Origin of the sequence: Neobacillus piezotolerans (assembly GCF_003362805.1) — a bacterium.
Lineage (GTDB): Bacteria > Bacillota > Bacilli > Bacillales > Cytobacillaceae > Bacillus_D > Bacillus_D piezotolerans.
Window position 1 is genome coordinate 1 of the sequence record NZ_QNQT01000012.1, and the last position, 56,758, is coordinate 56,758.

At 45.6% G+C, this 56,758-nt stretch carries 61 protein-coding genes, 1 pseudogene and 1 riboswitch (1 of these 63 cut by a window edge); of the genes and pseudogenes, 22 read left to right on the forward strand and 40 right to left on the reverse strand.

All coding sequences use genetic code 11. The annotated features are described in order from the left end of the window. The first annotated feature begins 577 nt into the window (after positions 1–577). The 6 genes from DRW41_RS18980 (at position 578) to DRW41_RS19005 (ending at position 7,680) form a co-directional block, all read left to right on the forward strand. Positions 578–1,306, forward strand: a complete 729-nt coding sequence (locus DRW41_RS18980; protein ID WP_115453682.1) for a class I SAM-dependent methyltransferase — start codon at positions 578–580, stop codon at positions 1,304–1,306. Between the two features lie 193 nt (positions 1,307–1,499). Beyond that, positions 1,500–1,694, forward strand: a riboswitch (cobalamin riboswitch). A gap of 154 nt (positions 1,695–1,848) precedes the next feature. After that, positions 1,849–4,125, forward strand: a complete 2,277-nt coding sequence (locus tag DRW41_RS18985; protein WP_115453683.1) for a ribonucleoside-diphosphate reductase subunit alpha — start codon at positions 1,849–1,851, stop codon at positions 4,123–4,125. A 19-nt stretch (positions 4,126–4,144) separates the two neighbouring features. Next, positions 4,145–5,191, forward strand: coding sequence for a ribonucleotide-diphosphate reductase subunit beta (locus DRW41_RS18990; protein ID WP_115453610.1), 1,047 nt, complete (start codon positions 4,145–4,147; stop codon positions 5,189–5,191). Continuing rightward, a complete protein-coding gene (locus tag DRW41_RS18995) occupies positions 5,172–5,630 on the forward strand; it encodes a flavodoxin domain-containing protein (protein ID WP_115453611.1) in 459 nt (152 codons plus the stop codon). The genes DRW41_RS18990 and DRW41_RS18995 overlap by 20 nt, the downstream gene beginning before the upstream one ends. An 89-nt stretch (positions 5,631–5,719) precedes the next feature. Further along, on the forward strand, positions 5,720–6,625 hold the full coding sequence (locus tag DRW41_RS19000; protein WP_115453612.1) for a DUF2935 domain-containing protein: 906 nt from the start codon (positions 5,720–5,722) through the stop codon (positions 6,623–6,625). Between the two features lie 185 nt (positions 6,626–6,810). Further along, positions 6,811–7,680, forward strand: a complete 870-nt coding sequence (locus tag DRW41_RS19005) for a cation diffusion facilitator family transporter (RefSeq protein WP_115453613.1) — start codon at positions 6,811–6,813, stop codon at positions 7,678–7,680. A gap of 67 nt (positions 7,681–7,747) precedes the next feature. On the opposite strand, the gene arsC is transcribed toward DRW41_RS19005, so the two are convergent. Genes arsC through DRW41_RS19020 form a run of 3 tightly spaced genes read right to left on the reverse strand, consistent with a single transcriptional unit; the run spans position 7,748 to position 9,619 of the window. Continuing rightward, positions 7,748–8,170 carry an arsenate reductase (thioredoxin) gene (gene arsC, locus DRW41_RS19010; protein WP_115453614.1) on the reverse strand — a complete coding sequence of 141 codons (423 nt, stop codon included), beginning with the start codon at positions 8,168–8,170 and terminating at the stop codon, positions 7,748–7,750. A 29-nt stretch (positions 8,171–8,199) separates the two neighbouring features. Then, positions 8,200–9,252 carry an ACR3 family arsenite efflux transporter gene (gene arsB / locus DRW41_RS19015; protein ID WP_115453615.1) on the reverse strand — a complete coding sequence of 351 codons (1,053 nt, stop codon included), beginning with the start codon at positions 9,250–9,252 and terminating at the stop codon, positions 8,200–8,202. A gap of 19 nt (positions 9,253–9,271) precedes the next feature. Next, positions 9,272–9,619, reverse strand: a complete 348-nt coding sequence (locus DRW41_RS19020; protein ID WP_115453616.1) for an ArsR/SmtB family transcription factor — start codon at positions 9,617–9,619, stop codon at positions 9,272–9,274. Positions 9,620–9,899: 280 nt separating this feature from the next. Between DRW41_RS19020 and DRW41_RS19025 the strand changes: the two genes are divergently transcribed. From DRW41_RS19025 to DRW41_RS23150, 4 genes are all read left to right on the forward strand, one after another. Continuing rightward, positions 9,900–10,226 (forward strand): ArsR/SmtB family transcription factor, encoded by a 327-nt coding sequence (locus tag DRW41_RS19025; protein ID WP_115453617.1) that lies wholly within the window; start codon positions 9,900–9,902, stop codon positions 10,224–10,226. Between the two features lie 75 nt (positions 10,227–10,301). Beyond that, positions 10,302–10,478, forward strand: a complete 177-nt coding sequence (locus DRW41_RS23145; protein WP_181884645.1) for a hypothetical protein — start codon at positions 10,302–10,304, stop codon at positions 10,476–10,478. Positions 10,479–10,492: 14 nt separating this feature from the next. Beyond that, the gene (locus DRW41_RS19030) at positions 10,493–11,353 is read left to right on the forward strand and encodes a permease (RefSeq protein ID WP_222928860.1); all 861 of its coding nucleotides are present in this window, start codon (positions 10,493–10,495) and stop codon (positions 11,351–11,353) included. A 50-nt stretch (positions 11,354–11,403) separates the two neighbouring features. Then, positions 11,404–11,544: a hypothetical protein gene (locus tag DRW41_RS23150; protein WP_181884646.1), complete on the forward strand. Its 141-nt coding sequence runs from the start codon at positions 11,404–11,406 to the stop codon at positions 11,542–11,544. A gap of 67 nt (positions 11,545–11,611) precedes the next feature. On the opposite strand, the gene rpiA is transcribed toward DRW41_RS23150, so the two are convergent. The 11 genes and pseudogenes from rpiA to DRW41_RS19080 all read right to left on the reverse strand — a co-directional run bounded on the left by rpiA (position 11,612) and on the right by DRW41_RS19080 (position 22,010). Next, positions 11,612–12,316: a ribose-5-phosphate isomerase RpiA gene (rpiA, locus tag DRW41_RS19035; protein WP_115453619.1), complete on the reverse strand. Its 705-nt coding sequence runs from the start codon at positions 12,314–12,316 to the stop codon at positions 11,612–11,614. A gap of 75 nt (positions 12,317–12,391) precedes the next feature. Continuing rightward, positions 12,392–13,009, reverse strand: coding sequence for an NAD(P)H:quinone oxidoreductase (gene wrbA, locus DRW41_RS19040; RefSeq protein ID WP_115453684.1), 618 nt, complete (start codon positions 13,007–13,009; stop codon positions 12,392–12,394). Positions 13,010–13,090: 81 nt separating this feature from the next. Next, the gene (locus tag DRW41_RS19045; RefSeq protein ID WP_115453685.1) at positions 13,091–13,714 is read right to left on the reverse strand and encodes an alpha/beta hydrolase; all 624 of its coding nucleotides are present in this window, start codon (positions 13,712–13,714) and stop codon (positions 13,091–13,093) included. Between the two features lie 110 nt (positions 13,715–13,824). After that, entirely contained in the window at positions 13,825–14,433 is a 609-nt protein-coding gene (locus tag DRW41_RS19050; RefSeq protein WP_115453620.1) for a flavin reductase family protein, read from the reverse strand. Positions 14,434–14,455: 22 nt separating this feature from the next. After that, positions 14,456–15,394, reverse strand: a complete 939-nt coding sequence (locus DRW41_RS19055; RefSeq protein ID WP_115453621.1) for a ring-cleaving dioxygenase — start codon at positions 15,392–15,394, stop codon at positions 14,456–14,458. A gap of 295 nt (positions 15,395–15,689) precedes the next feature. Beyond that, the gene (locus tag DRW41_RS19060) at positions 15,690–16,376 is read right to left on the reverse strand and encodes a zinc metallopeptidase (protein WP_115453622.1); all 687 of its coding nucleotides are present in this window, start codon (positions 16,374–16,376) and stop codon (positions 15,690–15,692) included. Between the two features lie 139 nt (positions 16,377–16,515). Further along, positions 16,516–17,619, reverse strand: coding sequence for an AI-2E family transporter (locus DRW41_RS19065; RefSeq protein ID WP_115453623.1), 1,104 nt, complete (start codon positions 17,617–17,619; stop codon positions 16,516–16,518). A 101-nt stretch (positions 17,620–17,720) separates the two neighbouring features. Continuing rightward, positions 17,721–17,957 (reverse strand): annotated as a pseudogene (locus DRW41_RS23490) (hypothetical protein); the annotation flags it as partial. A 156-nt stretch (positions 17,958–18,113) separates the two neighbouring features. Then, positions 18,114–19,529, reverse strand: a complete 1,416-nt coding sequence (locus DRW41_RS19070; protein ID WP_115453624.1) for a SpoVR family protein — start codon at positions 19,527–19,529, stop codon at positions 18,114–18,116. A gap of 124 nt (positions 19,530–19,653) precedes the next feature. After that, positions 19,654–21,180 carry an MDR family MFS transporter gene (locus DRW41_RS19075; RefSeq protein ID WP_115453625.1) on the reverse strand — a complete coding sequence of 509 codons (1,527 nt, stop codon included), beginning with the start codon at positions 21,178–21,180 and terminating at the stop codon, positions 19,654–19,656. A gap of 515 nt (positions 21,181–21,695) precedes the next feature. Then, positions 21,696–22,010 carry a DUF3889 domain-containing protein gene (locus DRW41_RS19080; protein WP_115453626.1) on the reverse strand — a complete coding sequence of 105 codons (315 nt, stop codon included), beginning with the start codon at positions 22,008–22,010 and terminating at the stop codon, positions 21,696–21,698. A gap of 191 nt (positions 22,011–22,201) precedes the next feature. Between DRW41_RS19080 and DRW41_RS19085 the strand changes: the two genes are divergently transcribed. Further along, on the forward strand, positions 22,202–22,456 hold the full coding sequence (locus DRW41_RS19085; RefSeq protein ID WP_115453627.1) for a YhdB family protein: 255 nt from the start codon (positions 22,202–22,204) through the stop codon (positions 22,454–22,456). A gap of 104 nt (positions 22,457–22,560) precedes the next feature. On the opposite strand, the gene DRW41_RS19090 is transcribed toward DRW41_RS19085, so the two are convergent. The 3 genes from DRW41_RS19090 to DRW41_RS19100 form a co-directional block, all read right to left on the reverse strand. Then, a complete protein-coding gene (locus DRW41_RS19090) occupies positions 22,561–23,205 on the reverse strand; it encodes a response regulator (RefSeq protein WP_115453628.1) in 645 nt (214 codons plus the stop codon). A gap of 14 nt (positions 23,206–23,219) precedes the next feature. After that, entirely contained in the window at positions 23,220–24,368 is a 1,149-nt protein-coding gene (locus DRW41_RS19095; RefSeq protein ID WP_281272335.1) for a GAF domain-containing sensor histidine kinase, read from the reverse strand. A 141-nt stretch (positions 24,369–24,509) separates the two neighbouring features. Then, entirely contained in the window at positions 24,510–26,234 is a 1,725-nt protein-coding gene (locus DRW41_RS19100) for a phospho-sugar mutase (RefSeq protein ID WP_115453630.1), read from the reverse strand. 188 nt (positions 26,235–26,422) lie between these two features. Here DRW41_RS19100 and DRW41_RS19105 point away from each other — a divergent pair, with 188 nt between their 5' ends. Further along, positions 26,423–26,854 carry a disulfide oxidoreductase gene (locus DRW41_RS19105; protein ID WP_115453631.1) on the forward strand — a complete coding sequence of 144 codons (432 nt, stop codon included), beginning with the start codon at positions 26,423–26,425 and terminating at the stop codon, positions 26,852–26,854. Further along, positions 26,854–27,327, forward strand: coding sequence for a thioredoxin family protein (locus DRW41_RS19110; protein WP_115453632.1), 474 nt, complete (start codon positions 26,854–26,856; stop codon positions 27,325–27,327). Before DRW41_RS19105 ends, DRW41_RS19110 begins: the two co-directional genes overlap by 1 nt. A 58-nt stretch (positions 27,328–27,385) precedes the next feature. On the opposite strand, the gene DRW41_RS19115 is transcribed toward DRW41_RS19110, so the two are convergent. Continuing rightward, positions 27,386–27,781, reverse strand: coding sequence for a DUF5365 family protein (locus DRW41_RS19115; protein ID WP_115453633.1), 396 nt, complete (start codon positions 27,779–27,781; stop codon positions 27,386–27,388). Positions 27,782–27,911: 130 nt separating this feature from the next. Between DRW41_RS19115 and DRW41_RS19120 the strand changes: the two genes are divergently transcribed. Continuing rightward, positions 27,912–28,832 carry an RluA family pseudouridine synthase gene (locus tag DRW41_RS19120; protein ID WP_115453634.1) on the forward strand — a complete coding sequence of 307 codons (921 nt, stop codon included), beginning with the start codon at positions 27,912–27,914 and terminating at the stop codon, positions 28,830–28,832. 69 nt (positions 28,833–28,901) lie between these two features. Here DRW41_RS19120 and DRW41_RS19125 read toward each other — a convergent pair whose 3' ends face one another. Together DRW41_RS19125 and DRW41_RS19130 are read right to left on the reverse strand one after the other, a co-directional pair. Beyond that, positions 28,902–29,159: a GlsB/YeaQ/YmgE family stress response membrane protein gene (locus tag DRW41_RS19125; RefSeq protein ID WP_115453635.1), complete on the reverse strand. Its 258-nt coding sequence runs from the start codon at positions 29,157–29,159 to the stop codon at positions 28,902–28,904. Between the two features lie 263 nt (positions 29,160–29,422). Continuing rightward, on the reverse strand, positions 29,423–30,250 hold the full coding sequence (locus tag DRW41_RS19130) for an aldo/keto reductase (protein WP_115453636.1): 828 nt from the start codon (positions 30,248–30,250) through the stop codon (positions 29,423–29,425). Positions 30,251–30,537: 287 nt separating this feature from the next. On the opposite strand from DRW41_RS19130, the gene DRW41_RS19135 reads away from it, so the two are divergent. Together DRW41_RS19135 and DRW41_RS19140 are read left to right on the forward strand one after the other, a co-directional pair. Next, positions 30,538–31,155, forward strand: coding sequence for a DUF47 domain-containing protein (locus tag DRW41_RS19135; protein ID WP_115453686.1), 618 nt, complete (start codon positions 30,538–30,540; stop codon positions 31,153–31,155). Positions 31,156–31,166: 11 nt separating this feature from the next. Then, positions 31,167–32,174 (forward strand): inorganic phosphate transporter, encoded by a 1,008-nt coding sequence (locus DRW41_RS19140; protein ID WP_115453637.1) that lies wholly within the window; start codon positions 31,167–31,169, stop codon positions 32,172–32,174. Between the two features lie 56 nt (positions 32,175–32,230). Here the strand turns inward: DRW41_RS19140 and DRW41_RS19145 are convergent, their stop codons facing one another. The 8 genes from DRW41_RS19145 to DRW41_RS19180 all read right to left on the reverse strand — a co-directional run bounded on the left by DRW41_RS19145 (position 32,231) and on the right by DRW41_RS19180 (position 40,216). Further along, a complete protein-coding gene (locus tag DRW41_RS19145; RefSeq protein WP_115453638.1) occupies positions 32,231–33,160 on the reverse strand; it encodes an aminopeptidase in 930 nt (309 codons plus the stop codon). 18 nt (positions 33,161–33,178) lie between these two features. Next, the gene (locus DRW41_RS19150) at positions 33,179–33,940 is read right to left on the reverse strand and encodes an IclR family transcriptional regulator (protein ID WP_115453639.1); all 762 of its coding nucleotides are present in this window, start codon (positions 33,938–33,940) and stop codon (positions 33,179–33,181) included. 180 nt (positions 33,941–34,120) lie between these two features. Further along, the gene (locus DRW41_RS19155; RefSeq protein WP_115453640.1) at positions 34,121–35,392 is read right to left on the reverse strand and encodes a M20 family metallopeptidase; all 1,272 of its coding nucleotides are present in this window, start codon (positions 35,390–35,392) and stop codon (positions 34,121–34,123) included. Next, positions 35,389–36,339: a DUF1177 domain-containing protein gene (locus tag DRW41_RS19160; RefSeq protein ID WP_115453641.1), complete on the reverse strand. Its 951-nt coding sequence runs from the start codon at positions 36,337–36,339 to the stop codon at positions 35,389–35,391. The genes DRW41_RS19155 and DRW41_RS19160 overlap by 4 nt, the downstream gene beginning before the upstream one ends. A gap of 18 nt (positions 36,340–36,357) precedes the next feature. Beyond that, a complete protein-coding gene (locus DRW41_RS19165) occupies positions 36,358–37,332 on the reverse strand; it encodes an ABC transporter ATP-binding protein (protein ID WP_115453642.1) in 975 nt (324 codons plus the stop codon). Further along, a complete protein-coding gene (locus tag DRW41_RS19170) occupies positions 37,325–38,338 on the reverse strand; it encodes an ABC transporter ATP-binding protein (protein ID WP_115453643.1) in 1,014 nt (337 codons plus the stop codon). The genes DRW41_RS19165 and DRW41_RS19170 overlap by 8 nt, the downstream gene beginning before the upstream one ends. Positions 38,339–38,356: 18 nt before the next feature. Further along, positions 38,357–39,250, reverse strand: a complete 894-nt coding sequence (locus DRW41_RS19175; protein ID WP_115453644.1) for an ABC transporter permease — start codon at positions 39,248–39,250, stop codon at positions 38,357–38,359. Beyond that, positions 39,251–40,216 (reverse strand): ABC transporter permease, encoded by a 966-nt coding sequence (locus tag DRW41_RS19180; RefSeq protein ID WP_115453645.1) that lies wholly within the window; start codon positions 40,214–40,216, stop codon positions 39,251–39,253. A gap of 230 nt (positions 40,217–40,446) precedes the next feature. Here DRW41_RS19180 and DRW41_RS19185 point away from each other — a divergent pair, with 230 nt between their 5' ends. The 4 genes from DRW41_RS19185 (at position 40,447) to DRW41_RS19200 (ending at position 45,218) form a co-directional block, all read left to right on the forward strand. Next, positions 40,447–42,060: an ABC transporter substrate-binding protein gene (locus DRW41_RS19185; protein WP_115453646.1), complete on the forward strand. Its 1,614-nt coding sequence runs from the start codon at positions 40,447–40,449 to the stop codon at positions 42,058–42,060. Between the two features lie 232 nt (positions 42,061–42,292). Next, the gene (locus DRW41_RS19190) at positions 42,293–43,381 is read left to right on the forward strand and encodes an amidohydrolase family protein (protein WP_115453647.1); all 1,089 of its coding nucleotides are present in this window, start codon (positions 42,293–42,295) and stop codon (positions 43,379–43,381) included. Positions 43,382–43,386: 5 nt separating this feature from the next. After that, positions 43,387–44,541, forward strand: coding sequence for an amidohydrolase (locus DRW41_RS19195; protein WP_115453648.1), 1,155 nt, complete (start codon positions 43,387–43,389; stop codon positions 44,539–44,541). Between the two features lie 5 nt (positions 44,542–44,546). After that, the gene (locus DRW41_RS19200; protein WP_115453649.1) at positions 44,547–45,218 is read left to right on the forward strand and encodes an AroM family protein; all 672 of its coding nucleotides are present in this window, start codon (positions 44,547–44,549) and stop codon (positions 45,216–45,218) included. A gap of 47 nt (positions 45,219–45,265) precedes the next feature. Here the strand turns inward: DRW41_RS19200 and aspA are convergent, their stop codons facing one another. Continuing rightward, positions 45,266–46,708, reverse strand: a complete 1,443-nt coding sequence (aspA, locus tag DRW41_RS19205; RefSeq protein WP_181884647.1) for an aspartate ammonia-lyase — start codon at positions 46,706–46,708, stop codon at positions 45,266–45,268. A gap of 269 nt (positions 46,709–46,977) precedes the next feature. Here aspA and DRW41_RS19210 point away from each other — a divergent pair, with 269 nt between their 5' ends. Then, the gene (locus DRW41_RS19210; protein WP_115453650.1) at positions 46,978–47,592 is read left to right on the forward strand and encodes a DNA-3-methyladenine glycosylase; all 615 of its coding nucleotides are present in this window, start codon (positions 46,978–46,980) and stop codon (positions 47,590–47,592) included. A 52-nt stretch (positions 47,593–47,644) separates the two neighbouring features. Here the strand turns inward: DRW41_RS19210 and DRW41_RS19215 are convergent, their stop codons facing one another. The 4 genes from DRW41_RS19215 to deoR all read right to left on the reverse strand — a co-directional run bounded on the left by DRW41_RS19215 (position 47,645) and on the right by deoR (position 49,963). Continuing rightward, the gene (locus DRW41_RS19215; protein ID WP_281272336.1) at positions 47,645–48,049 is read right to left on the reverse strand and encodes a cytidine deaminase; all 405 of its coding nucleotides are present in this window, start codon (positions 48,047–48,049) and stop codon (positions 47,645–47,647) included. Between the two features lie 10 nt (positions 48,050–48,059). Continuing rightward, complete coding sequence (locus tag DRW41_RS19220) at positions 48,060–48,230, reverse strand: XapX domain-containing protein (protein ID WP_115453688.1); 171 nt, start codon at positions 48,228–48,230, stop codon at positions 48,060–48,062. Between the two features lie 24 nt (positions 48,231–48,254). Beyond that, a complete protein-coding gene (deoC, locus tag DRW41_RS19225) occupies positions 48,255–48,929 on the reverse strand; it encodes a deoxyribose-phosphate aldolase (protein ID WP_115453652.1) in 675 nt (224 codons plus the stop codon). Between the two features lie 83 nt (positions 48,930–49,012). After that, complete coding sequence (gene deoR / locus DRW41_RS19230) at positions 49,013–49,963, reverse strand: DNA-binding transcriptional repressor DeoR (protein ID WP_181884648.1); 951 nt, start codon at positions 49,961–49,963, stop codon at positions 49,013–49,015. Between the two features lie 204 nt (positions 49,964–50,167). Here deoR and DRW41_RS19235 point away from each other — a divergent pair, with 204 nt between their 5' ends. Further along, entirely contained in the window at positions 50,168–52,348 is a 2,181-nt protein-coding gene (locus DRW41_RS19235) for an MMPL family transporter (RefSeq protein ID WP_342772005.1), read from the forward strand. Positions 52,349–52,414: 66 nt separating this feature from the next. Here DRW41_RS19235 and DRW41_RS19240 read toward each other — a convergent pair whose 3' ends face one another. The 7 genes from DRW41_RS19240 to DRW41_RS19270 all read right to left on the reverse strand — a co-directional run. Then, a complete protein-coding gene (locus tag DRW41_RS19240) occupies positions 52,415–52,756 on the reverse strand; it encodes a cupin domain-containing protein (RefSeq protein WP_115453654.1) in 342 nt (113 codons plus the stop codon). A gap of 357 nt (positions 52,757–53,113) precedes the next feature. Next, complete coding sequence (locus tag DRW41_RS19245; protein ID WP_115453655.1) at positions 53,114–53,665, reverse strand: 2-oxoacid:ferredoxin oxidoreductase subunit gamma family protein; 552 nt, start codon at positions 53,663–53,665, stop codon at positions 53,114–53,116. A gap of 2 nt (positions 53,666–53,667) precedes the next feature. Next, entirely contained in the window at positions 53,668–54,411 is a 744-nt protein-coding gene (locus DRW41_RS19250; protein ID WP_245959498.1) for a thiamine pyrophosphate-dependent enzyme, read from the reverse strand. Next, a complete protein-coding gene (locus DRW41_RS19255; protein ID WP_115453656.1) occupies positions 54,408–55,472 on the reverse strand; it encodes a 3-methyl-2-oxobutanoate dehydrogenase subunit VorB in 1,065 nt (354 codons plus the stop codon). The genes DRW41_RS19250 and DRW41_RS19255 overlap by 4 nt, the downstream gene beginning before the upstream one ends. A gap of 64 nt (positions 55,473–55,536) precedes the next feature. Further along, the gene (locus DRW41_RS19260; RefSeq protein WP_115453657.1) at positions 55,537–55,767 is read right to left on the reverse strand and encodes a 4Fe-4S dicluster domain-containing protein; all 231 of its coding nucleotides are present in this window, start codon (positions 55,765–55,767) and stop codon (positions 55,537–55,539) included. A gap of 12 nt (positions 55,768–55,779) precedes the next feature. Further along, a complete protein-coding gene (locus DRW41_RS19265; protein ID WP_115453658.1) occupies positions 55,780–56,451 on the reverse strand; it encodes an ATP-binding protein in 672 nt (223 codons plus the stop codon). 192 nt (positions 56,452–56,643) lie between these two features. Then, positions 56,644–56,758, reverse strand: the end of a protein-coding gene (locus DRW41_RS19270) for a hypothetical protein (protein ID WP_115453659.1). Its footprint extends 206 nt past the window's final position; the window shows 115 of its 321 coding nt (coding positions 207–321); the start codon falls outside the window, past its right edge; the stop codon is at positions 56,644–56,646.

The following is a 56,758-nucleotide window of genomic DNA, read 5'->3' on the forward strand; positions in this document are numbered from 1 at the left end:
TCCAGAAAATAAAGAGCATTGTCAAAACAAAAGAACCAATAGTCACGAACACTTCAGTGCCCATTCTTTATACAATCCTCTCTTTTTTAGAGGTACAATGCTATTTTAAATTTTCCCTCCCTCTTTTATTTCCCTATCTAGGATGTACTGTATGTATACGCAGCTTCGGACAGCCTTGTACTAAACGATTGAACCAATTCTCTTAAAATCAACTCCTATCATCCAAGTACATATACCTATCAATGACAGTTGCCTCCCTTCCATAGACGCTGCAGTCCCGTTTTTTGTAACGCGTTTGTCACACTTGTAATATTTATATTAGTTTTAAAAATTCACTCCATTTCTTAGCATCGTTTCAAGCCTCCCTGTGCCCTCTTTTTTACCGTAAAGGGAAACCCTCGACCTGCTGCCGGGAACGTTAAATTCATGAAAGTAATTATGCCAACGGCTTTATTTACTATCACGAATCCCATCCTTAAATCAAAATTAGTAACATTTCCTTAATAGCCCTGTAATGGATATAGATGGTTAAAACGCTAGAATGGAATAGTACACGATTTAGAAAGTGGGGATGATGGTGGGAAAAGCAATTTGCAGCGTCAAAGATCTTCTTTCCATGTTAGATGAGCTATTAAAGGAGGAATCGACGTTCAGTTGGGACGAATTTTATAGCAAACGTGACCGGAACGTCCCTTTTTTCAGGAACTTTCCTGACGAAAACCTCGTGGGCTATTTTAAAAAAGGGCTTTTAACCTCCGGAATTGCGCTTGAGCTTGGCTGTGGACCGGGACGCAACGCATTTTTTCTTGCCCAACAGGGCTGGAAAGTTGACGCGGTTGATGCGTCGCATGAAGCATTGGAATGGGGAATGGAAAGGGCCAGGAACCAAAAGATCGATGTGAACTTCATCCAAAGCAATATCTTCGAATTAGATGTGGCGGATGGAAATTATGATCTAGTTTATGATTCGGGCTGCTTTCATCACATTCCACCGCACCGGAGGATGAGCTACCTCGAGCTTATTGATAAAGCATTGAAGCCTGGAGGGTACTTCGGACTTACGTGCTTTGTTGAAGGGGGAGAACTTGGCGGCTCCTCCATATCGGATCTAGAAGTTTACAAACTTCGGACAATGCAGGGCGGCCTTGGCTTCACAGAAGAAAAACTGAGGCATATTTTCCGAGATTATGAGGTTATCGAAATAAGAAGAATGAGACAGGCGACTGAGGATGAACGGGTTTTTGGGGTAAACGGGCTTTTGATCGCGCTTTTCAGGAAAAGGAATGCAGCTCATCCAACTATTTGAAGATGATGAAGACGTTTTGAACGTATTTTCCCTTCGAAATGTCTTCATCGAGGATATGAAGGCAGTTTCTTCCCTGGTTAAAATTCGTATTATAAAAGTTAAGGAGTTTTTACTTGCCAACTATAATTGAATCCGATAGCATAGAGACTATATTCAACATATTGATAAAAAATTAAATAACTTAACTATATATTGTATTGCCTTGAGATTGGATGCCGTTAGGCTTAATAGGGAATCCGGTTATATTCCGGAACTGCCCCCGCAACTGTAAATGCAGACGAAATGGACGAACCACTTTACAACGTGCTTTTAAAAGGTGCCTGTAAGGGAAGGGTCCAAAGTAGAACGACGCATGAGTCAGGAGACCTGTCCATCTTCAAGCTGTTTCACTTCCTCGGGGATTGGGAAGATGAAACGATGGCAATCAGAAGGCAGGGTTTCCGTCGTTTCCCCTCTCTTTTGATGTGATCGTTTCATCCGCTCAATTTCATGGGCGGATTTTTTTATTCTAATTTTTTGGAGGGATAGGGTTGAGCAAACAGATGAAGGAAGGATATTCTGGCATCCTTGAAATCGTGGAAGCCGTAGCCGAGGAATACGGATTGGATTGCTCGCAGTTATTAAAAAAGCTGGAGGAAATGGATGTTTCAGAACAGGAAGCGACCCAGCAGTCGCTGTTGTACGCATTGAACAATATCGCAATCGATGTGCCGGACTGGACATTCGCCGCCGCCCGTTTTTACCTTGATCAATTGTATCGTGAAGCGGCAGAAAACCGTGGGTATAATCACCAGATAAAATACGGCGACTTTTACAGTCTAATAACAAAACTCACTGAAATGAACATCTATTCACCCGCACTATTAAACGCTTATTCGAAGCAGGAAATTGAAGAGCTTGCAAACGTAATAGCACCTGAAAGAGATCGGCTTTTCACTTACATAGGATTGTTTTTATTTGCCGACCGCTATCTAGCGAGAGATTACGGCCGCAGCCTGTACGAGCTCCCGCAGGAACGTTTTATGGTCATTGCCATGACACTGATGATGAAAGAAGGAAAGGCGAAAAGGCTCGAACTTGTCAAGGAAGCCTATTGGGCGATGAGCAATCTGTATATGACCGTCGCCACCCCAACCCTCTCAAATGCCGGAAAAAATTACGGTCAGCTGTCTTCCTGTTTTATCGATACTGTTGAGGACTCACTTGATGGCATCTACCTGAACAACTGGGATATCGCCCGCTTGAGCAAGGATGGAGGCGGAATCGGCATTTATTTTGGAAAGGTTCGGGCCCTTGGTTCCGATATTAAAGGCTTCAAAGGCATGTCTTCGGGCGTTGTCCCGTGGATTAGGCTAATCAATGATACAGCTGTTAGCGTTGACCAGCTTGGACAACGGCAAGGCGCGATTGCTATTTACTTAGATATTTTCCATAAGGATATCATGAATGGATTCCTCGATTTAAAAACGAACAATGGGGATGAAAGAAGGAAAGCCCATGATATCTTTACCGGCGTCGCCATTCCTGACCTTTTCATGGAAAAGCTGATGGAGACGGATGAAAACGGCAGAAGCATCGGCGAATGGCATACCTTCTGCCCCCACCAGGTGAAGCAGCTCATGGGCTGGCGGGATCAGGAAGGGCGTCCGCTTGGTCTAGAAGACTTTTATGACGAAAGAGACAGACGGCTTTTCACCGAAAAATATTACGAAGCGGCGAACAATCCGCTGCTCCCCCGAAAAACATACCGTGCGATGGATATTATGGCGAGGATTATGGTCGCACAGCTTGAAACAGGCACCCCTTATATGTTTTACAGGGATGAAGTGAACAGGCAAAACCCAAACAAGCACCTCTCCGGGGAAGGCAGAACTTCTGTATATTGCAGCAATTTATGCACGGAAATTGCCCAGAATATGTCTCCTACAACGATTGTAAATGAATACATGAACGAAGATGGGGACATGGTGATTGTCCGAAGGCCAGGTGATTTTGTCGTCTGTAACCTCTCATCGGTCAATCTATCAAAAGCCGTACCGTTGGAAATCCTTGATAGGCTTATTCCAATTCAGGTGAGAATGCTTGATAATGCAATCGATTTAAATACAATCCCTGTCGGGCAAGCCCAGCTAACGAACAAAAAATTCCGGGCCGTTGGTCTTGGAACATTCGGATGGCACCATCTTCTCGCTATTAGGGGAATCCACTGGGAAAGCGGGGAAGCTGTTGACTATGCGGATAAACTTTATGAAGACATCGCCTACCACACAATATACGCATCAATGGAACTTGCTAAGGAAAAAGGCTACTACAGCAAGTTCCCGGGATCCGAGTGGGAAACAGGTAAATATTTTGAACGCCGGAACTACTCGTCCAAGCGCTGGTCCGAGCTTAAAGAGGAAGTCCGGAAAAATGGCATCCGCAACGGCTGGCTGATGGCGGTTGCCCCGAACTCATCGACTGCCAAAATCGGCGGCTCGACAGATGGAATCGACCCTCTTTATTCCGTTGAATACGCGGAGGAAAAAAAGAATTTCAAATTCAAGGTCACCGCTCCCGATCTGAACCATATTACCTATAGCTTTTACAGGCGGGCCAGGCATGAACTGGACCAGGCATGGAGCATTAGGCAAAATGCGAAAAGGCAGCGCCATATTGACCAGTCGATTAGCTTCAATCTGTACGTAAGGCATGATATTAAGGCAAAAGATTTGCTGAACCTGCATATGGAGGCGTGGAAACAAGGCCTAAAGACCACCTATTATGTACGGAGCACGTCACAGGAGGAAATCCAGGAATGCGAAGCGTGCCATAGCTAATGACGAAAGGAGAACCATGATGGAAATTTATTCACCCTTACAAAAGAGCAAACTATTAAACCACGATGAACCCAACCGCTCAACAGGAATCATTAACGGACATTCATCTGGGCTGCTGAACTGGAATGATATTGCCTATCCGCAAATGTATGATTTGTACCAAACTCTCCTGTCCAACTTTTGGAAGGCCCAGGAAATCAACATGCAAGATGACATTAAGCAATGGGATTCACTTTCGGCTATCGAAAAGGAAATATTCCTCCGGGTTAATACGCAGCTTGCTTCGCTCGACAGCCTGCAAACCCCGACGATGAGCCAAGTGATGGATTATGTAACAGATTCAAGCTTTAAAGCGATTTTTGCGGTCATTTCCCAGCAGGAAGCCGTTCATAATGAATCGTATTCTTATATTTTGAGTTCATTGGTGCCTCTGAGTGAGCAGAATAGAAGGTTCAATGAAGCAAAGGCGGATCCGATTGTCCAAAAAAGGAACCAGCTGATTCTGAATGCTTATGAACAATTCCGGCAAACCCCTTCGCCGCAGCATCTATTTGAGCTTGGGGTCAATTCGATCATTTTGGAGGGAATCTATTTTTACGCGGGGTTCGCATTCTTTTATAATCTAGCGCGACAGCAAAAAATGCTGAAAACAAGCACGATGATCAGCTATATCCAGCGTGATGAAATGCAGCATGCCTATTTTATTTCCCAATTCATCCGGATTCTCCTCGCCGAAAATCCACAACTTAATACAGAAAAGAATGTACAGTATATTTACGGGTCAATCAGTAAAGCGGTTGAGCTTGAAAAGAAGTGGGCAGGCGCAATCCTAAAGGATATTAACGGGATTAATCTTGCTGAATTCGAAGGCTATGTCGAGTATTTGGCCAATAAACGGCTTCGCCAGCTTGGATTAAAAAACCTCTATGAGGACATAGACAATCCGATGCCTTGGATACATGTATTCAGTGATGAAATGATAAACGAAACCAAATCTGATTTTTTCGAACAAAAATCACGCACATATACGAAGGTTACCCAATCAAATGGCTTTGACGAATTGTGATACCAGAATTGGGATTGTCTACACTTCTGTAAGCGGAAATACAAAAGATTTAGCGGAGTGTTTGAAAACCGGTTTTCTACAATGCGGCCTTTCCCCTATCCTTGGTGAAGCTAGAGGGTTCCCATTTGAAAAACTGAAAGACTTCGATGCTATCATAATCGCCACCTACACCTGGGGAAATGGTGAAATTCCCGGCAGTATGCGGCCGGTTTATGAGGCATTTGAACAACAGAATTTAAAAAACATCGTTACAGGGATTGCTGGGACCGGCGACAGATTTTACCCAAACTTTTGCGGAGCGGTGGATGTTTTCAGGGATATGCTGTATGTACGGACAACACTTGCAGCGTCATTGAAGGTTGAACTTGCGCCCCAGGATTCAGATTTCCCCCGTTGCATTCGATTTGTTGAGAGCATTCTTAAACGGCTAGGGCAATAATCAATATGCTTCTCATTATAAGGGCTTAAACATATTCCCCCGCCCACTCAAATATGATGAATAGTGAAATGGAATATGGGGGGGAGAGCATGCAAAATCAGCCGCAATTACCCGGACATGTGAGCAGCGGCCAATTCAGCCAAATGCTGGTGCCGCCAGAATCATTTGCTGCCAGGCCGGAGTCGCTTACAGAGCAAATGTTTGTTGAACGCTCGATAACGGAAAACAGGTTTTGGCTCAGGATTATGAAAGAACACGCTTTGTTCCTTGGAGAAGGATTTAGCCGCAATGATACACAGCTCATTCAACAGGCAGACCGGTTCCATACGTATTTCGAACAGCAGGAACGCAAGGCATATCAAGTCCCAAATAACGTATCACTTGTAAGGAAGTTGAACGAAGAAAGTATTGAATTAGTCAATGGTTTCCGGAATTTCAAAAGAAATCTTCTCATCCTAATCATCAATTGCAAGGTAAGTGGCTTTAACTTTCCTCTGCTCGTTGACCATATCGCACGTGAAGCTGAATATTTTATGAGGACGCTTCAAAAGTTCAATGATGGAATACTGGACCCTATCCAGGACGCGATTATCAGCGAGAATGTCTTTTGGCTAAAAATAATGATGGAACATTCACGCTTTATCTCTGCATTGCTTGATCAATCCGAACGGAATCTCGTCAATGCTGCGCGGAAATTCGGGGATGACTTCGAAGTTTTGCTTAACCAGGCACGTGATGTTGAGTCTATGTTATACCGAAAACAGCCCACTTATCCAATCATTGGAAAATTGAATAAAGACAGCGAAAGTGCGACAACGGAATTAAGGGCGTTCAAGAAAGCGGGATTGGACTTTATCCAGGCTTGCCAAATCCGCAATGTCATTAACCCATTATTGGCGGACCACGTTCTCCGCGAAGCCGACCACTTCCTCTTTATGATTCATATATTGGAGCAAAGGCTGAATGCCAAAAAAATGGCCGAACAGCAAATGTGAATAATCGGAAAAAGCCAACAAATTCTGTTGGCTTTTTCTCTGCATTGAATTCCCCTTTATTTTCCCCGGGTAAACTTTCTTGACCATGCCTTATTTAGTTAAAAACACACAAAACTCTTGCCCTAGACCCACACGACTCCTGGATGTTATGGTTATTTAGGAGTTTAAATTGGGGGATGGATTCGATGGAAGAACAGAAGTATAAAGATTTAAAATTAGGGGAACGTGGTGCGATTATCAGCATCGCGGCCTATATCATACTCTCCTGTTTGAAGCTGCTCATTGGGTATATGAGCGATTCCGAAGCGCTGAAAGCGGATGGTTTAAATAATACGACGGATATCATTGCATCAATCGCAGTTCTGATTGGGCTTAAAATTTCCCAAAAGCCGGCGGATGAAAATCATAAATATGGCCACTGGAAAAGTGAGACGATCGCATCAATGGTAGCTTCCTTTATTATGGGTGCCGTGGGCTTCAAGGTTTTTAGTGACGGATTCACCTCCATGTTTGAAAGCGGCAAAGAGTCCCCGGATATTATTGCGGCTTTCACTGCTCTTATCTCCGCAATCGCTATGTATTTTGTTTACCGGTACAATAGCAGGCTTGCCTTGAAAATTAATAGCAGCTCCGTGATGGCCGCCGCTAAAGACAATCTCTCGGATGCCTGGGCCAGTATTGGAACTGCAATAGGAATTTTCGGTTCCCAACTGAACATGCCCTGGCTGGATACGGTTACAGCAATGGTTGTGGGGCTATTGATTTGTAAGACAGCCTGGGATATTTTCAGACAAGCCTCCCATGAACTGTCAGATGGTTTTGATGAAATGAAGCTCGAAACCTATAAGGAGATTATTTTAAATATTAAAGATGTAAAGGGAATAAAGGAAATTAAGGGCCGGAATTACGGCAATAACGAAGTCATTGATTGCGTGATTCTTGTAAATTCAGCTCTTGGAATCAAAGAGGCCCATGATATCGCAACCCTTGTTGAAAAAATAATGATGGAAGAGCACGGCGTTTACGATGTCCATGTGCATGTTGAACCACTTTGAAGTCATGTCTATTATTTGTTCCATAGAAAAATGCTCAGGACCCTTCCTGAGCATTTTCCTTTCCTATTCATTTGCCCGTTTCGGCGAATCTCTTGATTCTCTCCCCGATTTCATCTCTGACGCGCGTGAAAAATGCCCATTTTTCCGCAACCGTCCCTTCAGCCTTTGCAGGATCATCAAATCCCCAGTGCACCTTGTTTACATGTGGGGGAGTAACTGGGCAATTGTCAGCCGCATGGCCGCAAAGTGTTACAATCAAGTCCGCATTGTTCAGTATCTCATGGTCAATGGTATCCGATGTTTGTTTTGAAATGTCAATTCCGGCTTCCTCCATTGCTTTCACGGCATTCGGGTTTAGGCCATGTGCTTCAAGGCCGGCACTTTTTACTTCCCACTCATCGCTATCCAAATATTTTATGGCCCAGCCTTCCGCCATTTGGCTGCGGCACGAATTCCCTGTACACAAGAAATAAATCGTCTTTTTAGCCATATCGTACACCTGCCTTTTTATAAATGAATTTAAACCGTTTCTGCTTTAAAATACTTCCGTTTGAACCAATAGGCGACATTTACAAGGGCAATCATCACTGGTACTTCTACAAGCGGCCCAATGACTGCAGCGAATGCAATGCCGGAATGGATGCCGAATACTCCCACCGCAACCGCGATTGCAAGTTCAAAGTTATTCGACCCAGCGGTAAAAGCCAGTGTAGTCGTCACGGGATAGCTGGCCCCTATCTTTCTCCCCATAAAGAAGGAGACGAAGAACATAACTATAAAATATATTAATAACGGTATTGCTATTCGTACAACATCAAGAGGAAGGGTTACAATTTTATCCCCTTTGAGCGAAAACATCACAATGATTGTAAACAACAAAGCAAGCAAGGTTACCGGACTTATTTTCGGGATAAAAACTTTCTCGTACCACTGGCGGCCTTTCACTTTCACAAGGATTAACCGCGTCAACATCCCCGAAATAAACGGAATTCCAAGATAAATGAATACTGATTTTGCCACTTCCGCCATCGTGATATCAACAATTGCCCCCTCCAGGCCAATCCATTTGGGGAGAACGGTCACAAAGAAGTAAGCATAAACGGAGAAGAATAACAGCTGGAACACAGAGTTAAACGCAACCAATGCCGCTGCGTATTCTGCATCTCCTTTCGCCAGGTCGTTCCAAACAATGACCATTGCAATACATCTAGCGAGTCCAATGATGATAAGGCCTATCATGTATTCAGGCTTATCAGGCAAGAAAATGATAGCCAATACAAACATAAGCGCGGGGCCAATAATCCAATTTTGAACGAGCGAAAGCCCAAGTACTTTCACATCCTTGAACACACGGCCCATTTCCTCATATCTTACTTTCGCAAGCGGCGGATACATCATCATAATCAATCCGACCGCTAGCGGAAGGGATGTTGTGCCGATCTGCATACTGTTAAGTCCTTCCACAAAACCCGGATAGACATTTCCAAGAAGGATGCCAAGTGCCATGGCGAAGAAAATCCACAGCGTAAGGTATCGATCAAGGAAGGATAACCGCTTTTTTTCAGATCTCATTCCATAATCTCCTATCTGTTCAGCAGCCGCAACGCATTGTTGGGCTGCTTTTAATGATATGTTCCATTTTTTCCGTCTGTTCTGGAACAAATTCCAGGACACTTTCCATAAGAGGATATGCATTGCTGTTTTTATTGAGTGAATAATAAATCCACTGGCCTTTCCGTTCCTCTTTTACAAGGCCGGCATCCTTTAGCTTCCTTAAGTGCTGGCTGATAGATGGCTGGCTCATGTCGAAAACCTCCAAAAGTTCGCATACGCACAGATCACGTATATTCAATAGAGCCATGATGGTTAGCCGTGTCTTGTCCCCAAGAAGCTTTAGGACAAGAGAAGTTTGTTCAATTTCGATTTTGGTATTCAGCATCACGTCATCCTCCATTCACCTAATTAGAATATAATTATTTACTTATATACACAATTGAAAATTGTGACTTTAACATATATTTAACATTTCATTTGTCTTTTGCTATGAATCCATGGGTTAACGACATGAAAATAATCCCCTTAATGATTTTCGTAACGAGTTGGAGTTTTGGATTGTGTCGAAAATTAATCAAAAAAAATTGATTTTATTTGTTGCAATCAGGAAATGATGGGATTATAATACAATTAATCAAAAATATTTGATGAAAAGGAGATGCCAAATGGAAAAGACAATTCCGCTGACCGATGTTTCCCTGCAGGATACTTTTGCAGCTTACGAGCAAAAATTCAAAGCACTCGCCGACCAAAAAAGGCTGCAGATTTTAAACTTGCTTTGCCAGCAGGAATCAATCTGTGTTTGCGATTTAGCGGACATGATCGACATGCAGCAATCAAAGCTATCATACCACTTGAAGATTCTGCTTGACGCCGATTTGATCTTGAAGGAAACGAAAGGCACCTGGAGCTATTACACCATAAACCAAAAGGAAATCAATCACTTGCTGTCACCTGAGTTATGCTGCCTGTTCAGGCCTACGTGCTGTTAGGCCTTCAGGCCCGGATTATAAATCAAGTTTTTTTGATAATTAAATCAACTTTATTTGATTAAGGAGGAATATACAATGACAATGTACGATATTGAACTGATGGTTGAAGTAAAACATCGGGAAATTGAAGAGAACGCAAAGGACGCCTGGAAATATTCCGTTCTGAAGGAAGAAAAAGACCTTTTCCGATTTTTTAAAAAGAAAAAACCGCAAGCAAAGATTCACGATACCCCATGCTTGTGCGAGGCATAGGAGGCTAAGTAATGATGGACTTTTTAAAAAGTTTTCTTGGAATCGCGGCCGAACTGACCATCCTTTTTATTATAATCAGCTTTGTCATCAGCCTCCTTCAAGGCTATATTCCATATGAGAAAATTGAAAGGGAGCTGACTGGAAGCAATAAATTCAGTGCAAGCATCATCGCCATTGTTTTCGCTTTTATCACACCATTTTGCTCTTGTTCCACTATCCCGGTTGTTGTCAACATGCTGAAGAATAGGATTCCATTTTCAATCACAATGGTCTTCCTATTCGCCTCGCCAGTCCTGGATCCAACAATCCTGACAATCATGGGAGTCGTCATGGGATGGAAAGTAACGGTTCTTTACACATTAATCACTTCTATGTTTTCAATTTTAATCGGTTATACGCTCGATAAACTCGGGTTTGAACGATATGTGAAAAATGTTGTGATGAAGGGATATGAGCAATCAAACGAGAAATTCAACTGGAAGTACGCGGTGGGCGAAACACTTTCCCTTATGAAAAGTGTCTACCCTTATTTGCTGATTGGGGCTCTTATCGGGGCGGCGATTCATGGGTTGGTTCCAACACACTTTATCACTGAATGGTTTGGACAGGACAATTGGTGGTTAATACCAATCGCGGCCATCGTGGGCATTCCTTTGTATATTCGTTTATCAAGCATGATCCCAATCTCCCAGATCTTGATTGCAAAAGGTATGGCACTTGGCCCTGTTATGGCGCTCATGATTTCTTCCGCCGGTGCAAGCCTTCCGGAGGTTGTTCTTTTAAAGTCGATCTTCCGCAAACAGCTTGTCATCGCGTTTATTCTTTCTGTCATTACAATGAGCACCGTCTCAGGTTTTATATTCTTCTTGGTTTGATACGACCTTTATATCAAAAATTATTAATTTATACAAGGAGGTGAACAGGAATGCTTGATTTCATTAAGAAATTCCTAGGACAGAACCCAGATGCCGATTGCTGTTCTATAGAAATTACAGAGGTTGAAGATGATCAAAGCAAAGGTGAGCTCTGCTGTAACAGCCAATCCAATAAAAAATGCTGCAAGTAAGGAATTCATTTTGGTACCTATATGTTTTATAGGTGCCTTTTCCTTTTCATTTCGAAATAACCCTTCATTATTCGCAGGCTTTTTCCATTGATGAATTGTGTTGCTTTCGCTCCCTGAGTATTACCTCTTTGTTTTTATCAACTGTTATCACCATATCTGCCATCCCTATAAAAAGGCCATTATCCACTACGCCTGGGATCATATTCAAGTTATTCTCCAATTCATTTGGCGCCAATATTTTTGGACAAGCGCAGTCGAGTATATAGTTCCCGTTGTCTGTAATAAAAGGGGCGCCATTAGCCATTCTTAATTCAGGATGGATTCCGAGCTTTTGAATATGCCTTTTCGTCGCCTTCATCACAAAAGGGACAATTTCGACCGGTAATGGAAAAGAGCCAAGCTGGTCGACCAATTTTGTGGAATCCGCTACAATGATTAATTTCTTTGCAGCTTTGGCAACTATTTTTTCCCTTAATAGCGCACCACCGCCGCCTTTGATTAAATCTAAGCTGCCGCTGACTTCATCAGCGCCATCAATAGCTATATCAATTTGATCTATTTCATCAAATGATGTTAATGGGATGTTCAGTTCTTTTGCTAATTTTTCTGTTTGTACTGATGTTGGAATTCCTTTAATTGATAACCCCTGCTGAACAAGCTTTCCAAGTAAACTCAAGGTGTAAAAAACCGTGGAGCCTGTTCCCAATCCAACTACCATATCCTTCTTTACAAATTCAACTGCTTTTTCTCCTACAGCTTGTTTTTCATTCAAAACTTACACTTCCCCATTAATAAATTCAATAGCAAAAGAGCTAATCAAACAAAATTTGATTAGCTCCATACAACATTATTGATTTGCTTTTTTTACCCACTCCGCAACCATAACGGTGCGTTTTGCCTGGTGTTTAACAGCTGGCTCTGCCTGGGCAGCATCTTTCATTTTCCCATCTTCGCCGACTGAGACACTAGTTCCATATGGATTGCCGCCGGCGCCGAATAATACTGGATCCGTATAGCCTGGAGGTACGATAATTGCTCCCCAGTGCATCATCGACGTATAGAGCGAAAGGATTGTTGCTTCCTGCCCGCCATGAGCATTTTGGGCCGATGTCATCGCACTGACAACTTTGTTAACCGTTTTGCCGGTTGCCCATAATCCTCCTTGAGTATCAAGAAACTGCTTCATTTGGGAAGGCATATTGCCAAATCTTGTCGGAACGCTGAAGATGATTGCATCGGCCCATTCAAGATCGTCAGATGTTACAACCGGAATATCCTTCATTGCTTCCGTCGTGCGCTTCCACACTTCATTTCCCTGTACGACGGATTCAGGGGCCAATTCCTGAACTTTCAATACCCTTACGTCGGCGCCGGCTTCTCTGGCGCCTTCCTCGGCCCACTTCGCAAGCTGTAGGTTTGTGCCACCCATGCTGTAAAAAATGACTGCTAGTTTGACATTTGACAATTTTTCTTCCTCCCTATTTTTTGATTTTCCAAATAATCTGGATAAAAATCCCATCTTCGCATCACCCTTTATTATATTACCCTAATTATTTCTTTTCATTCCAATACCCTTTCGAAACCAATCAGCAGCCGCCTCGACTTCTGATAAAGTCAGTTGATGCCCATGATTTTCCCAATGAACCTCAACCTTTGCATTCGCCTTTTCCAATAACGACTGGAGTTCAGCTGATTCGGTTGGTGAACAGATGGGATCGTTTGTCCCTGCCGCAATGAATACCGACTTTCCTGACAAATCAGGCAGTTCGATGCCACGCAACGGTACCATTGGATGATGGAGGATCGCTCCCTTCAACGCATGCTGGAAATGGAATAATAAACTTGCGGCTATATTGGCTCCATTGGAGTAGCCTATCGCAACGATGTTGCCACGGTCAAACCCATAGTTTTTGGCGGCCTCATCAAGAAATTCATTCAGTTCCTTGGTTCGGAAAATAAGGTCCTCTTCATCGAAAACACCTTCCGCCAATCTCCTGAAGAAACGCGGCATTCCATTTTCCAAAACATTTCCGCGGACACTCAATACAGAAGCCTCATCGTCAATTCTTCCCGCAAGCGGAAGCAAGTCCAATTCATTTCCCCCTGTGCCATGAAGCAAGAGCAAAGTCGGTCTCGTTGCATCTGTCCCTTTGTTAAAAATATGTTTCATTTTTTCTCCCTCCAAAACGAACCTCCACAAGTGGCATGGTTTCTATAAATTCTTTTTTCTTAAAAAGTATACCCTGCTTGGTTAATTCCAATCCGGGCTGAGAAATGAGCCTATTCAGGCCGCTCAATCGAAAAGATCTCACCGACTTTGGCATAATTTGTCCCTGCCAACCGGCTGACAGCGGCCAAGCCCTTTGGATCAATTCTTCCGTTTTCATAAATGTCATGTTCAATATGAAATTGAACAACTCTCCCTATGATCAGGTCGCATCCTGCCGAATTTCCATCACCCAGTTCCAAGGATCGCTCCAATTTACATTCCATCCTAATCTTGGCTTCCTTAACTCCAGGTACTGAAACTCTGACACTATCAACCGGAGTTAAATTTGCCGCCTCAATCTCACTTTGATCAGGGGGGAAGCTTGCCGCTGTAAGATTTATTTGTTCAACATTTTGGTCATCAACGATATGAACGACAAACTCCTTGGATTCAATGATGTTCCTAGCAGTATCCTTTTGTCTTCCGCCTTGCCTTTGAATCGACAGGGATATCATCGGGGGATTGGAAGAAACAATGTTAAAGTAACTGAAGGGGGCGCCATTAAGGACCCCCTCATTTGATAAGGTAGTAACGAAAGCAATCGGCCTGGGTATGATACTCCCGATCAGGAACTTGTAATTGTCTCTTTCTGTATTTTTGGATGGATCTATAGAAAGCAATCGTATCACCCTTTTTCTTTAATCAGTCTAAATTCCTGACTTCAAACGGCAGCAGCTTCCGTTCAATTCGTTCCCTTAACTGTTCGTACCGCGAAGGAAGCATCAATTTTCCGCCCATTGTTTCCTGCGACTCATCATGGGCAAATCCGGGAGGGTCCGTCGCGATTTCAAAAAGGATTTCGCCATGTTCCCTGAAATAGATGGCATTGAAATAATTCCTGTCCTGTACAGGCGTTACGCCGTACCCATTTGAAGCAACGTATTTTTGCCAGTCCAATTGATCCTCATCATCGATAGCCCTCCAAGCAATGTGGTGGACAGTCCCTACGCCCATTTGGCCCCGTCCAGTTGGAATTGCTTTTAAATCGATGACATTTCCGATTTCGCCTGAAGAACGGAAGCGGATGAAGTCATCTGCACTGGCAACGAATTCAAGCCCCATAACTCTTTCAAGCAAGTCTGCTGTTTTATCAGGCTGAGCGGAAAAGAGAGTTGCCCCTCCAAATCCCTTAATGGCCACTTCCGGAGTAACCTCGCCGAAAGTCCATTCGTTTAGTTCTCCTTGTTCCCTTTCAACAATCTCAAGGCGCAAGCCATGGGTGTCCTCGAATTGCAGATACTTCTCGCCGAATCGCTCTGTTTTCGTAAATGGAATTTGAAACTTTTCAAGCCTCTTTTCCCAGAACTCCATGGCTCCTGAAGGGACTGCGTAAGAAGTTACCCCTACCTGTCCATCGCCAATTCTTCCTTGGTATGCACCTGCCCATGGGAAGAAGGTAATAATCGTTCCTGGCTGACCGCCGTTATTCCCGAAATAAAGGTGATACGTACCGGGATCATCAAAATTGACGGTTTGCTTAACTAGACGCAAGCCCAGTACTCCTGCATAGAAATCAACGTTTTCCTGAGGATGGCCTACTATAGCTGTAATATGATGGATTCCCATTGTTTTTTTGCTCATTTTTTTCACTCCTAAGGCTAACTATTTGATATTACATTGGGATAAAGCAAATCAAATACCTTTAATTTAAATATCTTTAATTCGAGATAATAATATCACCTGATTTTTAGTATGTCAACACCTTATCATTGAATACAGGACTGACGGAACCAGACACTCTTCCATTTAGGGTTGGAAAATGTGGGAATCAAACTCTTAGATATTCATTCATCTACTGCAGGCGAAAAGAATCTTGCTGTGGATCAGAAATATAAAGGGTACCTTCCAGTCCGGAAGGTACCCTTCACACAATGCTTTAATCTTCATCGCTGCTATTCGTAAACATCCATAAATATTCGGCTAGTTGCAAGACAGATACAAGCGTCGCGGCCACATAAGTTAAAGCAGCGGCATTCAGTACCTTACCTGCCGATCTTTCTTCATTGTTTTTAATGAAGCCCAACTTAATCATGAAATCCTTTGCCCGCTTACTTGCGTTAAATTCAACAGGTAGAGTAATTACCTGAAAAGCAACAGCCGCACTAAACGCAATTATTCCCAACAACAATAACCCCGACAGTTTAAAAAAGAATCCACCAAGCAACAAAAAAGGTGCGACGCCTGAAGAGAAATTCACTACCGGAAATAGTTTGTGCCTTGCGACAAGCATCGGGTAGTTGGTTTTATCCTGAATGGCATGTCCGATTTCATGGCAGGCAACAGACTGGGCCGCCACAGAATTCCCAAAATATACAGGCTCCGATAATCGTACTACTTTAGATATCGGATCATAATGGTCAGTTAATGAACCCTTCACACATTCAATACGTATATGCTGCAAGCCATTTTCGTCCAGCATCCGCCTTGCTGCCTCAGCCCCGGTCAAACCAGATGTTGCAGGAACATTCATATATTTGTTGAAAGTCCCTTTCACCCTGAATTGTGCCCAAAGGCTCAAACCGAAAGCCAGTAAAATTAGGATTGTCCATGGTGTAAAAAACAATGTTCATCTCTCCTTTAAGCATTTAGAACTGGTATATATACGGAGAACGACAGAAAAGGTTTCATAAAAATATTCTTTTAAAATAACAAAATGTCTTTTAAAAGGACTCAAATAGAAAAAAAGATCCTAAGCCAATGGCTTAGGACCCCACTTTTGCGATACTTTCCCTTTTTCTTGCCCTTAAGAATCTCACGAGGTTCAGGATGATTGTCTTTGTTACGGCATAGGTTGGGACAGCAAGCACCATCCCCAACACCCCTGCCAGATTGCCAGCGGCCAATAATATAATGATAATCGTCGCCGGGTGTGTATCCAATGTCTTTCCCAAAATCATCGGGGAGAGGAGATTTCCCTCAATTTGCTGTGCGATCAGGATTACAACAATCACCAGTAAAGCTTTGGTTGGGGAATCAAAAAAAGCTACCAGGACAGCCGGGGTTCCCCCTATGATTGGCCCCACATAGGGGATAATGTTTGTAAAAGCCACGATTAATGCCATGATTAGGGCATAGCGCAAATCGATGATCATATAGCCGATAAATGCCAATGTCCCCACCGACAAGGCCACAATCACCTGTCCCTGGATATACGCCGACAGGGTTTCACCCGTCTCACGGAGAATCTTTAACCCTTCGTCCCGATAATCAATCGGAATAAACTTCGATACTGCTCTCGGGAAATTTTGCCCATCCTTAAACATGTAAAACAATAAAAACGGAACCGTTACTAGTATAATTACAATATTGGTAAGGATGCCAAAAAATCCCTTTAGCCCGTTTGTCAGGGTGTTTGGGAGTGTATTGGCAAATTCAATCAGCCGCTCCTTGCCTGTCTCAATCATTTTCTGCTGCTCTTTCTTAAAGCTTTCGAACTCGGACGACTGGACAACATCATAAATATAATCGCTGGTCTTGGCGGCAATGACGGGAAGGTCATTAGCCAGCTCCGTTGCTTGCTTTGAAACAGCGGGAACCAAATTACTGATCACCAAAACGAGCAGTCCGGCAAACACGGCATATATGATTAAAATGGATGCTGTCCTTGGAAGCTTCTTGCGTTCCAGAAAATTGACGACTGGATTCAGCAGGAAATAAAGGAAACCTGTAATCAATATGGGAAAGAACACGGTCGAAAAAAAGATCCCTATCGGTTTGAAAATAAACGAGATTTTCGTAGCAACAAAAATAATCGTCATAATAAGCAAAATTTGAATCAGCCAAAATTGCAATTTAGATTTAGACAAAGTATGTACCTCTTACATTCAATTTTGGTAAAAGTATATCAAACTCCAGGGCAGATACTCAAGATTAATTGTTCGATGGAATAATTCCTGCTCTGCATGGCCTAATAGAGGGTACAAACCTTTAAACAATTTTCAAATCTTCCCGCTATGAATTCCGCATCGTTCCCCACCCCAAGCAGCAGAGCGGAACCTCTTGTATACTGCCAGTGCAAACCAATGAAGTAAAGAACTTGTAATACCCCTTTGATGTATAGGCAGCCCCTTTTCATAAAAACATGTGGAATGTGAATCCAGCTATAGTCCGACTTAAATCCCGTCGACCAAATGACATTGCTTAACCACTCTAATAGTATATTCCATAATTGCCCTATATTCAAATATTCATTTGAATGTTAAAACAAGAAATTCCGGTTTTGTTTCTCCGCATTTGTGTTCAACAATCAACCCATTAATCAAAAGAAAAGGCAGCATTTCACATGCTGCCCCCATCCCCGCTATAAATATTTTCGATGCACACCCTTCCCGTCATACGTGAACAGCATGCCCCTCTCTTCAATCATCGTTTCAATATGGACTGTCCTGCCCCAAAGCTGATAAATGTATGGAAGCACCTTTTCCAGATACTTCACATCGAGTTCGATTCCTTCAAACCAGTGTTTCAAGTAAAGCTCGCCGTTTTTCATATAATCCCCGTCGTTGACTGTAATGTACGGGAAGCCGCCATTGACGCGCATGCTGACTAGCCGGTCGCGGACCTTCTCCCACTCCTTGTCGACAATCTTGTACTCCTTCCCCTGCTTCTGGAACAAATACATATCTTCACTCATGACAAGGTCCTTGGTCAGATAATTCCTCAGGAATGAAATGTCCGAATCCATCTCCCTTACTTCGAACATTTTCTCCCGGCCGGTACCAGGCTTGACTCCGCGGCGTTTCATTTCATCGGTCGGATTATTGTAGCGCTCTTCAATGTCTTCAAAAATCTTGATGCCCAAATAATACGGGTTGATTCCCGTTTTCGAAGGCTGGACGACCCCGGCGTTCAGCTTGGCGAATTCAATGGCTTCCGAGCTTGTCAAATCCATCTCGCGGATAATCCGCTGGTGCCAGTAGGATGCCCAGCCTTCGTTCATGATTTTCGTCTCAAGCTGAGGCCAGAAATAAAGCATTTCCTCCCTCATCATCGTCAGGATGTCGCGCTGCCAAGGCTCAAGCTCCCTGCTGTACGTTTCAATGAATAGGAGTAGATCCTTTTCGGGCTTCGGAGGGAATTTCCTGGCCCTGTTTTTATTTTTCTGTTTATTTGATGGCTTGTCATCAAGCTTCCAAAGATCATCATAAGGGCTTGGCGGCCGATCCTGGCTTTCCTCTTCTTCCTCATCTTCCATTGACCAGGAAAGCTTCGGCCGCATAAGGGACGGGTCGATGTGTTCATCGATAGCCAGGACGGCATCGAGGAATGTTTCCACTTCTTTTTTTCCATGCGTGATTTCGTAATTGCGGACTCGTTCCGCGGTAGCAGCCATGCTTTCTACCATATCCCGCTTTGTATTTTGGAAACGGACATTGTTCTTGAAGAAATCGCAGTGGGCCAGGACATGGGCAACAATCAATTTATTCTGGATCAAGCTGTTGCTGTCGAGAAGGAAGGCGTAACAGGGATCTGAATTAATGACCAGTTCATAAATCTTGCTGAGGCCAAGGTCATACTGAAGCTTCATCTTGTAAAACTGTTTCCCAAAGCTCCAGTGTGAAAAACGGGTCGGCATTCCGTAGGCGCCAAACGTATAGATGATATCGGCCGGGCAAATTTCGTACCGCATCGGATAAAAGTCAAGGCCGAAGCCGCTAGCGATTTCCGTAATTTCGCCAATCGCTCGCTCCAGCTCTTTCCTGTCCTCGCTGTTCATATGGCTATTCCCCCTTTTCCTCTTACAACAATGTATGAACATACTGGGGGGATAGTTGTATTCTTTTTAAAAAAATCCCAGAAAAAAAGTGTGAAAGCAAATGCTTTACACACTTTGGCAGGCGTTACATAGAGGCACGCTTTTCCCTGTTTACTTCTACCCGCGCATTCCCCATAAAAAAGATTGTTATGGCGGCAACCGCAATGGGAATCATTGTAAGCAGGAATATAAACGTTATCGAGTCCGACATGGCGTTCACGATGATTTCAAGGATGTTGCCGGGAATTCTCGCCCTTCCTTCCCCGCTGAAAATCTCCCGGGGGTCGTTCATGTTCATCATCGGATTGCCAGTACCGGCACCCGGAAACGCAGAAAACGCCTTTTCTAGCTTATTGGTAAAAACATGTGTTTGAATGGTGCCGAAAATCGTGACTCCCAGTGTCATGCCGAACGAACGGAGAAACGAGTTCGTTGAGTTGGCCGATCCCCGGTATTGGAAGGCCAGGTTATTGATGGAGGCGGCCGGAAGAAGCGAAAAGGAAAATCCTGTTCCAAACCCGACAATCACCATATAAATCGTTAAAAGAATTCTTGAAGTGTCGGGAGTCATCGTGCTTAACAAAAACATGCCTGCAGCATAAGCGATGATGGAGACAAACATTAGGTTCTTAAAGCTTGTTTTCGTTTGGAATATCCCGCCGATTATGCTTCCCGCGACTGACCCGAGCATCATCGGAGTCAGGATGAAACCGGCGTTAGTGGCCGACCCTCCATACACAGCCTGCACAAAGATTGGAATGAATACTGCAAGGATAATGAACGTGCCCCCGTACAGGAAAGCAAGGATTTGCGAAGTGGCGAACAGGCGGTTTTTGAACATCCAAAAAGAAATGATTGGCTCTTCAGCTTTACGCTCAATAAGAAAGAAGGCGATAATAAATACGGCAAAGACCGTGAACAAGCCAATAATTTGACCTGAATCCCAACCATACTCCTTTCCGCCCAACTCCAATGCGAACATGAGCGCCACAACGGCCACAACAAGCGTAATGGCCCCCCACCAATCTACCGTTTGCTGGTTATGCTCAAGTGACTCCTTGTAATAAAAAGAGATTAAAGCCAGTGAAACGAGCCCGATAGGAAGGTTAATATAGAAAACCCAATGCCAGCCGATTGAATCGGTAATGAATGCGCCAAGCAGCGGCCCTAGGACGCTGGATAAACCGAAAACCGCGCCTAACAGCCCGGTCATCTTCCCCCGGTTTTCCGGAGGGAAAATATCAAAGACGATCGTAAAGGATATCGGAAGAAGCGCTCCCCCTCCAATTCCCTGAATCGCGCGAAAAATAATCAACTGGTCCATTGTTTGGGCCAGACCGCATAAGCTTGATCCGATTAGGAATACTACTAATCCAAATATAAAAAACCTTTTCCTGCCATACATATCGGACAATTTCCCGTATATCGGCATCCCCGCCATTACGGCTACCATATAGGAGGCAGTTACCCACACAAACTTGTCAAACCCGCCGAGGTTTGAGACAATTGTCCCCATTGCAGTTGCGACAATCGTATTATCCATCGCGGCCATTAAAATTCCGAGCAATAACCCCGTAACAACCAGTTTAAGATTATTTTCCTTAACCACCATGCGTGTTCCGCCTCCCCTCATACTTTTACCTTCTAGCACTCTTCAGCTTAAGCTTATTATGGAAATAAAGACCATGAAAAATTAACTGACTTCATGAATATAATTGAAGTTCCAATCTTCTGTCAAAGTTTTTTCAACGGTTCTTTTGAAAGGGGAATTTATTACGGAATAGGGAGTGGAAGCAATCCATTTTACATACAATGGATATGCTGGAGGATGCCTCAAGATGAGTCATAGTGGTTTTTAGATGATCAGTCCTTACCGAGGCAGGTGAATTTCCGACCGATATAAAACGGTCTTTGCAAAGATTCTCAACACCGTCTCAGATGGATTCCCAACGTAAAAAGGAAGTTCTAAAGACAGCTTCAGGAGGTTTTAAAACGTAAAACGGTCTTTATAGATGTTCTAAAGACCGTTCCAGCTGATTTTCAACATGAAACGGTCATAACTGCAATTTTCTATAGGTCAATAAGGAGCAACAGCATACATCGGCCATATCCTATCCTGGCGCCTTCTTATCTTTCCGGCTCTACCTTCAACGTAAGAAGTTTAGCCGCAGTTAAACTATGTGTAATGATTACCCTGACATAAAAAGATTTGCCCTTCTCCTCAACTTTGAAGCGGAACGTATCGGCAACATCCGATTGATTCACTTTAGACCGGCCAAGGTACTCATACTCCCTGATTGGGTCGCCCGGATAGTCGGCGTTGACAATCGCCATAGCCATCCTTCCATATTTTTCATAGTGTGGTTGTTGCGCTTCAATTTGATCCGGCTGTATCGCCATGAATGCCAGGACGGCAATAAGTACTGCAACCAATTTTTTCATTTTCAGCAGCCCTTTCCTCTTTTCTCAATGTGTAGTGTGGCTCGGAGAAAAAATTCCTATGCATCAAGTTGTGATTCTTATCCTGGCAGTTGTTACAAAGCCTTGCAAACAGCCATCTCCAACATTTTCAGCGTAAACTTTCTCTTAGAACTCCATACACTAATTTCAACTCCTAGCAGGGAGGAGAAAAAATGAATAAACTGGATTACGACAGGGCGCTGTATTATATCCACCGCTCCCAATGGGACAATCTTCTGATCCTTATGGTTCGGACACGGGACCATTTTCTTGCAAAAAAAATCGAGCAATTTCTCCATGCGTACCATTTCGAGCATGACTATTCAGTACTTGAGAAAAAGCTCTATTCCTTGCTCCGCTATATCGACCATGCGGCTGAAATGCCCAAAGGCACACCGCAAGAGCTGCCGGCTTACAGCTTTTCCTGACACGTTCAGGCGAATTCCACCATCATTAATGAAAAGCACGGCCTCCCCGGCCGTGCTCTTTTTACATAAAGTGCTTCGGATAGCATCGATTTCACTCAAAACACTTACTCGCTGACCAGCCCGTTCTTGACTGCGTAGAGGGCCGCCTGGGTCCTGTCTGCCAGCTCAAGCTTTGCGAGGATGCTTGAAACATGGGTCTTGACCGTTTTTTCTGTAATAAAAAGGGAAGAAGAAATTTCTTTGTTGCTCTTTCCGCTTGCGATTTCTTTTAGGACTTCCATTTCCCTTTTTGTCAGCTCACTTAGCAGTTTCCTCGCATCCCTTTTGCTTCCCGAAAGTTGTGATAGCAGCTGGGACGTCGCTTTTGGATGGAGCTGATTCTCTCCCGCGCAAAGCCTTCGAATTGAAGCTGCGAGCTCATCGGGTTCGATGTCCTTCAGCTGATAGCCTGTCGCGCCCGCCTCAATGGCAGGAATTACATGGTTTTGATCGGAAAAGCTTGTCAGGATCATGATTTTCATTTCGGGCTGGCTTTCTTTTATTTTTTCAGTCGCGCTGATTCCATCCATCACCGGCATATCCAGGTCCATCAAAATGATGTCCGGATTCAATTCGGCCGCCATGGCCACGGCTTCCTGCCCGTTTTTTGCTTCCCCGGCGATTTCGAAATCCTCCTGGGTTTTTAAGAAAAAAGCAAGCCCCCTTCGAACGATATTATGGTCATCGGCAATTAAGATTCGAATCCCCATTTCCTCTCCCCTTTTCAAACCGGAATTTGGGCTGCCAGCTCTGTTCCCTGCCCTACCGCGCTTACGATACGCAATTGGCCTCCTAGCGCTTCCACCCGATCCTTCATGCTCTTTAGCCCGAGTGATGGCAGCTCATTCCCCTCTAAATAATGGAATCCACAGCCCGGGTCACTAATTTCAAGCGTAAGACATTTTTGTTTAACGGTTATTTTTATTGAGATTTTTGTTTGCCCTGAATGCTTTTTGCAATTCGCCATTGATTCCTGGCCGATCCGCCAAATGGCTTCTTCAATTTTCCCCGGGAGGTTCAGGACCCCTTTCACCTGGATGTCCAGTTCCAGTCCAAGCATTTGGGCATATCCACGGAGCGCGCTGACGATTCCGTTCTCTAGTCCCTGGGGACGCAATTGCCAAATCAGGGCCCTCATTTCATTCAATGCTTCCTGCGTAAGCTCCTGTATGTACGCAAAAGTCTCCCTCACCTCATCGGATTTTGCCATGGAAGCCCCGCCTTTTGCCGTCAGGCTGACCGAGAACAGCAGCTGGTTTACGGAATCGTGCAAATCCCTTGCAAGCCTGTTCCGTTCCGCGGTGAGGGCAAGTTCCCGTTCCTGCCGGGCAAGCTCAATCCGCTTCAATGATGTACCAATCTGAAGCGCAACCGATTCAAGGAGCGCCAATTCCTCTTGGTCAAAATGCAATTTGTTCGGGGAGCCGACATTCAAAATTCCAAATCTTTCATCCCCGGCCCGTAAAGGAACCGTTGCGTGATGCGTGAGTTCCCCGGTGTCACCAAGATTATTTATGATTGCATCTTCAAGCCTTTTGCATTCCATGATGTTTGTTGCTTTCGAAAGCCTGCCATTCCTGTACTTTTCAATACACCAGCATTCCCCCGCGCACATTGGGGCAAAATTCGAGCGGGATAGCGCTTCGGGGAGATTCTTCTTTGCAGCGAGCCTATAGGTACCATCCCCGCCAATCAAAAAGATCCAGCCGGATTTAAGCCCCGTTACGCCAAGCAATTTTTCCAAAACATCCGATAGGATTTCATCTGTTTCCGTACCTTTATTCAACAGCTCGGCAATTTCCTTTAAAATGCCAAGCTCCTGCAATCTTGACTCCGCCTCCATCCGATTTCCCCCGCCACCGTTTTCTTTCATTATACATTTTTGAGAATAGTTTGCATTGGCCAATTGTCCGGGTAAGGCTACGACAAAAGTCGGAAGCTTTTTAAAGCATGGGGGTACAACTAAACAAGGACGAAAAACCCGGCAAGCCATTCAGGCCGCCGGGTGAGTCCATTACAGTTTTGTATTGACGATATCCATGAACTCTGACTCGATCTGCTTAAGTTTTTTCCTGCTTGCTTCGAGGCTCTTGTCATTGACGCCGAAATAAAACTTGATTTTCGGTTCGGTGCCGGATGGCCTTAGGCAAACCCACGATCCATCCTCAAAGAAATATTTCAGGACATTTGATTTAGGCAGGGCGATTTTTTCCATGCCCGCTGAAGAAATCCGGACACTTTCAAGGTAATCCTCCGAAGAAATCACTGACATACTCGCAATGGTTGAAGGTGGATTGGAGCGGAAGCCAGCCATCATTTTGGCGATTAATTCGGCTCCATCCTTCCCTTTCATCGTCATTGACTGCAATCCTTCCTGGAAATAGCCATACTTCTCAAAAACATTCATCAGGCCGTCATACAGGCTTAAGCCTTTTTCCTTGTAATGCGCGCACACCTCCGCCGACATGAGGGCCGCCTGGACGGCATCCTTGTCGCGGGCGAAATCGCCAATCAGGTAGCCATAGCTTTCCTCATAACCGAACAGGAATGTCCGGTCTCCGGCATTTTCAAATTCATTGATTTTCTCTGCAATGAATTTGAACCCTGTCAGGACATCAATTGTCTCCAATCCATAGGCGTCGGCAATTTTCCGGCCTATTTCGGATGTGACAATCGTTTTCAGGACGACCCCGTTTTTAGGAAGGGTCCCTTTTGCTTTTTTCTGTTCAAGGATATAATCCAAAAGCACAGCCCCGGTCTGATTTCCAGTTAGAACCTCGTATTCGCCATCGTTGTTCTTCACTGCGATGCCAAGCCTGTCCGCGTCCGGGTCTGTGGCGATCAGGATATCCGCATCCACCGCTTTTCCATCGCGGATGGCCAGTTCGAATGCCGCATGCTCCTCAGGATTTGGACTTTTGACCGTTGAAAAGTTTGGATCCGGAAGTTCCTGTTCACGGACGACGTGGACATTTTTATAGCCGAGCGCACCCAAAGCTGCCCTGACTGGCTTGTTGGCCGTCCCATGGAGCGGAGTGAAAACAATCTCGATTGGCGATTCCTCCGCAATCTTCGGATTTTCCGAAATTGTTGCCAGCTTGGTGATATAGGCGCTGTCGATGTCGCTTCCAATTGTCTCAATCAGACCTGCGCGGCGCAGTTCTTCTTCACTTGCCACTTCAATTTGAAGTTCATTGTCAACTTCATTTACCTTCGCGATGACTTCATCCGCACTCTCCGGCGGCAGCTGGCCGCCATCCTCCCCGTATACCTTGTAGCCATTATACTCTGGTGGATTATGGCTTGCTGTTATCACAATGCCTGCCGCCGCGTTCAAGTACCGGACAGCAAATGAAAGCTCAGGCGTTGGGCGCAGCTCATCAAATACATACGCTTTGATGCCTCTTGTCGCCAGCGTCCTCGCCGCCTCCATGGCGAATTCGGGTGACTTATGGCGGGAATCATAGGCAATGGCCACCCCGCGCCTTTTCGCTTCATCGCCCTTCCCCTCTATATAGGAAGCAAGTCCGCTGGATGCCTTTCGAATGGTATAGACATTCATTCGATTTGTGCCGGCACCTATTTCCCCACGCATTCCTCCAGTACCAAACTCAAGGTTTTTATAAAAAGAATCCTCCAGCAGCTTGTCATTTTGCTTCATTGACTCCAATTCTGCCTTTAACTCTAAATCCATCTCTGTAAACTCTATCCATTTTGCTGCTTTTTGTTTCCAGTCCATTGCAAATTCCTCCGCTTCTCAATAGCTATCTTTTCATTTTCACCTAACCGAAAAGGCCGCTATTCTTATACAAACTCTATTCTATCGGGTTGCCTCCCGATTTTCCACAATCGTCAATTTTCGACCTTGTCACAGGATTGTACAAAATTAAATTTTTCCCTTAATATATTGAAAAGAGGTGAAGAATAATGAAAAAGGACAACCGGGAGAATGTTTTATTTTTTGCATGGGCCGTCTCCATACTGGCGATGTTCGGCAGCCTGTACTTCTCGGAAATCAGGAAGTATGAACCGTGCGAACTCTGCTGGTACCAGCGCATCCTCATGTACCCGCTGGCCCTCCAGCTTGGCATTGCCATCGTAAAAAAGGATTACCGGTTTGCCTTATACAGCGGGTGGATGTCAGCGATCGGCATATTGGTTTCCGCCTATCATTATTCCCTGCAGAAGCTTCCTTTCATGGCTGAAGCTGCCCCTGCGTGCGGAAGGGTGCCATGCACGGGCCAATACATTAACTGGCTTGGTTTCATTACCATTCCATTCCTCGCCCTAACGGCGTTTACACTTATTTTTCTATGCAGCATAATCATTTTAAAAAGAAACAAGGGGGAACAAGCATAATGAAGAAAGTTCTCATCTTTCTCGGGGTCGTTGTCTTACTCTTTATTGGCACGGCTTATTTGACAAATAAACAGAATGAAGAAAAAGCTAGCGGGAAAAATCCGTATGGCGATAAGCAGCTTTACCCGGAAACAATCGCCCAGTTGGACGACCCAAACTACCAAAACATTATCACGCTTGATAATCTTGAAAAGAAGCTAGCCAACCAAGAGGATTTGACCGTTTATTTTTATAGCCCAACATGCCCGCACTGTAAAAAAGTGACACCAATCCTGATGCCGCTCGCGAAGAAATTGGGCGTAGATATCTTACAGCTGAATGTGCTTGAATACGATTCGGCATGGGATGAATTCGCTATCGAAGGCACCCCGACGCTGGTACGGTTTGAAAATGGCAAAGAAACAGCAAGAATTGTCGGAGAACAGGATAAGGGGCGTTTTCAGGAATGGTTGGAGGAAAATGCCAAGGAATAACGGCTTAAAGAACAAAAACGCCTGCTGGCTAGCAGGCGTTTTTGTCATGAATGGTAAATCAAACGAGAAGCTGATTGGCCGCGGGTGCAAACACACTAAAAATGGAATCGGCGCATTTTCGCCCTGGCAGGAAGGAATCGAACCCAAACGGAAAAAAAAGGCCATAGTAACGGAGATTTTCGGCATTTTTCAAAAAAAGCGCCCTGTGATGGTCAATGGGTTTGGGTGATTCAAGGATGGAAATCAGTGTTTGCAGGCTTGCCATGACATAGAAGGCATCACGTAACGTTCCGTAGGCGTCCTGGCTGCTTTCATTATGTAGCACTCCAAGCCTTTCAAATTCTTTAATTTCCCGATCGGAAAAATACCTTGGCATTATGCCTGAGTAAAAATACTTGATCAAATCACCGATTTCTTCCTCCTGGCCAGGCGTCGAGGCAAAAACGATTTTCACGGAAAGACCACCTTTGTTACAATTGTAATACTGACGTAATATATCCTAAGAATAGCACATTCAGAACTGTAAATAGGATGGTAATTTCATCCACATACATCCAAAAGTGGGAACAGAAAGGAGCGTACATATGCTGCATACCAAAAGAGCGGGAAATTACCTTGAATTGGCAATTCCCGATGCCTGGGATGGAATAAAAACCGCGCAGATTTTCAAGGAAAAATGGGGGGTTCCGAAAAAAATCGCCCACAATTTCAGGATGGAAGGCAAAGTTCTTTTGAAGGGTACAAAAGTGGATTGGGAAACACCATTGCCTAAGGGAACTAAAATCCATATCTTGCTATTCGGGGACGAGCTTCCAGAAATTCAGCCCTTTTTCATGGAATTGGGCATTCTTTATGAGGACAGCCATTTGCTGATTATCAATAAGCCGCCCTATATCAATACCCATCCAAACTCCCCCGGGGACAACGAAACGCTTGTCAATGGGGTTTCCGCCTACCTCCAGGCTTCGGGGGACGGCGGATCCATCCAGCAAATCCATCGCCTTGACCGTGATACATCCGGGGCTATCCTATTCGCCAAGCATCCTCTAGCTGGCGCCATTCTTGACAGGATGCTGGAGGAACGGGCGATCAAAAGGACTTATATCGCTGGAGTCCAGGGAACCGGCCTGAAGAGAATGGGGACGATCAAAGAACCGATTGGAAGGGACCGCCACCATGCAACCCGGAGGAGAGTATCAAAAACAGGCCAGGTAGCCGTAACCCATTATAAAGTTTTAAAAGCTGACCATGAAAAAGGGTTGACATTGGTTTCCTGCTGGCTTGAGACAGGCAGGACCCACCAAATCCGGGTCCATTTCAGCCATATGGGGCACCCATTGGCCGGGGACTTACTTTATGGGGGCAAACCAATTTTTAAACGGCAGGCCCTCCACTCGGCAAAGGTGGAATTTAACCATCCCATTACACTTGAAAAAATTGTTGTGTATGCTCCGTTCCCGGACGAGCTGGCGATGTTCAAAGGCATTGATTTGGAGAAGATTTAAGCGATAATCAGGTTCTTCTAATTTCCCACACAAAAAAAGGCCTCCCATATAGGGAGGCCCCGCTGATTATTAATGATTTGACCTTCGGAAGCTTTTCATAATCAGGCTTAGCAGGAAAACAAGGATTACTGCTCCAATTATGGCCGGAATTATTGCAAAGTCCGCTACTACAGGACCCCAGTCACCGAAAATCGCTGTACCCAACCATGCGCCTACGAAACCTGCAATAATATTACCTATAATTCCGCCCGGAACATCCCTGCCTACGATCATCCCTGCTAGCCAACCGATGATTCCTCCAATAATTAATGCCCAAAGAAAACTCATTTAAATTCACTCCTTGAAAAGTAGTTGTTTTGTATAGTGCGCCTTTGTATTCCGGCTGCTGCAGCCACAAACAGCTTTGGTGTAACATCTGGGACGCCTTCGCCCGCTGTTGTTTTTCCTAACTGTTTGTACCATTAAAATACCCCCATTTTATTAAAATAAACACAATCAATTTTTCTCCATATCAAGGGGCAATATAACAGTTCCTACTAAAAAAAGCCGCCGAGGGCTCGGCAGGCTAGAAATCATGCAGTGTACGGCAATTAAAAAGCGAAATTGTCCGGATCCGCCCCAAAGCGCGTGCCCGCATCCAGTTTGTTAATTAAATCCATGTCATTCATTAAAAGTTCAAAATCGAATATATCTGCGTTCTCCTTTAGTCTGGAAGGTGTTATAGACTTTGGAATGACTGCTACGCCATTTTGCAAATGCCAGCGAAGTATGACTTGCGCGGGCGATTTTCCATATTTTTCAGCGATAGCCGTAAGGATTGGGTCAGCGAGGATTCTTCCTCTCGCAAGGGGTGACCAAGCCTGGACAAGAATATCATTTTTTTCACAAAACTGCCTAAGTTCCTTTTGGGCAAGTACGGGGTGAAGTTCAACCTGATTGACAGCCGGCTTTAGCTTGCTTTGCCCCATTACATCCTCAAGATGGTGGATATTGAAATTGCTGACTCCGATAGCACGTACTTTGCCTTCCTCATAAATCTTTTCAAGTGCTCTCCAAGTATCCATATATTTTCCCTTTACCGGCCAGTGAACCAGGTATAAGTCAATATACTCAAGCCCCAGTCTCCTGAGGCTCGTTTCAAAAGCCTTCATAGTTGAATCGTAACCTTGGTCGCTGTTCCATACTTTTGTCGTGATAAAAATGTCTTCGCGCGGCAATCCGCTTTCGCGTATAGCCCGGCCGACTCCCTCTTCATTCTGATAAAGCGCCGCCGTATCAATCAGCCTGTAACCCAGTCTGAGCGCTTCGGCAACAACCCCTTCAACTTGGGCTCCTTCCTCTACCTTATAAACGCCAAGCCCAAAATACGGTATGACAACTCCATTGTGCAGCTTTGCAGTTTCGTTTATTGAATCCATTTAATCACCCTCCTTGTACCTTATACAGATTTTACATTCAATGTCCGGGAGTTGCACACTATATAGAAGGAACTTTTCCCTGCCTGGATAGTTTTATTGCTTAAATGGAGGATATATTTAAAGAAGGAATTGCTTTACTAAATTGAAAAACTCAAATGTTTTCTACCGGAAATGTTAAGTTTTTGTAAATAAAACGTAAAGTACTTTTCAATTGCTTCATATTTAATTTACAATAATTCAGCTTGGCACAATTATGAAAACGCAATAATAAACGGGGGTAATCCATGATGGCTTTTAAAAAGAATGACAAGTTCACAGCCCTTCTTAGTGAAATTGCCGCGAACCTAAAAGAAAGCACCAATTATTTTACAGACTATAAGCTGAAAAACGTTAGCGACCTAAAGACTTTTTCGGAAAGTATGAAAGAGTATGAATCCAAAGGCGATACGTATATCCATTCTGTCATCAAGGAACTGAATGATGCTTTCATTACGCCAATTGAAAGGGAAGACATCCTTCATCTATCCAACAGCATGGATGATGTTCTTGACGGTCTGGAGCATTGCGCTGCACTTTTCGAAATGTATTCCATAACGGATGCAGATGATTATATGCTGCAATTTACTTCGGCTATCCAGAGCAGTGTCATTGAAATTGAGAAGGCCATAACCCTTCTTGCGGCAAAAAAACTGCTTCAAATCCGTGAGCATGCAATCGCCATTAAAGATTATGAGTCTAAATGCGATGGAATCTTAAGGCAGTCAATCAAGCATTTATTCTCCGTTGAAAAGGATCCAATCCGCATTATCCAATACAAAGAGATTTACGAAACACTGGAAGACATCGCGGACAGCTGCCAGGGCGTTGCGAACACTCTCGAAACCATTATCATGAAAAATGCCTAAGGAGCTAAACGATGGATTATATATTTATCTTAACCATAGCTATTGTAATTTTGGCTCTTGCGTTTGATTTCATTAACGGTTTTCATGATACGGCAAATGCAATCGCCACTTCGGTGTCGACCAAGGCATTAAGGCCGCGGCATGCGATCATCCTGGCTGCCGTCATGAACTTCGTCGGCGCGATGACCTTCACCGGGGTCGCAAAAACAATTACAAAGGATATTGTGGACCCATTCACCCTTCAGAATGGTACTGTCGTGATTATGGCAGCCCTCCTGTCGGGAATTACATGGAACCTTCTCACCTGGTATTTTGGAATCCCGAGCAGCTCTTCTCACACATTAATCGGTTCGATCGCGGGGGCGGCAATTGCCTCTTCCGGGTTCAGTATAATTGAATACAAGGGTTTCCTGAAAATTCTCCAAGCCTTGATTTTCTCACCGATTCTGGCTTTTGTCGTAGGTTATATTGTTTATTCGATTTTTAAATTCGTTTTTAAGGATGCGAACCTGACCAAAACCAACCGGAACTTCAGGATGATCCAGATTGGGACGGCAGCGCTTCAGTCCTATACCCATGGAACCAACGATGCCCAGAAGGCAATGGGTATCATAACGATGGCCCTGATTGCTAATGGATACGTCCAATCTTCGGATATCCCGTTCTGGGTACAGTTAGCCTGCGCAACTGCGATGGGCCTTGGAACATCAATCGGCGGCTGGAAAATCATCAAGACTGTCGGCGGGAAAATTATGAAAATCAGGCCAATCAATGGAGTCGCTGCCGACCTGACCGGCGCTATGATTATCTTTGGGGCAACCTATATCCATTTACCTGTCAGTACGACACACGTTATCTCTTCCGGTATCCTCGGTGTGGGGGCTTCCCATCGCCTAAAAGGGGTAAAATGGGGGACGGCCCAAACGATGCTCCTAACATGGGTCATCACTTTGCCAATATCAGCGGCCATTGCGGCAACTTTCTTTTACATCCTTAATGCACTTTTGCCTAACTTCTAATATAGTAAAAAGGGGCCTTCCAACTGGTAAAGGCCCCTTTCCTTATTGATAAATCGCTAACTTAAATGCAGCTTTTTGCCATCTATTTTTACAATCGGTTCGGTAATGACACAGTCTATGTGGACTCCCGCTTCATTCATACCGCCGAACGGTTTGTTGCTGCCAAAGGCGATATGGACCGTACCATATACCTTTTCATCTTCCAGGACATTGCCGGTCAACCTTGCCTTTTTATTGGTGCCAATCCCGAATTCCGCGATAATCCTGCCGTTCCCGTCACCCAGAATTTCGAGCAAGCGCTTTCCTTCTTCTCCGGCCGCGTCCGTCAATCTACCATTTTCTACCGTTAATAAAACAGGTTCGCTCACGACACCAATACCCGCAATAGATCCGTCGACCAATATTGTTCCATTCGCAGAATCCTCGATAGGAGCGATATAACTCTCCCCTGACGGAAGATTCCCTGACTCCCCCTTATTTCGAAAGACGCCTGTGCTTGGAATACCCTGGCGCCCTTTAATGGAAAAAGTCAAACTGGAATTGCCTTTCGAAATGGTTACAGATTCTCCCTCATGAAGTAGCTGGCAGTATTCATTGGTAAGCCTTTCGACTTCCGAATAGTCCGCTGTGATGGCACCTTCCTGCAGCATGTCCATTGTTATTCCAGGCATTGTCGCCACCCGAGCCCCAGCGGACGACGCTTCCTTCCTTGCTTTTGTATGAGTAAGGGAGTGATGTGTAATGCAAAGGACTACGTCCGCTGCTTTCATTGCATCTGCAACGGCCTGCGGGGGTTCCTCGCCGGACTTTTTTCGTGTCATCATCTTCATCAGCATCGTTTCATTTCCCAGTGAAGCCGCCGCTTCATAAAAAACATTTGCAACTTCGTTTGAATCAGGATCCGAAACAACTATTATTTGTTCATTTTCCTGAATGCTTAAATTTGATTTCAAAATTGATTTGGCTGTTTCAAGTAAATCCGACAATTTCCCATCCTCCTGCCTCTAAACTTTTAATTTCAGTTGATACCTTTCTATGACACTGCGAACCTCATCCCTTGCAGCCATTAGCAATGGAAGGTATTCGTTCACTTTATCATCCGTCATCCTGTAAACTGGGCCAGAAACGGTAATGGAACCAATGATTTCTCCCCGGTCAAACAGTGGAACGGCGACAGCAATAACATCAGAAGTGTATTCCCCTTGGCTTTTCGCCCATCCTCGTTCCCTGATATGTTCAAGTTCCGCTTTAAGCTCATCGGGGTTTGTCATCGTCGTTTTCGTATATTTCACCAAATCGGAATGGATGACTTCTTCAATGAAATCCTGAGGCATATAGGACAAAATGGTCCGATAGGAAGCGCCAACATATAAAGGGGCCCTGCTTCCCGCGGTGACAGAAAATTTCACCTTGTTTTCCGGTTCCACCACATCAAGTGTAACGGCCTCATTCCTGTCTAAGACTGTCAAAAAAATTGATTCACCGGTTTTGTCCCGAAGCCGTTCCAGGATCGGACGAATTAAATTCGTTACATTAAGGCTCTCATACATAATCATGCCTAACTCCCATGTTGCATAGCCAAGGGAATATTTTTTTGTTTCCTTATCCTTTGAAATAAACCTATTTTTCTCTAACGTTTCAAGGATGCGGTAAATATTCGTATGGTTCAGGCCCATTTCATTGGCGAGTTCCCGCCCTCCCCAAACTGGCCGCTCTTTTGTAAACATCCTCAAGACTTTCAATGCCAAATCCAATGTTTTTAGCACATAGTTCCTCCCCCTTCAAAACCATTCGGCAATTCCCATTACATCTCTAATTCTGGTAAAAAGCAATCGTTTTTTCAATAATAAACAGTTATCCCGCCAATCTCCAAGGGAGGGAATGGTTTGGACAGGATAACTGCATGGAAATACAAGCCAGTATTATTATAACTCGGCTGCTTTACCCTATTTATTTTCATAAAGAAAATCGATAACCGCGGCGGCGTACACTTTCGCGCAGCGGACGATGTCTTCCACTTGTACCTTCTCATTGTAACCATGGATGCTTGGGAGATAGGCTGGCCCGTATTGCAGCACAGGGATATCATACTCCCTGAAGTGGCGCGCGTCGCTGCTAGCCCATTGCATGACTCCGTACGCATTTTCCCCAGTAACGAATGTAATGTTATCAACAATGGAGCGGCAGACTGGATCCTCGGCGGATGTGTGGTTTGCATTGCTCCTGAAGCCGAATTGACGGATTTCATAACGGATGCCAAGCCCATCAAGTTCTTTTTTCAGGTAAGCGGTAACCTCATCCTGTGTGACGCCGAATGGAAGGCGGCAGTCAACCTGGACCTTACAGCTCTCTGGAATGACATTGGATTTTGTACCGCCCTGGATTGTGCCAACATTGACCGTAATTCGCTCGAGTACAGGCTGGAACTTCTCCCGGTCCTCTTCCACTTCTCGCATATACCGTTGGGAAACTTCGATTAAGCCTTTTACCTCTTCAGGAATGGTGATTTTCATATCCCATAATGACCTGATTTTTTCAATCGCCTCGATCGCATCGACAATGGCATTGCCGCCCGCGACCGGGGATAAACTGCCGTGTCCAGGTGTGCCGAAGACTTCCAGCTCAAACCAGTAGGAGCCCTTTTGCCCGATGGTCGGATTCAGAGGGGAAGATGGTTCCGCAATCAGGCAGCCATCACCTTTTACTAATCCCTTTTCAAGCAGCCACGGAACACCAAATTCCCCACCTGTTTCTTCATCAGGAACGATTGCCAATGTCAGCTTTCCTGGCAGGTCGATATTTAAACGTTTTAATAACGCAAAGGCGAATATGATGCCCCCCAGTCCGGCTTTCATATCACTCGCTCCCCTTCCAAGGAGCCAGCCATCCACTACTTCACCAGAGAATGGATCAAAGTCCCACTTTGAACGATCTCCGGCTGGAACAACATCAGTATGGCCGCAATAAATCAAATGCTTCCCTTCTTCGATTCCGATGCTGGAAATTAAATTGAACATTTTGTCTGCCGATTCATGCCATTCTGTTTTAAGACCATATTTGCCTAAATATCCTTCGATAAATTTAGAAATTTCCGTTGAGTCACCCGGGGGGTTTTCACTCGGGATTTTTATCAAAGAACCGCAAAGCTCGATCAATTCATCCTTCCTGGATTCTACCTCATCGATTAATTGCTGCTTCAACGTAGTCAAATCGCTCATCCCAATGCCACCTGATTTCCTTTAGTTTGCAAGTGATCCATTTTTCCGTACAATGCCTCCAGACGTGAAAACTCTTCCGCATCATAGAATGAGCATTTGTTTTCGCCATAAAGCTTGGCAACTTCAATGACAAAACGGACTGCCTGCTCAACATCCGCTGGATGGGTCGCGCCTGTTCCGCAGCCAGCAACCGCTGTTTCGGTTGTAATGGCCACGCCGACCACCGGGCTCTTGGTCGCGACTGCGGGCTGAAGGATGCTATTTACGTGATAGACGCCATTTCCGTAAGGGGTGATGTCCTGGGTTGTAATCGGCAATGTTACCGGCAGGATCCCGGCTGATTGGGTATAAATATGAAGCAGGTCGCTGCTTATTTTCAAAATGTATCCTTCTTTAACTGTAGGAGTAATCGCAAAGCCTTTATGGTTTGTGATTATATTTCCTTTGGTAGTATCAATCGATAGGATGGCATCCATTTCTTCTGTCACTTCATATTGATTCATTGTCAGGATATCTACTGGTGAATCCATGAATGGAACCGGGTCATGCGGCAGTGTTGGCGCAGTCGGGCAAATATGGGTGGTCAGGATAATATCTCCCTTAAGCTTGTCTCCTTTTCCCGCCATATCAAGAATTTTTCCCGCGGCGGCTATACAGGACAAGGCGCCGTCCCCATCAGAAACAAATCCCTTTACTTCAGGGCGCGCGCCGATTCCTCCAAGGCGGCCTATGATCCCTAAAGTTGGAGCTGTACCCCCTTTTGACTTCCCGTCTACTCCAGCGATCACAATTTTAACAAAATCGGTTGACCCGGCTTTTCCCTCGACGGTTTGGACGGTAATATCCGCTTCAGGGGAAATTCCTTCAATGTATGCTTTAATATCGTTTCCTGTTACATTGATGTTGTCCATTACTTCCAAAACTTCAATAACATGCTTCAATGACATAGTTGAATTCCTCCAAAATTATGATTGGTATAGATGGCAGGCAACCTGCTGCCGTGCATCCTGCTGTTCCAATTCGGGCACGGCAGTTTTGCAAATTTCCATCGCGAATGGGCACCTCTTGTGGAAATGGCAGCCCGGCGGCGGATTAACAGGGCTTGGCACATCGCCCTTAAGGATAATTCTTTCTTTTTTCTCATAAGGGCTTTCTGTCGGTACTGCAGACAGCAAGGCTTTTGTATATGGATGGAGCGGATTTTCATAAATTTCCTTATATGTGCCAATCTCGACAATCTTGCCAAGGTACATTACCGCGATCCTGTCGCACATATATCTCACCACATTCAAATCGTGGGAGATAAAAATGTAGGTCAAGCCGAACTCTTCCTGTAAATCCTTGAGAAGATTAATTACCTGTGCCTGAACGGATACATCGAGGGCGGAAACAGGTTCATCGCATATGATTACATCAGGGTTCAAAGCCAGAGCGCGGGCAATATTGATGCGCTGGCGCTGGCCGCCTGAAAATTCGTGCGGATACCGGTCTGCGTGGTAGCTGCTTAAGCCCACTACTTCAAGGAGCTCCATGACCCGTTCATTCCTGGATTTCCTGTCTCCGACACGATGGATTTCCAATGGCTCTGATAACAGCTGCCGGATCGTTTTCCGCGGGTCTAGCGAAGCATATGGGTTTTGGAAAACCATTTGAATCGATTTTCTTGAATCACGCAGGTCTTTTTCAGCCAGGTTAGCCAAATCCTGGCCTTTAAAAAGAACCTTCCCGTCAGTCGGGCGTATCAGCTGGTTGATCAATCTCGCCATTGTCGACTTCCCGCATCCTGATTCCCCGACAATTCCGAGCGTTTCGCCAGGATAGACATCAAAGCTGACACCGTCAACAGCTTTCACGCTTTGTGTTGATTTCTTAAAAGGAAGCGGATTGCTGATGGGGAAATGCTTCTTGATATTTTCTACCTTTAAAATTGCATCAGCCATGGTATGCCTTCTCCTTTCTCTTCAGCCCTTCGTCACTGGTTTGGAAATGACAGGAAGCAAAGTGGCTGTCTTCAACCTCAACGAGCTTCGGCCTTACCGTATGGCAAATCTCCTGGGCGTAGGGGCATCTGGCGGCAAAATGGCAGCCAGGGATTTCCTGCCTCAAATCAGGAGGCGTCCCCGGAATGGCTGAAAGCTTATCGCCCTCGCCAACTTCGCTTGTAATTTGTGAATCAAGCAACCCCCAAGTATAAGGGTGTAGGGGATTATCGAATATATCTTTAACACTTCCGGATTCAACCGTATTGCCGGCATACATGACAATGACCTTGTCGCACATTTCCCATACGACTCCCAAATCATGGGTAATCATAATGATGGAGGTGCCGATTGTCTCCTGGAGGTTTCTCATCAAATCCAAAATTTGCGCCTGAACCGTTACGTCCAAGGCAGTTGTCGGTTCATCAGCAATTAACAATTTAGGATTGCAGGCAAGGGCGATTGCAATCATGACCCTCTGCCTCATTCCTCCAGAAAATTCATGGGGATACATATCGATCCGTTTTTCTGCTTCAGGGATTCCAACAAGCTTTAACATGTTGATTGCTTCCTGTTTCGCTTCTTTTTTCGATACCTTACGATGGGCCCTGATCACCTCAATGATCTGGTTCCCTACTGTATAGACAGGATTCAGGCTTGTAATTGGATCCTGGAATATCATCGAGATTTCATTGCCTCTTACAGAACGCATTTCTTTTTCCGTCAGGGATAATAAATCCTTGCCTTCAAAAAGGATTTTCCCTCCTGCAATTTTTCCAGGCGGGCTTGGGATCAAGCGGAGCAGGGCAGTTGCAGTAACACTCTTCCCCGAACCGGATTCTCCTACGATGCCCAGCGTCTCTTTTCTATTTAAAGCAAAGCTGACTCCATTCACTGCTTTTACAATGGAAGAAGAGGAACGGAAGTGCACCTCCAAATCTTCGACTTTTACTAAATAATCCGACATGTCTTTCACCTCCGGCTATTAAACTTTCATTTTTGGATCGAGCGCGTCACGCAATCCATCACCAAACAAATTTATGCCGAGAACAGTCAGCAGAATGGCAAGTCCCGAGAATGTTGCCATATGAGGGCTTAAAACCAAAAAGTCCTTTCCGTCTTTCAGGATGCTTCCCCAGGAAGCGGTTGGAGGCTGAACCCCAAGTCCAAGAAAACTAAGAGCCGCTTCAGATACTATTGCCCCGGCAACGCTCATTGTCCCATATACAATCAAGGGAGCGAGGCAGTTGGGCAGAACGTGCTGGAACAGAATCCGTGAATGGGTCGCTCCGAGCGATCTTGTCACTTCGATGAATTCCTCTTCTTTTACGCTTAAAACTTGTCCACGGACGATCCTTCCAAAGCCGGGGACATTGGCGATTCCTATGGCAATAATGACATTTATCAGCCCCTGCCCAAGGACCGTCATCAAGGTAATCGCAAGGAGAATAAATGGAAACGCAAATAATCCATCCATCGTCCTCATAATGATTGAATCAAGCCTGCCTCCGAAATAGCCGGACAATAGTCCAAGTAGGGTTCCGAAAAAAGCTCCGAAAACTACAGCCGAAACACCGACTATCAAAGAAATTCTTGCTCCATATATAAGGCGGCTCAACAAATCCCTGCCATAGTTATCCGTTCCAAGCAGATGCCCCTTTGAACCAGGTACAGCGAGGGAATTGGCGACATCCATCTTATTGGGATGGTATGGGGCGAGGAGCGGAGCGAAAATAGCAACGAAAACCATCACGGCGATAATTGTCAGCCCCATGGCAGCCAGCCGGTTTCTTATCAGCTTTTTAAAAATTCCCGCTTCCTTTTTAACATGGATTTGGTTTGGCTGAGCCGGTGAAACTGAACTTTGTATTCCAGCCATTTATTTGCTGCCTCCTTTACCTGAAGAGTAATTTACTCTCGGATTCACAACTTTGTACATGATATCCACGAGCAGGTTCACAAGCACAAAGATTACCGCTATAAAAAGGACGGTTCCCTGAACGACAACAAAGTCCCTTTTATCGATCGCATCAACAATCAAACGCCCCATTCCCGGCCAGCTGAAGATCGTTTCTGTCAGCACCGCCCCACCAAGCAGGGCCGATATTTGCATGCCGAGGACGGTTAACAGCGGAGTCAGCGCATTTTTAAAGGCATGCTTGCAAATAACAATGAATTCACTTAACCCTTTGGAACGGGCTGTTTTAATATAGTCATGCGAAATGACTTCAAGCATGCTGGAGCGGGTAATCCGCGCGAACGTGGCCATCGGGATTGTCGCTAGCGTAATGCTCGGCAAAACAAGGTGCTTTAAAAATGGGATGATGCCTTCGCTCATATCCCCCATTCCTGTTGCAGGAAACCAGCCAAGGTTGACACTGAAATAAAGGACAAGCATAACCCCTAGCCAAAAGATGGGCATCGAAACCCCTATTAAGGAAACGAGCATAACAGCATAGTCCAAGAACGAGTTTTGCCTAGAAGCAGAAATGATGCCCGCTGGAACGCCTATTAGGAAAGCAATGATCAGGGCGCTGATGGCAAGAATAAGGGTGTTTGGAAAGCGTTCGAGGATTAATTGGACAACCGGCTCATTGTAGGTGAGGGAAACCCCAAAATTACCAGTTAACAAATCACCTAAATATTGAAAAAATTGAACATATAAAGGTTCATTCAATCCCAGGCTTTCCCTCATTGCTTTAATATCTTCCACACTCGCCTGGGGCCCGAGCATGACTGCCGCGGGATCTCCGGGAATCATCCGAGTGATGATAAAGACTATTACTGCCACGACAAAAATAGTGGGTACAAAGTCAATGAATCTTCTAATTATATATTTCCCCATAAGCAGCCTCCTATTATTTCACTATTTGAAACAGTGATTCATTAAATGAATTAAAAATAAGTTTAGCACCGTGATAATTAATTGTAAATATTGAATTGCTTTAAAAGAAAATGTTTTTAAAATATTTTAAATACTTGTTTACACCAATTTTTTATTGTGATAAATTTGTTTTTAAATTCATTATCTGAATTGATGATTCACTATTCGAAACAACAGGAAGGAGCTTATCGATGAAAAAAAGGTTTAGCAGTCGTCTTTTCTTTTTGGTCCTCACTGTAGCCATTCTTGCTTTGAGTGCCTGCTCTTCAGGTAGCAGTACGGCCACTACGTCCTCTTCAGGCGGCGAAAAAAACGCTGCCTCGGGAAAACCGCAGGATGGGGGCACATTACGGATCGGCCTTTCAGCCAATCCGAAAACGCTGGACCCAATTAAATATACAGGCCTATATGAATCACAGGTCATGCTTCAAATTGGGGATACACTTGTTGTTTACAATAAGGAACTAAGTGAATTTGTTCCTTCACTGGCGACAGAATGGTCAGTTTCCGATGATATGAAAGTATATAATTTCAAACTCCGTGACGACGTATACTTCCAACCTGGCAAATATCAGGACGGAAGAAAAATGACAGCCGAGGATGTAAAGTACAGCCTTGAACGTTCCGCGAAAGAATCCGCCATGAACCGCCTCCGTGGCGTCGAAAGCGTTGAAGTAGTAGGGGAAAACGAGGTCGCAATCCATTTGAGCGAGCCAAATGCGGCGCTGCTGGCAATGCTGACTGACGGGGGGAACCTAATTGTCCCTAAAGAAGAAGTAGAAGGCTGGGGAGATTCTTTTGGGAGCCATTTAGTAGGAACCGGTCCTTTCCAAATCAAGGATTGGAAAAAAGATTCCCAAGTAAAGCTAGTAAGGCATGAAAAGTATTGGGGTGAAAAGCCGCATTTGGACGGCGTGAATTTCAGCATCATTCCTGAACCAAATACGATGACAAACTCGCTCCGTTCCGGCGACCTTGATATTGGAATGGACATTAAAGGCCAAAACCGGGAGTTGGTTAAGGTGGATGCCAACCTGGAATTGCAGTCCACCCCTTCTCTTGCCATTACCTACCTGGATTTAAACAATAAAAAAGGCCCAACAGCTGACCCTAAAGTACGGGAAGCTATTTACAAGGCAACGAATGTAGAGGAAATTGTAAAAGGAGTCAATAAATGGGGCGGAGCGGAAAAATCCTATATGCCGCTTCCAAAAGGTTCATGGGGTTACAGCAAAGACCTTGAAAAACTTACTCCGACATACGATCCAAAAGCAGCGAAAAAGCTTTTAGCTGAAGCAGGCTATCCAGAAGGGTTCAAAACGGAACTCTACTTGGCCGAAGGACGGGTTCCATACGGAACGATTTTCCAAAATCAAATGAAGGAAAACCTCAATATCGATGTTGAACTGAAAGTTGTTGAATGGGGAACTTACAGTGACACTGTTGCGAAAGGAAACGCGCCGATGTCAATTGGCGGATGGACATGGTACCCAGATCCATATTTCTTCCTGTACCAATTGTTCCACACTGACCAGATTGGCGCTCTCGGAAACGGAAAAGGCTACTCGAATCCCGAAGTCGATTCTCTTTTGAACCGTGCAACCTCTGAAACAGTCGACCAGAACGAACGCGCGAAGCTTTACCAACAGGCCCTTGAAATTATTATGAAGGAAGTACCAAGGGTTGAGCTTGAGACAATGGACGCTACAGCAGGCGTAAACAAAAAAGTACATGGCTTCGAAGTCTCACCTGATTCCTCCATTAAAATTGTCTCTCCTAACGGAACCAACGTTTGGTTGGAATAAAGAAAAGCGGAAACGCCCGTTTAGCGCCGTATGGACTGGAGGGCTCCGATGGAGATAAAGGAAACACGATGAGCGAATGCGAATCGATGTTGACTTATCGTAGCGAGGGGACCGAAGTACACTAGGCGCTGGGCGGTGGAGCTAGACAAATTTTAATCATTTTTTATTCGGAAAAGTAGAGAGGGAAATCTCTCTGCTTTTCTTTATTTTAAACGGAAAGAAGGCATAATCCATGTCAATGACCGCCATTGTTAACGCCAATGTTTATAACAGACTTACTGGTGAGTTTACAAAAAAGACCGTCCTGATTGAAGATCAATCAATCTCTTCAATCCTCCCTCCCTCCTCCCCTTTGCCGGATTGCGAAAAAATTGATGCTTCCAACCTATATATGACCCCTGGCTTCATCGACACCTGCTCGCAAATTGGCTTGAAGGAAACCGGCGTCCGCTGGGAAGGCAATGATGGATACGAGCCTAATGTTGAAAATGGATTCAACCTGGAAGTAGTCGACGGCATTTATCCATTTGATCAGGCATTTGATGATGCGGTTTCTTCAGGAGTAACCGCGGCCCATATCGTTTCCTCCCCCGAAGCCATTGTCGGGGCAAAAACTTCGGTTATCCATACCCATGGGGCAACAGTGGATGAAATGGTATTGAAAAAAAACTTCGGCTTCTCCTTCTCCATGGGAGATGTGCCAAAATATGCTTTTTGGGGCAGGACAAAAACTCCGCTCACCCGCATGGGGATTGCGAAAAAAATCCGTGAATCATTAAAAGCCCTCCGGCTACAATACAATTTGGAGGAAACGCCTATTTTCATCCGCTCCCACCGAGCTGATGATATCGCCACCGCCTTTCGGATTGCCGGAGAATTCGGCCTCCATGTTAACCTTGTGCATGGGACGGAATTACCGCTTGTAGCGGGAGTGCCATCAGGCGCTTCCTATTCTGTTGTTGCCGGGCCATGCTTTCAGCCAATGGACAGAGGTGAACTAAAGAACCTCGACCCATCGCTGTTTCGTTCTCTTTTTGAAAAACAGGTTCCCTATACTTTTTCAACAGACCATCCAACCAGTTCGGTTACCCATCTGCAGCTTGAAGGCGCTTTGGCCCTAAAGGCCGGAGTACCCGAAAAAACCATTTTAAACGGCCTGACTTTTGATGCCGCCAGGCTTTTGAAAATTGACCATAAAACCGGAAGCATTGAAGAAGGGTTATTAGCTGATATCGCCCTTTGGAATAAGCATCCCCTTGATTTAACAGCCCGGGCTGTGCGTACGTTTATAAAAGGCAAAGAAGTTTACAGGTGGGAGTGATATCGATGCTTACAATTTTTCGTGGTGCTGAAATTTACACAATGAATAATGGCAATACCGTTCTGTCCAACGCCGATTTATGGATTAAGGACGGAAAGATTATAAAGGCCGGGACAAATACGGACATTCCTTCCGATGCCAGGATAGAAAATGTCGCCGGGATGGTTATCACCCCCGGCTTGATTGACATCCATACCCATGTCGGCATTTGGGGTGAAATTGACGAACATGTCAATGATGCCTGTGAATATTCCGAGCCATTTACACCCTTAATGGATGCGATCGATGGCATCAATACAAACCATTTCTCATTCCAGCTGGCGAGGAAAGGCGGCGTAACCACCATACAAACCGGAACGGGCAGCGCCAACCCGATTGGCGGGGTCTGGAGCATTCTCAAAACAGGCGGTTCCTCGCTTGAAGACATGCTGATTGTCAAAAGGAGCGGGTTGAAGGGCGCGCTTGGGGAAAATCCGAAAAATGTGTTTGGACAATCCTATAATAAAACTCCTCTCACTAGGATGGGGGTTGCGCAAATCATCCGTGATGGCTTCCAGCAAGCTGTTAACCTTTCAGCCGGGGAACGGACAACCCATATGGCTGAACGGACGGAACTCAGCCCATTTATTGAGGTTTTGGAAGGGAAAATGCCGCTCCACCTTCATTGCCACCGCGCTGATGATATTGCCACCGCTATACGGATTGCAAAGGAGTTCAATATCCAGTTGTCACTTGAGCATTGCACAGAAGGCCATCTAATGCTAGATGCGATAAAGGAAAGCGGCGCCAGCGTCACGCTTGGGCCATTTATGCTTCCTTCTACAAAATACGAAACGAGGAATTCAACGCCAGCCGCACCAAAACTGTTCCATGATGCGGGAATTCCCTTTGCCATCATGACGGATCATCCGTTCATTCCAATTCACTATTTAATCCTGTGCGCGGCCGAGGCGGTTAAATTCGGGCTAAATGAAATGGACGCGCTGAGAAGCATCACAAGTGAAGCGGCGCGGCGCGTTGGCATCCAGGACCGCGTCGGTTCCATCGAAGCCGGAAAGGATGCCGACTTTGTCATCTGGTCTCGCCACCCATTCGACAGCCGCTCAAATATTTTGGCCACTTATATCAACGGCAATGAAGCCTATGTTAAAAAGGGGTGACTGTGATGCCGAAAATGGTCGGAGTAATTACAATCGGGCAGACGCCAAGGGTCGATATGATCCAGGATATCAGGAAGCACCTTCCGGAAGGGACCAGAATTTTGGAAAAGGGGGTCCTTGATGGAAAAACAGTCAAAGAAATTCAGGAACTTTTGCCGGAAGAAGGACATACAGTCCTCATTTCCCGAATGCGGAACGGGGAAAGCGCGACAATGGCAAAAGAAAAGGTCATTCCCATCATCCAAGGATTGGTAGATGAACTGCATAGGGAAGGAGTTTCCCTCATTATCCTGGCATGCACAGGCAAATTCCCATTATTCAAAAGTGAAATCCCGATTATTTATCCGGACCATTTACTTAATTTTGCTGTTAAAGGATTGCTGAGAGAGGGGCCGCTAGCTGTAATTGTTCCCCTCCCGGAGCAGGGCGGCGCGATTATCGATAAATGGAAAGAGGCCGGCTTTCATGCCATCCACGCCGACAGCTCTCCTTATGAATTCAGTAAAGAAAACATGATAGAGGCTGTAAGGAGGCTTGACCGCTTTCCCGCCATGGCTATTGTCCTTGATTGCATGGGCTATACCGAGGAGATGAAATCCATTGCCCAGGCCCATACCACAAAGCCCGTCATCCTGTCCCGGAGCGTCATATTCGGTCTAGCCGGGGAACTCATTTAAACAAAGAAAAGGCATCTTCATTTGTTGAAGATGCCCTCTTTTCGTTATTAAGCCTCAACCAATACCTTCTTTTTCAAAAGCTCTTTCCCTGCAATTCCAGGGTCCGTCATTTCAAATGGATGAAGGATGGCGTCAAGTTCAGCCTCGGTTAATACCTGTTTTTCGATACAAAGCTCACGGACCGATTTGCCAGTCTCTATGGCTTCCTTCGCAATGGCGGCGGCGGTTTCGTATCCGACATGCGGGTTGATAGCGGTAATGATGCCAACACTGTTATTGACATACTCCTCGAGCCTTTCCCGATTGGCCTCAATCCCCTCAAGGCAATACTTGCGGAATACATCAAAGACATTCGTCATAATCTTAATCGATTGCAGGAGATTGAAGACAAGAACAGGTTCCATCACATTCAACTCGAATTGGCCCGCTTCCGATGCTAGACAGATCGTATGGTCGTTCCCGATAACCTGGAATGCCACCTGGTTCAGAACCTCAGCCATTACCGGATTTACTTTGCCTGGCATGATGGACGAGCCCGGTTGGCGCGGCGGCAGCTTGATTTCCCCAAGGCCCGCCCTCGGTCCGGACGCCATCATCCTCAGGTCATTCGCAACCTTTGACATATTCATCATGCATACTTTTAGCGCGGCCGATACTTCAAGATAGCAATCCGTGTTTTGTGTCGCATCTACGAGATGTTCAGCCTTTTCAAGTGGAAGACCGCTGTTTTGGGCAAGGTAGCCGACAACTTTTTCAATATAGGCAGGATCGGCATTCAAGCCGGTCCCAACTGCTGTCGCCCCCATATTAACTTCGTAAAGATGCCGCCGTGAATTCCTGACTCTTTCAATATCCCGCCAGAGCACACGCGCATATGCCTGGAATTCCTGTCCAAGCCTGATTGGAACGGCGTCCTGCAAATGCGTCCTGCCCATTTTGATAACATCGTCAAATTCCTTCGCTTTTTCAACAAATGTTCCCTGAAGCGATTCCATATTTTCCAAGAGGCCTTCAAGTGAAGAGAGTACGGCAATATGGATTGCGGTTGGAAACGCATCATTTGTCGACTGCGCCATATTTACATGCGTATTCGGGCTAATATAGTGATAGCTGCCCTTTGGCTTCCCAAGCAGTTCAAGGGCCCGGTTGGCAATTACCTCGTTCGCATTCATGTTTACCGATGTACCCGCGCCTCCCTGGATTGGGTCGACGATAAACTGGTCATGCCATTTCCCTTCAACTACTTCATCCGAGGCAGCAATGATTGCGCTGGCAATTTCGCCATCCAGCTGGCCTGTATCCCTGCTGGCCATGGCCGCCGATTTTTTTACGACTGCCATCGATTTAATTAGGCTTGAATCGATTGTATAGCCAGTGATCGGGAAATTTTCTACCGCCCGCATCGTTTGAACCCCGTAATAGGCTTCAATTGGCACTTCCTTTTCCCCAAGGAAGTCTTTTTCGATACGGTATTCTTTCTTCATGTCCATTATTTACGCCCCTTTATTAGTCCCTTCCCATCATAAATCCCTAAACACATCTATTATACCTTAAATAAGGTTAGAAAATCAGGAACATTCAATGACATTTAGCCCCTTTTTAAAGGGCTGCATGCATGTTATTTTTTTAATTAACTTGTTTCGTGGAAAAGCGAATTTGTGAAGTTTTTTTGTACTTTCTGACTAATCCCCCTTTTTCCCGGATTAAAATCGTCGATGGAAGGGAAGCGTTTTAAAAAAAGCCCAAGTTGGAGGTTTTCATGTCACAAGAAAATACTAAAAAGAATTATATCATTCCCGCGCCAGTGAACCAGGAATTTTTCGAACAGCCCACCCTGTTGCTCGCCCGTTCCCTGCTGGGATGCATTTTGGCAAAGGAGACGCGTGATGGCCTTGCAGGCGGGTATATCGTTGAAACAGAAGCTTATATTGGCCCTGGCGACAAAGCGGCCCATAGTTACCTCAACAGGCGGACAAAAAGAACAGAAGTGATGTTTGGCGAATCCGGATTGGCCTATACGTATGTGATGCATACGCACTGCCTCGTCAATGTAGTGAGCGGGGGAATAGGCAAGCCTGAGGCGGTCCTCATTAGGGCTGTCGAACCTGTTTACGGGGAAGGGCTCATGCATGAACGAAGGGGCGTTGACCAAACCATTAAACTGACAAGCGGACCAGGGAAGCTGACAAAGGCTCTTGGCATCACGATGGAGGACTATGGAAGAAGATTGACGGAACCGCCGCTTTTCATCGCAAAAGGAATTGGTCCCGAATCCATTTCCACAGGGACAAGAATCGGGATCGGCAACTCTGGTGAAGCAAAGGACTATCCATGGCGGTTTTGGATTACGGGAAATCCATTTGTTTCAAAATAGTCTTTAATAATTGAAAAGCCGGCAAGACTACGCTGCCGGCTTTGTTATTATGCTATTCGAGGTCTTTTGGAAGGAATGCCCCTGGCAAAATATCCTCTGAGCGGACGCGTAAAACTTCACCCTTCAAATTGGTGAGGATAATATCCACTTCCGGCCCGCACAACTCCGCGATTACCTGACGGCAGGCGCCGCATGGCGAACATGGCCTGTCTGTGTCGGCGACAATGGCAATTGCTTTAAACTCGGTAATCCCTTCGGACACCGCTTTGAAAATCGCTGTCCGCTCGGCGCAATTGGTCATTGAGTAGGCGGCATTTTCAATATTGCAGCCCCGGAATACCTGGCCATCCTTAGATAATAGAGCCGCTCCCACCGCGAATTTGGAATAAGGAATATACGCAAACTCCCTGGCTTTTATCGCTTCCTGGATTAATTCCTTCTCATTCAATGTGTCCACTCCCTGTTTGCTAGCTTTGCAAAACCCTTATTAACCAATCATATACGACACCGCCGAAATAAACACCAAACACACCAACTACTGCTGAAAAAACTGGGGGCGCGGGCAAAGGCAGCTTAATGAACTTGAACAGGAGCCCAACAACCATGCCTCCCACCAGCGCCAATATGATTTCTTTCATTTTATCCCTCATTATTATTACAAATTAGTAAGAACTGTCGGAAGTTTCCCCTTTTACGATTGCGATTCCTGAGCTTGCGCCAATTCTCGTTGCTCCCGCCTCAATCAGCTTAAGGGCGACTTCCCTGCCCCTGACGCCTCCGGACGCCTTGACGCCGATTTCAGGCCCGACCACGGAACGCATGAGCCGGATATCCGCTTCATTCGCCCCTCCGGTGGAAAATCCGGTTGAGGTTTTTACGAAGTCCGCTCCTGCCTTCACCGCAAGCCCACAGGCCTTTTCTTTTTCTTCATCGGTCAGAAGCGCTGTCTCGATAATGACCTTCGTAAGCGCCTTTCCTTTTGCCGCTTCGACAACCGCCTGGATATCGCGCTCGACCAATTCATAGTCTTTATCTTTCAAAGCGCCTATGTTGATAACCATATCCACTTCGGTGGCGCCGTTTTCGATCGCGTTCTTTGTTTCGAAGGCTTTCGTTTCAGGGGTGTTTGCCCCGAGCGGGAAACCAATAACCGTACATACTTTCACTTCCGGTGTACCAGCGAGCAGCTCTGCCGCTGTTTTTACCCAGGTAGGATTTACACATACCGAGGCGAATTTATATTCCTTTGCTTCCTCAGCGAGCTTTGTAATTTCCGCTTTCGTTGCATTTGCTTTCAATAATGTATGATCAATCATGCCTGCAATGTTTTGAGACATATCCATTCCTCCTTTTTTCCACTTTAACTATAACAAAACAACCGAACATTTGTAAAATCAAACTTGAACAAATGTAACACGTTTTATTCCTGGTCTACTTTATCAAGCAGGAATTGGGCGGTAAAGTGGTCGGTAACAAGTACATTTGCGTAGTGCCCTTTCAATGCTCCATGGATTCCTTCAACTTTATTTTGCCCTCCGGCCACCAGAATGGAGTGCTCCTTCTTCTTCAATTCCTCAAGCTCAATCCCAAGCGTGCGGTCATTCAGGCTTTCATTACAGATATTTCCGTCCCGGTCAAAAAATCTAGAGCAAATATCCCCGGCCGCCCTCCCGTACAGGGAATCCAAATCACTTTCCGAGAAATAGCCAAGCTGGAAAAGAAGTGATTCCTCCTTGACAGGGCCAATCGTGAACAGCGCGATGTTCGCCTGCTTGCCAAGGTCAAGGATCCTTTTGATATGCCTGTCAGCCTCCATTGCCTGCTTCACCACGGGATGGTCGACTATTGCCGGAAGCGGAAGATAATGTGGAGCCGTATTGAACGCTTTCCCGAACAAATAGAGGATTTCGGAAGCATACGTATTCGTCTCGGAATGGCTCACCCCGCCTTTTAGCTGTACTACGTTTACATTGTTTACCGCTTTTTGTTTCAATTCGACCGCCGCATGGTAAATCGTCGTTCCCCAAGTAACTCCGATAATATCGCCGTCCGCGACGATCTCATGGAGATAACCGGCCGCCGCTTCGCCAAGAAATGTTTTAATGATTGTCCCTTCATACTGTGGAACAGAGACCACAATCGCTTTTTTCAGGCCGAATTTTCTCTCCAGCGCTTCAGCCAGGCTTTCCACGTTTTCCATCGGGTCCTTAATCGTTATTTGGACAATGCCCTCCGACTTTGCAGCCTGCAGAAGCCTTGAGACTGTCGGCCTGGAAACACCAAGCACTTTTGCGATATCATGTTGATTGTAGTCAAGAAGATAATAAAGCTTGGCCGCTTCTATTATTTTGGACAATTTCTCTTTTTCCACACATATCACCTGCATCCTGTATCATGCCTCCATTTTACCAAAAAAACAATCATTTGACAGGCAGTTCTTCCTCTGCGGTTTGGCGTGCTGCCGTGATGGATATGGAAGTTGGGGGAATTGAGAAAAGTGTCTAATAGTTAGCTAATGCAAAAAGTAAAATCATAAAAGGCAGGAACTTGGAGAGTTGAAGAGGAGGTAGGGACTGTGGGACGGCTGGGAAGATTTGCGGGCAAATATAAATATTCGATGCTGGCGGTCTGGGTGGCGGCGATTGTTTTTTTCGCCATTTTCGCATTTAAGCTGCCATCAGTTTTAAGCGGCAACGGCTTTGAATACGATGGTGAATATAAACAGACGAGGAACATTCTCGAAAAGGATTTTGGCCAGCCTGAATCGACCATCATTCTCCTTTTTGAGAAAAGCCAGGATGTTCCTGATGAAAAATGGCATGCATTTATTGAAGATACGTTTACCAGGCTTGAAAACTACAAGCCCGCTTCAGGGCTGATCTCCCCGTTTAAAATGGATGGAATGATGAAAGGGAATTACGCGTATGGAATCGTTACATTTGACAAGGATGCCGGAAGCCTTGCAGATGAGATACGCGAGCTTGAGCCATTCCTTAAGGATAAGAATGGGCTGAGTGTAAAAATGACCGGGGAACCGGTTATCGTAAGGGACCTCAATGAGGCTAGCCAAAAGGATCTGGCCCGGGCCGAAATGATTGGCCTGCCAATCGCCCTTGTTGTCCTTATCCTTGCTTTTGGCGGGCTCATCGCTGCTTCGGTTCCATTGATTATTGGTATCGTTTCTATTTTGATGACCATGGGGATTGTTTACTTCTTCAGCCATATTACGGATTTATCAATTTTTATTTTAAATATTGTTCCGATGATCGGGCTCGCGTTGAGCATCGACTTTGCGCTGTTAATCATTAATCGCTATAAGGAAGAGCTGAGGACGAAATCGGTCTCGGAAAGTATTGAGGTGACTATCGCAACAGCGGGCCGGTCGATTGTTTTTTCCGCGTTATGCGTCTTTATCGGCCTTTCGGGATTACTTTTTATCCAGATAGATATTTTCCAGAATGTCGCCCTTGGCGGGATGATTGTCGTTTTCGTATCGGCGCTTTGCGCAATTACCTTCCTGCCTGCATTCCTTTCCCTCCTTGGCCGAAAAATCAACAAATTTACAATAATAAAGCCGAAGAAAAATCGAAAGAGCGGCTGGCATTCATTTGCGGATTCGGTTATGAAGTATCCGGTTGTGATGATGATTGCCGCCCTTGTAATCTTGCTTACGGCACTCATCCCTGTAAAAGATATGCATTTGACGATACCCGGGACAAATTCGCTTCCGAAAAATTACGAATCACGCGCGGCTTACGAGACGTTCCAGAAAGAATTCCAGCCTGAAGGAAAACGCGATTACCAAACCATAACGGTCATCCTTGAATCCGAAGGCAATATGGCGGAAGAAATGAATCTGTATGCGGTAAGCAAAGCAATTGACAAATTCGGGGGCAGCAAGCTGGTCGATTCAGTGGAGTCCATCTTTACGGCCGCTGGCGTATCCACCGCAAAGGAGTATGCACAGGCAAAAATGCTTTCGGCTGCCGACCCTGCCAGGCTTGCCAAGCTTGAACAGTTGGAAGGGCACTTTATTAAAGGCGACAAAATGCTTGTAAAAGTATATTTAAAAACCGGCCAGCACTCGGATAAAGCCCGGAAATGGGTACGGGATTGGGCGGAAAAGGAATACGGGTTGAAAGCTTATTTTGGAGGTAGCATTAAGTTCGAACAGGAAAACTTCGATGAAATTTTTCAAAAGGCGCCTTATGGCCTGATTCTCATTGTGATTTCAACGTTCTTCATCCTGATGTTCGCATTCAGGTCAATCCTGATACCATTGAAAGCCATTTTAATGAATATGCTCAGCCTTGGGGCAACCTTCGGCATCGTCGTTTATATTTTCCAGGAGGGCCATTTGGGGGCTGACCCGGCCGATATCGCATTGATACTTCCGGTGTTTGTTTTCTCGCTCGTCTTTGGCCTATCCATGGACTATGAAGTATTCCTGATTTCCCGTATCCAGGAATACTATCTTGAAACGGGGGACAATAGCAAGGCGACAATCCTCGGCCTAACGACTACAAGCAAAATTATCACATCCGCCGCGGCGATTATGATTGTCGTTACAGGCGCTTTTGCTTTCACGGGCGTTATGCCGGTAAAACAGCTTGGGGTCGGGATTGCGATTGCCATCTTTATCGACGCCACCCTCATCCGGATGGTATTGGTGCCATCGCTCATGAAACTGCTCGGCGACTGGAACTGGTGGTTCTTTGGCAGAGGAAAGAAGGCTCCGATTCGCGAAAAGGCATAGCCTCGCTTAGAACGAAACCAAGCAAAAGGTGCCAGGCCCATATCCAGGGTCTGGCACCTTTTTGAATTAAATATCCTTCGCATACTCCGGTGACGGAACTTTTGTTAAAACCACATACAGGCTGACGGGCTCGCTGCCGCTGTTTTTAAATGCGAACATTTCCTCCCCGCCGCAATGGACCACATCATTTGCCACAGCCTCATGCTCCACTCCATCTATCGTAAACGTTCCAGAACCGCCCTTAACTAGGAGAAACACTTCCGTCCCGGGATGCTTATGGGGCGGAAGCTGCTGCCCAGGGGTGAAGTTCAAGACAAAAGCAGTGCTCTCACCTTTTTTAAAAATAACCCTCTTTGTAAATTTTTCGCTGCTATATTCCATGAATTGTGACAATGAATGTTTGTCCATGCCATAAGCCTCCTAAAGTTTTTGTTGTTCTGATTCAATCATAAATGAAAATCATTTTCAATTAAGTGAGGTGAATCACGCTTTAAGAAAAAAATATTCGCAAACACTTCCAAACGGCGGAACAAAAGGTTTTGAAAGTTATATGTAGTGAAAGCTCAAGGAACAAATTCATTTCAATGGCTGAAGTCAATTATGAACGTTGCATTCCACTTGTGGTGCCGAAGGAAGGATGGCCGTTGCTGTTGGGGCTCTAAATCGTCTTTTAGTGACCGAAGGAAGAGATGAGCACAGCTGTTTGGGCACTAAATTTCCTTCAAAAAAGCCGGAGCCGCTCTCCGCGGATCCGGCTTTCTCTGGTTATTTAATGGAGGCTTCCTGGACTATGGCGGCTCCTTTTGCCAAGGCAAGCCTGTTCAGGTCGATTAAATGGTGTTTATCCGCTGAGAGGACTTTTCTCAACGATTCAATAAGCGAATCATACGAAAGGATACCCGTTGCCTCGATAAACGCGCCAAGCAGCACCATATTGGCCACTCTGCCGTTCCCCAGCCCGTTTGCAATGCCGGTCGCGTCGATTTCCAAAGACCGGATATCGGTCCGCCCGCTCTTGCCCGCGACAAGCGAACTATTCGTTATCAGAAGCCCGCCCGTCCTTACCTTCGGCTCAAACTTTTCATACGAAGGAAGGTTTAGGACAATCGCCGCGGAAGGTGAGCTTACAAGGGGGGAGCCAACCGGTTCATCGCTGATCACGACAGCGCAGTTCGCAGTCCCGCCACGCTGCTCCGGGCCATACGAAGGGAGCCAGGATACATATTTTCCTTCATGCAAACCGGAATGGGCAAGCAATTGGCCCATCGACATAATCCCCTGCCCGCCAAATCCCGCAATGATAATTTCTTCAAGCATGTTCAATTCCCTCCCTTGTAAATGCCAAGAGGGTAAACCGGGATCATGCTATCCTTAACCCAGTCAAGCGATTCATGTGGGTCCAGGCCCCAGTTTGTCGGGCACGTGGACAGGACTTCGACCATCGAGAATCCAAGCCCTTTCTTTTGAGTATCAAATGCCCGCCTGATCGCTTTTTTGGCTTTGATTATATTCGGGACGTCATGGGAAGAAACCCGTTCAATGTAAGCGGCGCCGTCCAATGTCGCAATCATTTCACTCACCCGGATTGGCGACCCTTGAAGGCGTGGATCACGGCCGAATGGGCTTGTTGCCGTTTTTTGCCCAATAAGCGTTGTCGGGGCCATTTGCCCACCCGTCATTCCGTAAATGGCATTGTTCACAAAAATTACGGTGATGTTCTCGCCGCGCGCGGCTGCGTGGATGACTTCGCTGATTCCAATCGAAGCAAGGTCGCCATCCCCCTGGTACGTAAACACAAACCGGTCTGGCAGCACCCTCTTGATTCCAGTAGCCACCGCGGGCGCCCTGCCATGCGCGGCCTGGGTCATATCGCAATTGAAATATTCATAGGAAAGAACGGAACAGCCAACGGATGCCACCCCCACGGTATCTTCAAGGATCCCCATTTCCTCCAGCACTTCCCCGACCATCCTGTGGATAATTCCGTGGGTGCATCCCGGGCAGTAATGAGTCGGGTTTTCAGTCAGCCCCGTTGTCTTTTCAAAGACAGTCTTCATGCTCATACGGCAACCCTCCCTGCCAGCTCGGCGATTTTCGCGAAAATCTCTTCTTGGGTCGGGACAACCCCTCCGGTCCGCCCATAAAACTCCACAGGAGCGCGCCCTTCAACAGCGAGGCGGACATCCTCTACCATTTGCCCAGCGCTCATTTCGACAGACAAGAAAGCTTTCACGCAGTCCCTTGTTTCATGGAAAGGCTGGACCGGGAAAGGCCATAAGGAAATCGGGCGGATCAGCCCAACCTTGATTCCCTGCCGCCGCGCTTTATTAACTGCATTCATTGCAATCCTGGCCACCGTGCCAAAGGCAGCCACAATAAATTCGGCGTCATCTGTTAAGTACTCCTCGTACCGGACCTCATTTTCCCTGATGACAGCAAATTTTTTCTGGAGCCTGATATTGCGCGCCTCAAGGGCATGGGCGTCAAGGTCAAGCGATGAGATGACCCTCCGATCCCCGTCCCCCCGGGTACCTGTCGTCGCCCACTCCTTGGGAACATCCGTCCGTTCCGACCGTTCGCCAAATTCAACTGGTTCCATCATTTGTCCAAGCATCCCGTCGCCCAATACAATTACCGGGGTCCGGTACCGTTCTGCCATATCGAAGGCATCCTGTGTCAGGTCTACTATTTCCTGGAGACTTGACGGCGCAAGGACAGGTGTATAATAATCTCCATGTCCGCCTCCCTTTGTCACCTGAAAATAATCGGATTGGGCTGGCTGGATATTGCCAAGCCCAGGCCCGCCACGTACAACATTCACAACAACCGCGGGGAGCTCCGCCCCAACAAGATAAGAGATTCCCTCTTGTTTAAGGCTGAATCCCGGGCTTGACGACGAAGTCATTACCCTAACTCCAGTACACGCGGCGCCGTACACCATATTGATTGCCGCCACTTCGCTTTCAGCCTGAAGGAACAGGCCGCCTACTTCCGGAAGCCGCCTTGCCATATAGGCAACAAGTTCGCTCTGGGGGGTAATCGGGTATCCGAAGAAATATTTGCAACCGGCATGGACAGCCGCCTCCGCAATAACTTCATTGCCTTTCATAAGTACTTTTCCCATAGTTATTCCCCTTTCCTAGCACATAGGAAAATGATTATGCTTCTATAAATCTGTACTTGCCACCCTATACGGTCCGCTTCTTCTTTTCCGGACGATAGACGGTTATGACCCCATCCGGGCAAATTTGGCCGCATTTCGCGCAGCTAATGCATTTTTCCTGCTCTATAACTGTTGCGGGGCGATAGCCTTTTCCATTCAGGTAATCTGCCAGGAAGATAATTGTTTCCGGGCAAACCTGCACACAAAGGCTGCAGGATTTACAATACGCCTCATTAAAAACGACTCTTCTTTCCATTTCGCATCCTCCTCATTCCCATGGCAATTTCATAAACCGGTCAATGATAAAAATGTCTTCCCTCCCGCCAAAAACACCGATTCCATCCATGTTCCTTGAAACTGCTGTCGCAACAACCGGAATCCCAAGTTGATCCGCTGCCATACGGGCAAGGAACTCCCCATTTAAAATAGTTTCAGGCGTGGTTTCGCTGCCGAGATTCGTGTTGTTTATAATGCCCGTGACCGGAAGCCTCGCTGCTTTCTCAATTCCTTTTATTGACTCGATAATTCCATCCAAGGTACTCACATATGGTCTGTTCGCGTTAAGAACGAACATCAACTTCGCCCCAATATCCTTCCATTCATGATAATATTGGCCAAGCACAGTCGCGCCGTCCTTTTCACCACCGGCATCAATGATGATCTTGTAGGATGGATCATGGATTACCCGGTAGATTTCCCCGGATACCACCGGGAGGTCAGAGGAAGCAAGCCTTGCTGACGGACCAATCAATTCGATTCCGTTTTCGTTTAAAATGGCGGCGGCGTCCCTGGACCTGAAATATGGATTGATTACATCCAAATCGGCAATCGCAACCTTTTTATGCACCTTGCGTTCCTGAAGGGCCAGGTTTAGGGCAAGCTCTGTCTTTCCGCTTCCAAAATGCCCTGCCAAAATCGTAATCCTCGTTTCGTTTCTCATTGTCGTTCCAACTTTCTCGATTTTTGTAAACGCTTACAAAATATCTCCGGGAAATCCAGCCACTGCCATTATAAAACATGCTATTGCATTCTGGCTTTGACCTTTGTCACACCAGCGAAGGCGCTTTTCAAAAAGAAAACGGGCCCTTCCGCAAAAGGTCCCGCTTTCTATTTTTAATATGCAGACAATTAGTTAACTCATGAAAGAAAGGATTACTTTTTGCGGAATATCAAAAGATGTTTCCGACTTTTTTCTCAACTGTCCGCATGATGGCATTTCAAAAGAAAACTCAACGACTTCCCCAGGA

What these genes read in the sequence shown, in the direction of transcription:
- DRW41_RS18985 (WP_115453683.1), top strand. Translation starts at nt 1,849, where the DNA reads ATGAAGGAAGGATATTCTGGCATCCTTGAAATCGTGGAAGCCGTAGCC.
- DRW41_RS18990 (WP_115453610.1), top strand. Translation starts at nt 4,145, where the DNA reads ATGGAAATTTATTCACCCTTACAAAAGAGCAAACTATTAAACCACGAT.
- DRW41_RS18995 (WP_115453611.1), top strand. Translation starts at nt 5,172, where the DNA reads ATGGCTTTGACGAATTGTGATACCAGAATTGGGATTGTCTACACTTCT.
- DRW41_RS19000 (WP_115453612.1), top strand. Translation starts at nt 5,720, where the DNA reads ATGCAAAATCAGCCGCAATTACCCGGACATGTGAGCAGCGGCCAATTC.
- DRW41_RS19005 (WP_115453613.1), top strand. Translation starts at nt 6,811, where the DNA reads ATGGAAGAACAGAAGTATAAAGATTTAAAATTAGGGGAACGTGGTGCG.
- arsC (WP_115453614.1), bottom strand. Translation starts at nt 8,170, where the DNA reads ATGGCTAAAAAGACGATTTATTTCTTGTGTACAGGGAATTCGTGCCGC.
- arsB (WP_115453615.1), bottom strand. Translation starts at nt 9,252, where the DNA reads ATGAGATCTGAAAAAAAGCGGTTATCCTTCCTTGATCGATACCTTACG.
- DRW41_RS19020 (WP_115453616.1), bottom strand. Translation starts at nt 9,619, where the DNA reads ATGCTGAATACCAAAATCGAAATTGAACAAACTTCTCTTGTCCTAAAG.
- DRW41_RS19025 (WP_115453617.1), top strand. Translation starts at nt 9,900, where the DNA reads ATGGAAAAGACAATTCCGCTGACCGATGTTTCCCTGCAGGATACTTTT.
- DRW41_RS23145 (WP_181884645.1), top strand. Translation starts at nt 10,302, where the DNA reads ATGACAATGTACGATATTGAACTGATGGTTGAAGTAAAACATCGGGAA.
- DRW41_RS19030 (WP_222928860.1), top strand. Translation starts at nt 10,493, where the DNA reads ATGGACTTTTTAAAAAGTTTTCTTGGAATCGCGGCCGAACTGACCATC.
- DRW41_RS23150 (WP_181884646.1), top strand. Translation starts at nt 11,404, where the DNA reads ATGCTTGATTTCATTAAGAAATTCCTAGGACAGAACCCAGATGCCGAT.
- DRW41_RS19045 (WP_115453685.1), bottom strand. Translation starts at nt 13,714, where the DNA reads ATGAAACATATTTTTAACAAAGGGACAGATGCAACGAGACCGACTTTG.
- DRW41_RS19055 (WP_115453621.1), bottom strand. Translation starts at nt 15,394, where the DNA reads ATGAGCAAAAAAACAATGGGAATCCATCATATTACAGCTATAGTAGGC.
- DRW41_RS19070 (WP_115453624.1), bottom strand. Translation starts at nt 19,529, where the DNA reads ATGAACAGCGAGGACAGGAAAGAGCTGGAGCGAGCGATTGGCGAAATT.
- DRW41_RS19075 (WP_115453625.1), bottom strand. Translation starts at nt 21,180, where the DNA reads ATGGTGGTTAAGGAAAATAATCTTAAACTGGTTGTTACGGGGTTATTG.
- DRW41_RS19080 (WP_115453626.1), bottom strand. Translation starts at nt 22,010, where the DNA reads ATGAAAAAATTGGTTGCAGTACTTATTGCCGTCCTGGCATTCATGGCG.
- DRW41_RS19085 (WP_115453627.1), top strand. Translation starts at nt 22,202, where the DNA reads ATGAATAAACTGGATTACGACAGGGCGCTGTATTATATCCACCGCTCC.
- DRW41_RS19090 (WP_115453628.1), bottom strand. Translation starts at nt 23,205, where the DNA reads ATGGGGATTCGAATCTTAATTGCCGATGACCATAATATCGTTCGAAGG.
- DRW41_RS19095 (WP_281272335.1), bottom strand. Translation starts at nt 24,368, where the DNA reads ATGAAAGAAAACGGTGGCGGGGGAAATCGGATGGAGGCGGAGTCAAGA.
- DRW41_RS19100 (WP_115453630.1), bottom strand. Translation starts at nt 26,234, where the DNA reads ATGGACTGGAAACAAAAAGCAGCAAAATGGATAGAGTTTACAGAGATG.
- DRW41_RS19105 (WP_115453631.1), top strand. Translation starts at nt 26,423, where the DNA reads ATGAAAAAGGACAACCGGGAGAATGTTTTATTTTTTGCATGGGCCGTC.
- DRW41_RS19110 (WP_115453632.1), top strand. Translation starts at nt 26,854, where the DNA reads ATGAAGAAAGTTCTCATCTTTCTCGGGGTCGTTGTCTTACTCTTTATT.
- DRW41_RS19120 (WP_115453634.1), top strand. Translation starts at nt 27,912, where the DNA reads ATGCTGCATACCAAAAGAGCGGGAAATTACCTTGAATTGGCAATTCCC.
- DRW41_RS19125 (WP_115453635.1), bottom strand. Translation starts at nt 29,159, where the DNA reads ATGAGTTTTCTTTGGGCATTAATTATTGGAGGAATCATCGGTTGGCTA.
- DRW41_RS19130 (WP_115453636.1), bottom strand. Translation starts at nt 30,250, where the DNA reads ATGGATTCAATAAACGAAACTGCAAAGCTGCACAATGGAGTTGTCATA.
- DRW41_RS19135 (WP_115453686.1), top strand. Translation starts at nt 30,538, where the DNA reads ATGGCTTTTAAAAAGAATGACAAGTTCACAGCCCTTCTTAGTGAAATT.
- DRW41_RS19140 (WP_115453637.1), top strand. Translation starts at nt 31,167, where the DNA reads ATGGATTATATATTTATCTTAACCATAGCTATTGTAATTTTGGCTCTT.
- DRW41_RS19155 (WP_115453640.1), bottom strand. Translation starts at nt 35,392, where the DNA reads ATGAGCGATTTGACTACGTTGAAGCAGCAATTAATCGATGAGGTAGAA.
- DRW41_RS19160 (WP_115453641.1), bottom strand. Translation starts at nt 36,339, where the DNA reads ATGTCATTGAAGCATGTTATTGAAGTTTTGGAAGTAATGGACAACATC.
- DRW41_RS19165 (WP_115453642.1), bottom strand. Translation starts at nt 37,332, where the DNA reads ATGGCTGATGCAATTTTAAAGGTAGAAAATATCAAGAAGCATTTCCCC.
- DRW41_RS19170 (WP_115453643.1), bottom strand. Translation starts at nt 38,338, where the DNA reads ATGTCGGATTATTTAGTAAAAGTCGAAGATTTGGAGGTGCACTTCCGT.
- DRW41_RS19175 (WP_115453644.1), bottom strand. Translation starts at nt 39,250, where the DNA reads ATGGCTGGAATACAAAGTTCAGTTTCACCGGCTCAGCCAAACCAAATC.
- DRW41_RS19180 (WP_115453645.1), bottom strand. Translation starts at nt 40,216, where the DNA reads ATGGGGAAATATATAATTAGAAGATTCATTGACTTTGTACCCACTATT.
- DRW41_RS19185 (WP_115453646.1), top strand. Translation starts at nt 40,447, where the DNA reads ATGAAAAAAAGGTTTAGCAGTCGTCTTTTCTTTTTGGTCCTCACTGTA.
- DRW41_RS19190 (WP_115453647.1), top strand. Translation starts at nt 42,293, where the DNA reads ATGTCAATGACCGCCATTGTTAACGCCAATGTTTATAACAGACTTACT.
- DRW41_RS19195 (WP_115453648.1), top strand. Translation starts at nt 43,387, where the DNA reads ATGCTTACAATTTTTCGTGGTGCTGAAATTTACACAATGAATAATGGC.
- DRW41_RS19200 (WP_115453649.1), top strand. Translation starts at nt 44,547, where the DNA reads ATGCCGAAAATGGTCGGAGTAATTACAATCGGGCAGACGCCAAGGGTC.
- aspA (WP_181884647.1), bottom strand. Translation starts at nt 46,708, where the DNA reads ATGGACATGAAGAAAGAATACCGTATCGAAAAAGACTTCCTTGGGGAA.
- DRW41_RS19210 (WP_115453650.1), top strand. Translation starts at nt 46,978, where the DNA reads ATGTCACAAGAAAATACTAAAAAGAATTATATCATTCCCGCGCCAGTG.
- DRW41_RS19220 (WP_115453688.1), bottom strand. Translation starts at nt 48,230, where the DNA reads ATGAAAGAAATCATATTGGCGCTGGTGGGAGGCATGGTTGTTGGGCTC.
- deoC (WP_115453652.1), bottom strand. Translation starts at nt 48,929, where the DNA reads ATGTCTCAAAACATTGCAGGCATGATTGATCATACATTATTGAAAGCA.
- DRW41_RS19240 (WP_115453654.1), bottom strand. Translation starts at nt 52,756, where the DNA reads ATGGACAAACATTCATTGTCACAATTCATGGAATATAGCAGCGAAAAA.
- DRW41_RS19245 (WP_115453655.1), bottom strand. Translation starts at nt 53,665, where the DNA reads ATGCTTGAAGAAATTATCATTGCGGGATTTGGCGGGCAGGGGATTATG.
- DRW41_RS19250 (WP_245959498.1), bottom strand. Translation starts at nt 54,411, where the DNA reads ATGAGCATGAAGACTGTCTTTGAAAAGACAACGGGGCTGACTGAAAAC.
- DRW41_RS19255 (WP_115453656.1), bottom strand. Translation starts at nt 55,472, where the DNA reads ATGGGAAAAGTACTTATGAAAGGCAATGAAGTTATTGCGGAGGCGGCT.
- DRW41_RS19260 (WP_115453657.1), bottom strand. Translation starts at nt 55,767, where the DNA reads ATGGAAAGAAGAGTCGTTTTTAATGAGGCGTATTGTAAATCCTGCAGC.
- DRW41_RS19265 (WP_115453658.1), bottom strand. Translation starts at nt 56,451, where the DNA reads ATGAGAAACGAAACGAGGATTACGATTTTGGCAGGGCATTTTGGAAGC.